Source organism: Nocardiopsis sp. RV163 (genome assembly GCF_001029525.1).
GTDB lineage: Bacteria > Actinomycetota > Actinomycetes > Streptosporangiales > Streptosporangiaceae > Nocardiopsis > Nocardiopsis dassonvillei.
On record NZ_LEKI01000032.1, the window covers coordinates 1 to 43,456 of the forward strand.

Annotated in this window: 39 protein-coding genes and 1 pseudogene; 27 read left to right on the forward strand and 13 right to left on the reverse strand. The window is 73.1% G+C overall.

The features are described from left to right. The first annotated feature begins 38 nt into the window (after positions 1 to 38). The 3 genes from zwf to eda all read left to right on the forward strand — a co-directional run bounded on the left by zwf (position 39) and on the right by eda (position 4,119). Positions 39 to 1,517 (forward strand): glucose-6-phosphate dehydrogenase, encoded by a 1,479-nt coding sequence (gene zwf / locus ABD54_RS08535; RefSeq protein ID WP_047868892.1) that lies wholly within the window; start codon positions 39 to 41, stop codon positions 1,515 to 1,517. After that, positions 1,514 to 3,364 (forward strand): phosphogluconate dehydratase, encoded by a 1,851-nt coding sequence (gene edd / locus ABD54_RS08540; protein ID WP_047868893.1) that lies wholly within the window; start codon positions 1,514 to 1,516, stop codon positions 3,362 to 3,364. Before zwf ends, edd begins: the two co-directional genes overlap by 4 nt. A 122-nt stretch (positions 3,365 to 3,486) precedes the next feature. Next, the gene (gene eda, locus ABD54_RS08545) at positions 3,487 to 4,119 is read left to right on the forward strand and encodes a bifunctional 4-hydroxy-2-oxoglutarate aldolase/2-dehydro-3-deoxy-phosphogluconate aldolase (RefSeq protein WP_047868894.1); all 633 of its coding nucleotides are present in this window, start codon (positions 3,487 to 3,489) and stop codon (positions 4,117 to 4,119) included. A gap of 40 nt (positions 4,120 to 4,159) precedes the next feature. On the opposite strand, the gene ABD54_RS08550 is transcribed toward eda, so the two are convergent. Together ABD54_RS08550 and ABD54_RS08555 are read right to left on the reverse strand one after the other, a co-directional pair. Next, entirely contained in the window at positions 4,160 to 5,017 is an 858-nt protein-coding gene (locus ABD54_RS08550) for an ABC transporter permease (RefSeq protein ID WP_047868895.1), read from the reverse strand. 49 nt (positions 5,018 to 5,066) lie between these two features. Beyond that, positions 5,067 to 5,669: a GNAT family N-acetyltransferase gene (locus ABD54_RS08555; protein ID WP_047868896.1), complete on the reverse strand. Its 603-nt coding sequence runs from the start codon at positions 5,667 to 5,669 to the stop codon at positions 5,067 to 5,069. A gap of 313 nt (positions 5,670 to 5,982) precedes the next feature. On the opposite strand from ABD54_RS08555, the gene ABD54_RS27825 reads away from it, so the two are divergent. The 5 genes from ABD54_RS27825 to ABD54_RS08570 all read left to right on the forward strand — a co-directional run bounded on the left by ABD54_RS27825 (position 5,983) and on the right by ABD54_RS08570 (position 8,724). After that, the gene (locus tag ABD54_RS27825) at positions 5,983 to 6,105 is read left to right on the forward strand and encodes a SapB/AmfS family lantipeptide (protein WP_152692021.1); all 123 of its coding nucleotides are present in this window, start codon (positions 5,983 to 5,985) and stop codon (positions 6,103 to 6,105) included. 160 nt (positions 6,106 to 6,265) lie between these two features. Beyond that, positions 6,266 to 6,388: a SapB/AmfS family lantipeptide gene (locus ABD54_RS27830; RefSeq protein WP_152692022.1), complete on the forward strand. Its 123-nt coding sequence runs from the start codon at positions 6,266 to 6,268 to the stop codon at positions 6,386 to 6,388. A 226-nt stretch (positions 6,389 to 6,614) separates the two neighbouring features. After that, the gene (locus ABD54_RS08560; protein WP_047868897.1) at positions 6,615 to 7,172 is read left to right on the forward strand and encodes a GNAT family protein; all 558 of its coding nucleotides are present in this window, start codon (positions 6,615 to 6,617) and stop codon (positions 7,170 to 7,172) included. 21 nt (positions 7,173 to 7,193) lie between these two features. Beyond that, complete coding sequence (locus ABD54_RS29575) at positions 7,194 to 8,249, forward strand: ATP-binding cassette domain-containing protein (protein WP_394324536.1); 1,056 nt, start codon at positions 7,194 to 7,196, stop codon at positions 8,247 to 8,249. Positions 8,250 to 8,361: 112 nt separating this feature from the next. Beyond that, a complete protein-coding gene (locus tag ABD54_RS08570; protein WP_047868898.1) occupies positions 8,362 to 8,724 on the forward strand; it encodes a nucleotide disphospho-sugar-binding domain-containing protein in 363 nt (120 codons plus the stop codon). A gap of 18 nt (positions 8,725 to 8,742) precedes the next feature. On the opposite strand, the gene ABD54_RS08575 is transcribed toward ABD54_RS08570, so the two are convergent. After that, positions 8,743 to 9,738: a Gfo/Idh/MocA family protein gene (locus ABD54_RS08575; protein ID WP_047868899.1), complete on the reverse strand. Its 996-nt coding sequence runs from the start codon at positions 9,736 to 9,738 to the stop codon at positions 8,743 to 8,745. Positions 9,739 to 10,028: 290 nt separating this feature from the next. On the opposite strand from ABD54_RS08575, the gene rfbH reads away from it, so the two are divergent. The 6 genes from rfbH to ABD54_RS08605 all read left to right on the forward strand — a co-directional run bounded on the left by rfbH (position 10,029) and on the right by ABD54_RS08605 (position 21,162). Beyond that, positions 10,029 to 11,351, forward strand: coding sequence for a lipopolysaccharide biosynthesis protein RfbH (gene rfbH / locus ABD54_RS08580; protein WP_047868900.1), 1,323 nt, complete (start codon positions 10,029 to 10,031; stop codon positions 11,349 to 11,351). A 449-nt stretch (positions 11,352 to 11,800) separates the two neighbouring features. Beyond that, positions 11,801 to 11,980, forward strand: a complete 180-nt coding sequence (locus ABD54_RS08585) for a hypothetical protein (RefSeq protein WP_017562790.1) — start codon at positions 11,801 to 11,803, stop codon at positions 11,978 to 11,980. A 374-nt stretch (positions 11,981 to 12,354) separates the two neighbouring features. Continuing rightward, positions 12,355 to 13,383: an LLM class flavin-dependent oxidoreductase gene (locus tag ABD54_RS08590; protein ID WP_047868901.1), complete on the forward strand. Its 1,029-nt coding sequence runs from the start codon at positions 12,355 to 12,357 to the stop codon at positions 13,381 to 13,383. Continuing rightward, complete coding sequence (locus tag ABD54_RS08595) at positions 13,380 to 16,343, forward strand: lantibiotic dehydratase (protein WP_047868902.1); 2,964 nt, start codon at positions 13,380 to 13,382, stop codon at positions 16,341 to 16,343. Before ABD54_RS08590 ends, ABD54_RS08595 begins: the two co-directional genes overlap by 4 nt. Next, a complete protein-coding gene (locus tag ABD54_RS08600; RefSeq protein WP_047868903.1) occupies positions 16,340 to 17,497 on the forward strand; it encodes a lanthionine synthetase C family protein in 1,158 nt (385 codons plus the stop codon). Before ABD54_RS08595 ends, ABD54_RS08600 begins: the two co-directional genes overlap by 4 nt. Further along, positions 17,497 to 21,162, forward strand: coding sequence for an ABC transporter ATP-binding protein (locus ABD54_RS08605; protein ID WP_047868904.1), 3,666 nt, complete (start codon positions 17,497 to 17,499; stop codon positions 21,160 to 21,162). Before ABD54_RS08600 ends, ABD54_RS08605 begins: the two co-directional genes overlap by 1 nt. An 85-nt stretch (positions 21,163 to 21,247) precedes the next feature. On the opposite strand, the gene ABD54_RS08610 is transcribed toward ABD54_RS08605, so the two are convergent. Continuing rightward, positions 21,248 to 21,973 (reverse strand): class I SAM-dependent methyltransferase, encoded by a 726-nt coding sequence (locus ABD54_RS08610; protein ID WP_047868905.1) that lies wholly within the window; start codon positions 21,971 to 21,973, stop codon positions 21,248 to 21,250. A gap of 304 nt (positions 21,974 to 22,277) precedes the next feature. Between ABD54_RS08610 and ABD54_RS08615 the strand changes: the two genes are divergently transcribed. The 3 genes from ABD54_RS08615 (at position 22,278) to ABD54_RS08625 (ending at position 25,522) form a co-directional block, all read left to right on the forward strand. Then, positions 22,278 to 23,219: a DUF6895 family protein gene (locus ABD54_RS08615; RefSeq protein WP_047868906.1), complete on the forward strand. Its 942-nt coding sequence runs from the start codon at positions 22,278 to 22,280 to the stop codon at positions 23,217 to 23,219. Positions 23,220 to 23,250: 31 nt separating this feature from the next. Beyond that, positions 23,251 to 24,459 (forward strand): cytochrome P450, encoded by a 1,209-nt coding sequence (locus ABD54_RS08620; RefSeq protein WP_047868907.1) that lies wholly within the window; start codon positions 23,251 to 23,253, stop codon positions 24,457 to 24,459. Positions 24,460 to 24,850: 391 nt separating this feature from the next. Next, positions 24,851 to 25,522 carry a response regulator transcription factor gene (locus ABD54_RS08625; protein WP_268778177.1) on the forward strand — a complete coding sequence of 224 codons (672 nt, stop codon included), beginning with the start codon at positions 24,851 to 24,853 and terminating at the stop codon, positions 25,520 to 25,522. Positions 25,523 to 25,627: 105 nt separating this feature from the next. Here ABD54_RS08625 and ABD54_RS08630 read toward each other — a convergent pair whose 3' ends face one another. The 3 genes from ABD54_RS08630 to ABD54_RS08640 form a co-directional block, all read right to left on the reverse strand. After that, entirely contained in the window at positions 25,628 to 26,407 is a 780-nt protein-coding gene (locus ABD54_RS08630; protein WP_047868908.1) for a TetR/AcrR family transcriptional regulator, read from the reverse strand. Between the two features lie 165 nt (positions 26,408 to 26,572). After that, positions 26,573 to 27,397, reverse strand: coding sequence for an SDR family oxidoreductase (locus tag ABD54_RS08635; protein WP_047868909.1), 825 nt, complete (start codon positions 27,395 to 27,397; stop codon positions 26,573 to 26,575). A gap of 262 nt (positions 27,398 to 27,659) precedes the next feature. Further along, the gene (locus tag ABD54_RS08640; protein ID WP_047868910.1) at positions 27,660 to 28,223 is read right to left on the reverse strand and encodes a DNA-3-methyladenine glycosylase I; all 564 of its coding nucleotides are present in this window, start codon (positions 28,221 to 28,223) and stop codon (positions 27,660 to 27,662) included. Positions 28,224 to 28,950: 727 nt separating this feature from the next. Here ABD54_RS08640 and ABD54_RS08645 point away from each other — a divergent pair. Both ABD54_RS08645 and ABD54_RS08650 read left to right on the forward strand, forming a co-directional pair. Beyond that, positions 28,951 to 31,005, forward strand: coding sequence for a hypothetical protein (locus ABD54_RS08645; RefSeq protein ID WP_235432012.1), 2,055 nt, complete (start codon positions 28,951 to 28,953; stop codon positions 31,003 to 31,005). Positions 31,006 to 31,033: 28 nt separating this feature from the next. Continuing rightward, positions 31,034 to 32,575 carry a hypothetical protein gene (locus ABD54_RS08650; protein WP_082166742.1) on the forward strand — a complete coding sequence of 514 codons (1,542 nt, stop codon included), beginning with the start codon at positions 31,034 to 31,036 and terminating at the stop codon, positions 32,573 to 32,575. A gap of 492 nt (positions 32,576 to 33,067) precedes the next feature. Here ABD54_RS08650 and ABD54_RS08655 read toward each other — a convergent pair whose 3' ends face one another. Next, entirely contained in the window at positions 33,068 to 33,262 is a 195-nt protein-coding gene (locus ABD54_RS08655; protein ID WP_047868912.1) for a DUF397 domain-containing protein, read from the reverse strand. Positions 33,263 to 33,268: 6 nt separating this feature from the next. Then, positions 33,269 to 34,105, reverse strand: a complete 837-nt coding sequence (locus ABD54_RS08660; RefSeq protein WP_047868913.1) for a helix-turn-helix transcriptional regulator — start codon at positions 34,103 to 34,105, stop codon at positions 33,269 to 33,271. A 182-nt stretch (positions 34,106 to 34,287) separates the two neighbouring features. Between ABD54_RS08660 and ABD54_RS28910 the strand changes: the two genes are divergently transcribed. From ABD54_RS28910 to ABD54_RS08690, 6 genes are all read left to right on the forward strand, one after another. Further along, the gene (locus ABD54_RS28910; RefSeq protein ID WP_235432013.1) at positions 34,288 to 34,728 is read left to right on the forward strand and encodes a hypothetical protein; all 441 of its coding nucleotides are present in this window, start codon (positions 34,288 to 34,290) and stop codon (positions 34,726 to 34,728) included. A 148-nt stretch (positions 34,729 to 34,876) separates the two neighbouring features. Then, complete coding sequence (locus ABD54_RS08670; RefSeq protein WP_235432014.1) at positions 34,877 to 35,125, forward strand: hypothetical protein; 249 nt, start codon at positions 34,877 to 34,879, stop codon at positions 35,123 to 35,125. Then, positions 35,122 to 35,418 (forward strand): hypothetical protein, encoded by a 297-nt coding sequence (locus ABD54_RS08675; protein WP_047868916.1) that lies wholly within the window; start codon positions 35,122 to 35,124, stop codon positions 35,416 to 35,418. Before ABD54_RS08670 ends, ABD54_RS08675 begins: the two co-directional genes overlap by 4 nt. 90 nt (positions 35,419 to 35,508) lie before the next feature. Further along, entirely contained in the window at positions 35,509 to 35,715 is a 207-nt protein-coding gene (locus tag ABD54_RS08680; protein WP_082166743.1) for a helix-turn-helix domain-containing protein, read from the forward strand. 147 nt (positions 35,716 to 35,862) lie between these two features. After that, positions 35,863 to 36,876, forward strand: a complete 1,014-nt coding sequence (locus ABD54_RS08685; RefSeq protein WP_047868917.1) for an ATP-binding cassette domain-containing protein — start codon at positions 35,863 to 35,865, stop codon at positions 36,874 to 36,876. Then, entirely contained in the window at positions 36,873 to 37,703 is an 831-nt protein-coding gene (locus ABD54_RS08690; RefSeq protein WP_047868918.1) for an ABC transporter permease, read from the forward strand. The genes ABD54_RS08685 and ABD54_RS08690 overlap by 4 nt, the downstream gene beginning before the upstream one ends. Before the next feature lie 149 nt (positions 37,704 to 37,852). Here ABD54_RS08690 and ABD54_RS08695 read toward each other — a convergent pair whose 3' ends face one another. The 4 genes from ABD54_RS08695 to ABD54_RS08710 form a co-directional block, all read right to left on the reverse strand. After that, positions 37,853 to 38,461, reverse strand: a complete 609-nt coding sequence (locus ABD54_RS08695; RefSeq protein ID WP_047868919.1) for a hypothetical protein — start codon at positions 38,459 to 38,461, stop codon at positions 37,853 to 37,855. Then, positions 38,458 to 39,132: a hypothetical protein gene (locus tag ABD54_RS26690; RefSeq protein ID WP_053063562.1), complete on the reverse strand. Its 675-nt coding sequence runs from the start codon at positions 39,130 to 39,132 to the stop codon at positions 38,458 to 38,460. Before ABD54_RS26690 ends, ABD54_RS08695 begins: the two co-directional genes overlap by 4 nt. Before the next feature lie 198 nt (positions 39,133 to 39,330). Beyond that, a complete protein-coding gene (locus ABD54_RS08705; protein WP_047868920.1) occupies positions 39,331 to 41,505 on the reverse strand; it encodes a cell wall metabolism sensor histidine kinase WalK in 2,175 nt (724 codons plus the stop codon). After that, a complete protein-coding gene (locus ABD54_RS08710) occupies positions 41,489 to 42,193 on the reverse strand; it encodes a response regulator transcription factor (RefSeq protein ID WP_047868921.1) in 705 nt (234 codons plus the stop codon). The genes ABD54_RS08705 and ABD54_RS08710 overlap by 17 nt, the downstream gene beginning before the upstream one ends. 222 nt (positions 42,194 to 42,415) lie before the next feature. On the opposite strand from ABD54_RS08710, the gene ABD54_RS08715 reads away from it, so the two are divergent. Together ABD54_RS08715 and ABD54_RS28300 are read left to right on the forward strand one after the other, a co-directional pair. Then, positions 42,416 to 43,162 carry a L,D-transpeptidase gene (locus tag ABD54_RS08715; RefSeq protein WP_047868922.1) on the forward strand — a complete coding sequence of 249 codons (747 nt, stop codon included), beginning with the start codon at positions 42,416 to 42,418 and terminating at the stop codon, positions 43,160 to 43,162. Positions 43,163 to 43,230: 68 nt separating this feature from the next. Next, positions 43,231 to 43,456 (forward strand): annotated as a pseudogene (locus ABD54_RS28300) (hypothetical protein); the annotation flags it as partial.

A 43,456-nucleotide genomic window follows, 5' to 3' on the forward strand; every position in this document is an offset into this window, starting at 1 on the left:
CCCCCATCCCCTTCCCTCCCCGCTGGAGCAGACCGAAGATGCCGCAGCAGTCCGCGTCCCGTGCCACCGACCTGGTGGTCTTCGGGGGTACCGGCGACCTGTCCATGCGCAAACTCCTCCCCTCCCTGTACCTGCTGGACCGCGACGGCCACCTGGACGGGGGGACCCGCGTCGTCGCCGTCTCACGCGACGGCCTCACCGACGCCGACCTCAGGGACAAGGCCGCCTCCGCGGTCCGCGGCCACCACGCCGTCCAGGTCGCCGAGCCCGACGTGCTCCACCGGTTCCTGGAGCGCCTCTCCCACGTCACCGTGGACGTCGGCGGCGACCCCTCGGGCTGGGACGCCCTCACCGCCGCCCTCGGCCCCGGCCGCGACCGCGTCTTCTACCTCGCCGTCCCGCCGATGATCTCCGGCGCGATCTGCCGCGGCCTGAGCGGCGCCGGACTCGTCACCCCCGACTCCCGCGTGGTCATGGAGAAGCCCCTGGGCCGCGACCTGGCCTCCTCCCGCGCCGTCAACGACGCGGTGGGGGCGGTCTTCGACGAGTCGCGCATCTACCGCATCGACCACTACCTGGGCAAGGAGACGGTGCAGAACCTGCTGGTGCTGCGGTTCGCCAACGTCTTCCTCGAACCCCTGTGGAACTCCCGCTGGATCGACCACGTCCAGATCACCGCCGCCGAGACCGTCGGCGTCGGCGGGCGCCGGGGCTACTACGACACCTCCGGCGCCATGCGCGACATGGTCCAGAACCACCTGCTCCAACTGCTGTGCCTGACCGCCATGGAGCCCCCGGCCAGCTACGACCGCGACTCCGTCCGCGACGAGAAGCTCAAGGTCCTCCAGTCGCTGCGCCCCCTCACGGGGGACCGCGTCGCCGAGGACACCGTCCGGGGCCAGTACGGGCGCGGCTCCGTCCAGGGGTCGGAGGTGCTCGGCTACCTCGACGAGTCCGGCGGTCCCGCACTCAGCGACACCGAGACCTTCGTGGCACTGCGCGCCGAGGTGGCGAACTGGCGCTGGGCGGGGGTGCCCTTCTACCTGCGCACCGGCAAGCGCATGTCGCACTCCCGCTCGGAGATCGTCATCCGCTTCCGCGAGGTGCCGCACACGATCTTCCCCGGCACCAACCTGCCCGGCGCGGGCAGCCTCGTCATCCGGCTCCAGCCGGACGAGGGCATACACCTGACCATGCTGGCCAAGACGCCCGGCGCCGGAGCGCTGCGGCTGCGGCCCGCCCCGCTGGAGCTCAGCTTCGCCGACACGTTCGCCACACGCTCGCCCGAGGCCTACGAGCGGCTGCTGACGGACGTCCTGGCCGGTGACCCCACCCTCTTCATGCGCCGCGACGAGGTCGAGGCCGCCTGGCGCTGGGTGGATCCCGTCATCGAGGCGTGGAACGGCCTGAGCACCACCCCCGAGACCTATCCAGCCGGAAGCGCCGGCCCCGCGGGCGCGCACCGGCTCATCGGCCGAACAGGCCGTACGTGGTACGAAGAGGAGCGACCCCGATGACCGCGCACATCCCCGGCGACGCCGACACCGCAGGGTACGGACCCGCCGTCCACCCCGTCGTCGCAGACGTCACCCGGCGCCTCGCCGAACGCAGCGCCGACACCCGGTCCGCCTACCTGGCGCGGATCGACGCGGCTGCGGCCGAGGGCCCCGCCCGCTCCGCCCTGGGCTGCGCCAACCTCGCCCACGGGTTCGCGGCCTGCGGCGTCTCGGACAAGCTCAAGCTGTCCGGCGACGTCACGCCCAACCTGGCGATCGTCTCGGCCTACAACGACATGCTCTCCGCGCACCAGCCGCTGGAGTCCTACCCGGCCGTGATCAAGGCCGCCGTGGCCGAGGCGGGCGGCGTCGCCCAGTTCGCCGGGGGCGTGCCCGCCATGTGCGACGGCATCACGCAGGGCCGCGCGGGCATGGAGCTGTCCCTGTTCAGCCGGGACGTCATCGCGATGGCCACCGCCGTGGCCCTCTCCCACGACATGTTCGACGGCGCGCTGATGCTCGGCGTGTGCGACAAGATCGTGCCGGGCCTGCTGATCGGCGCCCTGTCCTTCGGCCACCTGCCGGTGGCCTTCGTGCCCGCCGGACCCATGCCCTCGGGCCTGCCGAACAAGGACAAGGCCCGCGTGCGCCAGCGCTTCGCCGAAGGCCAGGTGGGCCGCCGCGAGCTGCTCCAGGCCGAGTCCGCCGCCTACCACTCGCCCGGCACCTGCACCTTCTACGGCACCGCCAACTCCAACCAGATGCTCATGGAGGTCATGGGCCTGCACCTGGCCGGGGCCAGCTTCGAGCAGCCGGGCACCCCGCTGCGCGAGGCCCTGACCGCCGAGGCCGGGCGCAGCGTGCTCGCCCGCACCGCCCTGGGCGACTCCTACAACCCGGTCGGCCGCCAGGTCGACGAGCGGGCCGTCGTCAACGCCGTGGTCGCCCTGCTGGCCACCGGCGGCTCCAGCAACCACACCCTGCACCTGGTCGCCATCGCCCGCGCCGCCGGTATCGAGCTGACCTGGGACGACTTCGCGGACCTGTCCGAGGTGGTGCCGCTGCTCACCCGCATGTACCCCAACGGCGCCGCCGACGTGAACCAGTTCCACGAGGCGGGCGGCATGGCCCACCTGATCGGCTCCCTGCTGGACGCCGGACTGCTCCACGAGGACGTGCGCACCCTGATGGGCGAGGGCCTGGGCCGCTACCGCAAGGTCCCGAACCTGGATGGGGGCGAGCTGACCTGGATCGACGGCCCCGAGGAGAGCGGTGACACCTCCGTCCTGCGCGGTACGGACGACCCCTTCGCCCCCGACGGCGGCCTGCGCATGCTGTCGGGCAACCTGGGCCGCGCCGTCATCAAGGTGTCCGCGGTCGCGCCGGAGCGGCACGTGGTGGAGGCGCCCGCCCGCGTCTTCGGGGACCAGGCCGAACTCCAGGACGCGTTCACCGCCGGGGAGCTGACCGGCGACTTCGTCGCGGTGGTCCGCTTCCAGGGGCCGCGCGCCAACGGCATGCCCGAGCTGCACAAGCTCACGCCGCCGCTGGCCGTGCTCCAGGACCGGGGCCAGAAGGTGGCGCTGGTGACCGACGGCCGCATGTCGGGCGCCTCGGGCAAGGTGCCCGCCGCCATCCACGTCTCCCCCGAGGCCGAGGCGGGCGGCGCGCTGGCCTACGTCCGCGACGGCGACCCCATCCGCCTGGACGCCACCAAGGGCACACTGGAGGTGCTGGCCGACCTGACCGGCCGCGAACCCGCCCGTCCCAGCGCGGACTCCGCCACCGGCACCGGCCGGGAGCTCTTCGCGGCCCTGCGCGGCGCGGTCGGCCCCGCCGAGAGGGGCGCCGGGGTCTTCGGACCCTGACCCGCCGACCCGGGCGCGCCGGGGGACCGGCCCGGGTGCGCGCGGCGGACACCCGCCGCGCACGCCCCCGCCGCCGCGGTGCGCCCACCCCAGACCTTCGACCGACCCTGGAGAGACACGACATGACGACGAACCCCCGTTCGGGCGCCGACATCCTCGACCTGGCCCCGGTGATGCCGGTGGTGGTCGTCTCGGACGCCGACTCCGCGGTGCCGCTGGCCCGCGCGCTGGTGGCGGGCGGCCTGCCGGGCATCGAGGTGACCCTGCGGACCCCGGCCGCCCTGGAGGCCATCGCGCGGATCGCCGCCGAGGTGCCCGAGGCCGTGGTCGGCGCGGGCACCGTGGCTACCCCCGACCAGGCGGCCGCGGCCGCCGGAGCGGGAGCGCGCTTCCTGGTCAGCCCGGGGTGCACCGACCGGCTGGCGTCGGCCATGTCCGACACGGGCCTGCCCTTCCTGCCCGGCGTGGGCACCGTCTCCGAGGCCCTGGCGCTCCTGGAGCGCGGGGTGACGGAGATGAAGTTCTTCCCGGCCGAGGCCTCGGGCGGCGCGGCGTTCCTGAAGTCGCTGGCGGGCCCCCTGCCCCAGGTGCGGTTCTGCCCGACCGGCGGCATCACCGTCGCTTCGGCCCCCACCTACCTCGCGCTGCCCAACGTGGGCTGCGTGGGCGGTAGCTGGCTGACCCCGGCCGACCTGGTGGCGGCGGGGGAGTGGGAGCGGATCACCGGACTGGCCGCGGAGGCCGCCGCCCTGTAGCGCCGCCCACGCCCCGGTCCCGCCGATACCGGGGCGCCCGCTACTCGGAGTCGCCGAACCTGACCACCGTCAGCCAGACCAGCAGGACGCCCACGCCCGCCACGAGGGCGACCTCGGCCGCCCAGGGGATCTGCCAGCCGAACCAGGTGATGCCGGGGTTGAACAGCGCCTCGGTCTCCGGTGAGGTGTCCAGGTGGGCGAAGACCGCCTGGCGCATGGGGTCGAAGACGTAGGTGACGGGGTTGACCAGTGTGATCGCGGTCAGCCAGGAGGGGAGGTTTCCGATGGGGAACATGGCGCCCGACAGCAGGACCAGGGGCGAGATGACCAGTTGGGCCATCCCCATGAACGCCTCGCTGCCCCGGACCGAGATCGCGATCAGGACGCCCACAGCCGAAGCCGTCAGCGCCACGAGGAAGGTGAGCCCGAACAGGGTCAGCATCAGCCCCGGCGCGTAGGGCACCCCCGCCAGGCCGGCCACCGCCAGGATGATGCTGGCCTGGATGGTGGCCAGGACCGCGCCCGAGAGGATCTTGCCCAGGATCAGCGCGGAGCGCTTGGCCGGGGCGACGAGCATTCCGCGCAGGAAGCCGACCTCGCGGTCGGTGACGATGGTCGCCGCGGCCGACACCGCCGTCCCCATGACGGTCATGACGACCACGCCCGGGAACATCACGGCGGTCAGCGGGAGGTCGTCCTCGCCCCTCGGGATGAGGGAGCCGAAGCCCACCCCGATGACGAACAGCCACATCACCGACTGGAGCAGCATCGCCACGCCCCGGCTGACGTCGTGGACGAAGCGGAAGAGGTCGCGCTTGAGCACGACCCGGACCGTGCGCAGGTCGTGGCCCAACCCGAAGGGCGAGGTGGGGAGCGGGCGCCGTCGCGTGGCCGTCATCTGGTCCTTGTCCTTGCTCGTGGTGGTGGGGTGCCTGTCCGGGCGCCCGTCACTCGGTCCAGACCGGCGCGGAGCCGATCCCCACCGGGCCGCCCTCCCGCCGAGTCCGGCCCCCGGTGATGCGCGCGAGGAGCCGGGCCCCCGTCTGGAGCCAGTGGTCCCGGGAGACCGAGTAGTAGTGCAGGTCCCACAGCCGTCCCCGGAAGTAGACGTGGCCGGGGAGCGTCGCCTCCCTGGGCGTGGCGAACAGCGCCGAACCGAAGTGCATGAGGCTCGCGTCCGTGGTCAGCGCGTACACCTTCCTGATGTCGTCCCAGCGCGCGAACGCGTAGTTGACGAGGAGCATCATGGATTCGGCGCCGACCCCGGCGGCGAGTCCGTCCGGGTCCATGAAGATGCCGATCTTCACGTGTCCGGCCGGGCTGCGCTCGCGGACCGAGGCGAACCCCAGCACCTCGCCGCTTCCGGTGGCCTCGATCTGGAGCACGGTGACGTCGGAACCGTCCAGCGCCCTGAAGGACGACGCGAAGCTGTCCCGTGCCGGGAGCGTCTCGATCCCGAGCCTCAGCAGCAGTCGGTACAGCCCGAGGACGTTGTCCTCCCCGATGGGGCTGAACCGGACACGGGGGGTCTGGAGGTGGAGGGAGATCATCGCCGACTGCCCTGCCCTTTCCGTGGGACCGTCGGGCGTAGCAGCCCGGGGGAGGCCATCCTTGCACGCGCCCCCGGTTATGGGAGCGCTCCCATAGCGTGATCGGCGCGGGAGGGCGGAGAAAGCGCCCCGAACGTCCTCGCGTGAAAGCCCGCGAAAGGGCGCCGCGCGTCCGAGGGGGCCCACGGGCCCCGCGCGCGTAAACGTCCCGCCGGCGGGACGTGCGGTTCCACGCCTTTCCCTTGCGCCCCTGGAAACCCTTGTCTAGGTTCTGGCGCGTCCTGCCGGAAAAACATCCGAGAAAGGCGGAACCATGATCATTTCCGATGTCCTCTCCCTCCAGGCCCTGGGCGTGAGGTTGGAGGCGGAGGCCCTCCTCAACAGCGGTCTGAGCTATGTCGGCTGCAGCGGCGACGTCATCGTCAGGCCCGCCTGAGGCCGGGTGCGCCACGCGGAAGGGGTTCTGCGGATGATCCCACCAAAGGAGGAAGGGGGCTGTCCGGGCGGATGCGGGAACCTCTCTTTTGGGCGGTCCCGAGTTCTTCTATGTTCCTTTCGTGCCGGCACCCCCGTCCATTCTCTTCCGAGGAGGGAACATGACCCTTTCCGACGTTCTCGATCTGCAGCGTTTCGAGATCGCTGTCGACGAGAGCACCATGCTGAACAGCGGCCTCAGCCTCGTCGGATGCAGCGGTGACGTGATCGTCCGCCCCGCCTAGGCAGTGTTCTCCTGGACCTTCGCTCCGCTTCGGTCCGCGTTCGGGCGCCCGTATCCGGCGCATCCAGAATCCGGTGGGCGCCCGAACCGACCCCCACGAGCTGAGACCGGTTCGAGGAACGGAGCCCAGGCCCCCGACGGGAGCGCCGCGGAGGCGTCCTCCTCGGCGGCGCTCCCCCCGACGTCCGGCCGGGCGCGACGGCCCGGCCCGCGAGAGGTCGTGTCCGATGATCTTCCCCCACACCGGCTCCGCCGACGCCGTGCTCGACCCCACCGACACCAGGAGGGGCGGCGGGGTCTACGACGAACTCGCCGGGCACGGCGTGGCCGGAGTGCCCGGACGCGAGGTGTTCGAGGCCCTGTGGCCGGGCGCGTACGACCAGGTCGGCGCGCAGTTCCTCGTGCGCGTCCCGGGATCCGGGCGCGTCGCGGGCTACGCCTCCCTGCACGGGTTCAACTTCCAGGCGCGCCACGGCTGCTGCTCCCTGGCGGCGGACGAGGCGGTCCTGGGGCCGCGGGGCGCCACCGACGCCCACGCGCTCACCGTCAACTACGCGTTCTCCATGTGGAACCTCAGGAAGCTCTACCTGTGGACCCTGGAGGAGGACCCCTCCGCGTTGCGCCGCACCGGGGCCGAGGTCCGGCTGGAGGGCTCCCTGCCCGAGTACGTGCTCGTCGGGGGCGCACTGCGCACGGCCCGCGTCTTCGCGGTCTACCGGGACGCGTGGGAGCGGACCGGGACCGGCTTCGTCGACGGGCGCGTCGGCGGGGCGGACCCCGCGTGAGGGTCCCCGCCCGCTGGACCGGTGCGCCCGCGTCCGCGCGCCCGACACGGGGCGCCCTACGTACGGAGGACTGTTGGAGAACACGCCGGTGAACGGCTCCGGCCCGCGGGCCATGGTCCGCGCGCGCGGACTGACCAAGCGCTTCGGCGAGGTCGAGGCCGTCAGGGGGGTGGACCTGGACGTGGCCCCCGGGGAGCTGTTCGGTCTCCTCGGGCCCAACGGAGCGGGCAAGTCCACGCTGATCGGCATGCTCTCGACCCTGGTCACACCGACCTCCGGAACGGGCTCGATCGCGGGTTTCGACATCGTCCGGGAGCGGCCCGACGTGCGCCGCAGCATCGGCCTGGTGTTCCAGGAACAGACCCTCGACCGCTACCTGACGGGTTGGTACAACCTCAGGTTCCACGCGGAGATCTACGGAGTGCCCCCGGGGAGGTCGACGAGAGGGTCTCCCGGGCACTGCGGGACGTGGGCCTGTGGGAGGAGCGGGAGAGGCTGGCGGGCACCTACTCCGGCGGTATGCGGCGGCGGCTGGAGATCGCCAGGGGGCTGCTGCACGGCCCGCGCCTGCTGTTCCTGGACGAGCCGACCGCCGGGCTCGACCCCCGCTCCAGGGAGGCCATCTGGGACCGGGTCAGGGAGCTCGACGAGCGCGAGGGCGTCACCGTGCTCATGACCACGCACTACCTGGAGGAGGCGGAGAACTGCGGCCGCATCGCCATCATCGACGGCGGTGGGATCGTCACGGTCGGCAGCCCCGCCGAACTCAAGGCGGGGATCGGGCGGGACCGCGTGGAGATCGTCGCGCGCGACCCCGGGGCGCTCTGCGAGCGGCTCCGGTCGATCCTGGACACGGCCCCGGTGGTCGAGGGCGACACCGTCTGGTTCACGGTGGCCGACGGGCGCCGGTTCGTCCCCCGCCTGTTCGCCGAGACGGACACCGAGATCACGTCGGTTCAGGTCAGGTCGCCCTCGTTGGACGACGTCTTCCTCGCCCACACCGGCCGGGGCATCAACACCCCCGCGGAGGAACGCGGCGAGGGGGCCGAACCCTCCGTCGAAGGGGCCGGGCGGTGACCTCTCCCCTACGATGACGGCATGGCTGAGGTAAGCGCGCGCGACGGCTCGTGGTCCTTCGACGGCGCGGCCGTGTGGATCACACCGGGCCGCAGGTCCCACCGACTGCGCCGTGCCCGGCAACGCCCGCCTGGTCGAGTACGTGCCCCTGCACGCCCTGGCCCCCACCTGCGCCGCCATGGTCGACCACGGGGGGTGGGGGACCGTGCTCACGGGACTGGACGCGGGCGTGCCGCAGGTCATCGTCCCCAGTTGGTTCGACGCCCCGATGCTCGCCGACATGCTCGCCGCGCGGGACGCGGCTGTCGCCGTCCCCCACCGGACCATGACCGCCGGGGACGTCAGCACGGCGGTCTCCCGGCTGCTGGAGGACCCTGTCCTGGCCCGGGGCGCCGCGCGCGTGCGCGACGAGATGCGCGCGATGCCCTCGCCGTCCGACCTCGCCGACGCGCTCGTCCGCCGGGTGAGGGGCTGACGCCCGGCGCGCACGCGCTCAGACCGGGGAGCGGGCGGCGGCCCCGCGGACGCGTTCGACCAGGCCGGCGAGGGCCAGGACCGGCGCCGTGTCCACGGCCGCCCGCCCCCGCACGCCGTCCGCGAACGCCGCCAACAGGTTGCGGAACTGGTGGTCGGCCTCCAGGGACAGGTCCTCGGCCCCCTCGTCCGTGCGCAGCTCCAGGGCGGGACGCAGCGTCTCGGGCGGTGTGAAGGCCCGGTCCAGCCGCAGGCTCCCCTTCTCCCCCCAGACGGTGTAGGTGTTGCGGTAGTGCATCCCGAAGCCGAACCCGAGCTGCACCGACACCCCGCCCGGACCCGAGAGCAGCACCGAACCCCGCGCGTCCACCCCCGTGTCCGGATCGTGGTCCAGGAAGCCGCCGCGTACGCGCAGGCCGTCGCCCAACAGGAACTGCGCCAGGCCCAGCGGGTACACGCCCACGTCGAGCAGCGCGCCGCCGCCCAGCGCCGGGTCGTGCCTTATGTCCCCCGGCGCGCGCGCCGGCACGCCGAACTCGCACATCAGCGCGCGTGCGCGCCCCACCGCGCCGCCTTCCAGCAGCCGCCTCAGCTCGTGGTGCTGGGAGTGGTGCCGGAACGCGAAGTTCTCCATGACGGTCAGGCCGCGCCGACCGGCCTCGGTGACCAGCTCGGCCGAGGTCCGCTCGCCGACGGTCAGGGGCTTCTCGGACAGGACGTGGAGCCCGGCCTCCAGTGCCCGGCCCACCCATTCGTGCCGCAGCCCCACCGGGAGCGGCATGTACACGGCGTCCAGGTCCGGGCGCGCGAGCAGGTCGGCGTAGCCGGTGACGGCCTCGCAGCCGAAGCGCTCGGCGAACCCGCGCGCCTTGGCGGGGTCGCGGCTGGCCACGGCGACGAGCTCCACCGAGGGCGTCACCGCCACGGCGGGCAGGACGCGCCTCCAGGCGATGTCGGCGCAGCCGATCAGCCCGAGCCGTACCGGCGCTCCCGTACCCCCGAGCGTCGAGGACACACGACCTCCCTCGTGTCGACCGCTGCCGAGGCACCGGTGGCGGCGGCAGCCTGCCACGGACTCGGCGCGGCCATACTGCCAGAGCCGCGGCGGGCGGGGGCGCCGCCGCCCGCGCAGGAGCGGCAGCGGGTCCGCTCCCCCCTCCTGAAGGGGGTGGTGCCGTGCGGCGCTTCCCCTATTCTTTCGGCGCTGTACCCGGGCCCGGAGGCCGGGAGGGTCCGGTGTCCGCGGAAGCGGTCGGAGGGGTCCGCTCCCGTCCGGACCGCGAGCCCAGGAGGGAGGTACCACGCATGGCGACGAGTGACGAGGCGGCGGCTGTTCTCGATGCGGTCCGCGACCACCACCGGTCCACCCGCACCCAACGCGAGTTCGTTCCGGGTGTGACGGAGATCTGGCCCTCCGGGGCGGTCCTGGACGAGGAGGACAGGGTGGCCCTGGTCGCGGCCGCCCTCGACATGCGCATCGCGGCGGGCCCCAGCGCACGCCGGTTCGAGTCCGCGTTCGCCCGCAGGCTCGGTAGGCGCAAGGCCCACCTCACGAACTCCGGCTCCTCGGCCAACCTGCTCGCGCTGTCCTCCCTGACCTCGCACCTGCTGGAGGACCAGCGGCTGCGCCCCGGCGACGAGGTCGTCACCGTCGCCGCCGGGTTCCCGACGACCGTCAACCCGATCCTCCAGAACGGGCTCGTACCCGTGTTCGTGGACATCGAACTGCGCACTTACAACACCACGGTCGAAAGGGTGGAACGGGCCATCGGCCCGCGTACCCGGGCGATCATGATCGCCCACGCGCTGGGCAACCCGTTCGAGGCGCGGGAGATGGCGCGCCTGGCCGAGGAGCGCGACCTGTTCCTGATCGAGGACAACTGCGACGCCGTGGGCTCCCTCCACGACGGGCGGGTGACGGGCTCCTTCGGCGACCTGTCGACGGTCAGCTTCTACCCGGCGCACCACCTCACCATGGGCGAGGGCGGCTGCGTGCTCACGTCCAACCTCATGCTGGCCCGTGTGGTGGAGTCCATGCGCGACTGGGGGCGGGACTGCTGGTGCGAGCCCGGTGAAAGCGACACCTGCCGCAAGCGCTTCAGCTACCAGCTCGGGACGCTGCCCTCCGGCTACGACCACAAGTACACGTTCTCCCACGTGGGCTACAACCTGAAGGCGACCGACCTCCAGGCGGCGCTCGGGCTGAGCCAGCTCGACAAGCTCGACTCCTTCGGCGAGGCCCGGCGCCGCAACTGGCGCAGGATGAGGGAGGGCCTGGACGGGCTTCCGGGCCTGATCCTGCCGGAGGCCACACCCAACAGCGATCCGAGCTGGTTCGGCTTCGTGGTCACCGTGGACCCCGGGGCTCCGTTCGACCGGGCCGAGCTGGTCCACTTCCTGGAGTCCCGGCGGATCGGTACCCGCCTGCTCTTCGCGGGCAACCTGACCCGGCACCCCGCCTACCTGGACCGGCCGCACCGCGTGTCCGGAGACCTGGAGAACAGCGACATCGCCACGGAGCGGACCTTCTGGACCGGGGTCTACCCCGGGCTCACGGACGAGATGATCGACTACGTGGTCTCCTCGATCACCGAGTTCGTCAAGGAACGGCACAGGGGCGTCCTCTGACACGGTTTCCGGTCCCCGGCCGCCGTCTCGGCGGTCGGGGTTTTCATTTTCTCGGGTTATTTTTACGTCTTTCTGCTGTTATCCGGGCTTTCCGCCTCAGGTCGGCGTGCCTCCTCCCCGGGGCGGAGGCACGGGGCCGCGCGGCCCCGGCCACCGGCGACGGCGCAGCAGTCGCCGTGCCGGGTGGGTCAGGAAGAAACGCAGGTGGAAGCGGGTCCGTTTCCCGGATCGCGGGCATTCGCGGCCCTCCTTCGGGTGGGGTCCTCCTTTGCGCGACCCCCGCACCCGGGGACGGGAGGGTGTCCCGCGGAAGGCCGCGGCCCCGTCCTGAAGGATGAGGGGAAAATGGTCCGCGTGAATGAAGACCGCGGCGCGGTCGGAGCCTAATGTGTATTTCACAACAGGCGTTACCGACAAAACGGTCGCCGTGTTTCGAGAAAGGCATTCCCATGGCCGTTTCCGCCAGCAACCGCCCCGAGATCAACCTCGACGTCGACGCCGAGACCTTCGAGACCCCGGGCTCGGGCCAGTCCGTCGAGAACAGCGGCGCCGAGGCCCCCGGTCCGATCACCTTCGGCACCACCTGCTGGGGCACCCCCTGCCCGAGCGCCAACACCGTCTCCTGCTAGGTCGTGCTCCTCGGAGCGTTTCGGGCTCGCGACCAACGGACTGCCTCCCGCCGCGCCGGTCCCGCTCGGAAAGCCAACCAGGCTGACCCGCGCGAACCGTCTTGCGAGAGATCGCCCGGACGGCCGCTCGCCGATCCGAAAGCCTCCGCGGAACACTTCCCGGGGATCGGACCGTAGTCCCCACAGAGGCCGTGGACGGCATCCGGCCGTCCGTGAGGTGGAACCCCGTCCCTGAACCACCGCGGCCCGGCACGACCAGACCCGGGGCGGCGGCCGCTCGGCGACCGCCGCCCCGCGGCACATCCACAGGTGTTCTCCGTCCCTTCCGCGAGCGCGGCGCCGCGGGCGCGGACCCGGCCGAGGAGGCAGCCCCCATGCACGAAGACACAGCGCAGGACCGCGAGGAGACGCCGCCGGACGCCGCGCCGCCGCTGGGCCTGCTGGAGTACCTCGACCTGACCGAGGGCCGACCCGTCCGGGACAAGCGCGACACCGCCTTCGCCTCGGCACTGCTCGCCGAGCGGCTGGGCTACAGCCGCGTCTGGCTGCCCGAGCACCACGCCTCCGGCGTGCCCAGCACCAACCCGCTGCTGCTGGCCGCCGTCCTGGGCAGCCACACCCGGCGCGTGCGCGTGGGCACCGCCGTCACGCTGTCCAGGATCCGCGACCCCCACCTGACCGCCGAGGACGTCGCCGCCGCCGCGCACTTCTGCCCCGACCGCCTCGACGTCGGGTTCGGCCGGGGCGACGTGAGCGGGGGAGCGGCCGAGGACCTGGCCCACCTGCGAGAACGCGGCCAGGACGTGGGCGCCGTCGTCGACGCGACCGTCGCCCTCCTGCGCGGGGGCTCCGAATGGGTCGATCCGGTCGACACCGGGTTCCAGCTCTGGTCGCACGGAGCCGGCAACCGCTCCGCCGAGATCGCGGCCAGGACCGGAACCCACTACTGCCACGCCCTGTTCTTCAACACCGACGTGGACGCCTGCGTCAGCACGCTCAGGGCCTACCGCGCGGCGTACCCCGGCGGGCGCACGGCCGTGGCCCTGGCCCTGGTCGCCAACGACGACCCCGCCACGGCGCGCGCCGACAGCCTGCGCCAGGGCGTGCGGGTCAACTGCGCGGGCACGGCCGACCAGTGCGCCGAAGCCGTGCACCGCGTCCTGGCCATCACCGGCGCCGACGAGGCGGTCGTCACCGAGCTGTCCAGCGATCCCCAGGACCACCTGCGCGCGGTGGAGGAGGTCTTCGCCGCCGTGCGCCGCCGCGCGGCGTACCCCGCCGGGGGCGCGGCCCTTCCCGGCGGCGACACCTCAGGCGGCGCCGCCGCACCCACCGGCCACCCGGCGCCCGTCGGCGGGCCCCTCCCCGCCGAGGCCGCCGCCACGGGGAGCGGTGCCCGGTGAGCGGGCCGGACTTCGGCCTGGTCCGCGTACCCCTGCTCAGCGTCGAGGAGTCCGCCCGCATGGTCGCCGCGGGAGACGTCCACGACCCCGTCGCCGCCATGGCCGTCGACCTGGCCGCCGACCCACACCTGCGCACCGCGTCCGCGTCCGAGGAGCGGGCCCGCACCACCCTGCTGCGCTACCTCGCGCGCATGGGCGGGCGCGCCACCCCCTACGGGCTGTTCGCCGGAACCGCGCCGCTGACGGTCGGGGACAGCCGCGATCTGGAGGCCGACAGGCGCGACCGGCACCGCGTGCGGGTGCGCGTGGACGTGCGCGCGCTGGAGGAGACGGTCGCCGAAGCCCTCGCCGAAGCCGACCCCGACCGCGTCCCCCTGCGCCTCAACCCCCTGGCCGGCGTCGGCCCCTCCGCCGTGCGCTTCGCCGCTCCGGGTGACGCGACCGCGGCCGTGGTGAGCGTGCGGCGCACCGAGGCCATCGACACCGCCCTGGAGGTCCTCGGCGGCGCCGAGACGAGCGCCGCCGACCTCGCCGACGCGCTCGCCGAGCGGCTGCCCGGCGTGGGGCCCGACCGCCTGCGCGCCTTCGTGCGCGGCCTGCGGGACAGGGGCCTGCTCCAGCCCTCCGACGGCCTGATCGCCCCCGGCGACGAGCCCGCCGACCGGGCCGTACGCCTCCTGGACGCCGTCGGCGACCGCGACCGGGCCGCCGCCGTTCGCGTCCTGCTGGCCGACGCGGCCGGGGAGCGCCCCTTCGAGCCGGGGCTGCGCGACCGGCTCGACACCGCCTGGGACCGCGCCGCCGACCACGCGCCCGCCCTGGCCCGGACCAAGTACGCCGAACGCTTCGACCTGCACCCCGAACTCGCCATGCGCGCCGCCAGCCTGGACCGGCGCACCGTCGCCGACCTGCGCTCCGCCGTGCGCCGCCTCGCCTCCCTCTCCTCCCCCGGCGGCGGCCCCGGCTTCGACATGCCCTCCTTCCGCGCCGCCTTCGCCCAGCGCTTCGAGGACGCCGAGGTGCCGCTGCTGAGCGCGCTGGACCTGGAGTCGGGAGTGCTCCGGCCCGCCGGGCGCGGCGCCTCCGACCTCGCGGCCAGGGCGGGCCTGCGCACCGGTTCCCGCCCCGCCGAGTCCACCGTCGAGCCCGAGCTGCTCGACCTGCTCGGACGCTGGACAGCCGACGGCGGCCACCTCGGCGGCGGCTCCGTGGACATCGCCCACCTGCCCGAGGCCGACACCGACGGCTCCCGCGCGCTGCTGGCCGTCCTGCTCGGCGACGCCGACCCGGCCTCCCACGACGGACCGCACAGCATGCTCGTCGGCGGGGTCGGCCGCGCCCCCCACGCCCTGGCGGCCAGGTTCGGCCTCCACCGCCCCGCCGTGGCCGACCGCGTCCGGGAGCAGGTGGACCGCGCCCGCGAGCGGCACCGCGCCGAGGACGCGGCGGAGGAGCCCCTCCACGCCGAACTCGTCTACCACCCGGGCGGACGCATCGGCAACGTCCTGTTGCGCCCCCGGGTGCTGGACGAGACCATCGCCCTGACCGGAGCCCACGCGGGCACCCTGCACCTGGACCGGTTGCTCCTGCGCCTGTGCCCGGACGGATTCCGGCTGCGCGACTCCCGTACCGGCCGCCCCGTCCTCGTGGAGCTCAACACCGCCCACAACGTCGACTTCCACGGTCTGGACCCGGTCTACGCGGTGCTGGGCCACCTGGCCACGTCCGGGGGAGCGGGCTGGTCATGGGGTCCGCTGGCCCGTCTGCCCCACCTGCCGCGCGTCACCTGCGGCCGGGTCGTGGTCAGCCCCGAGCGCTGGCTGCTGCGCCCCGGGGACGTCGCCGCGGTCCTGTCCGCGCGCTCCCCGGCCGCCGCGCTGCGAGACCGCCTGCCCGACCTGGGCGGGCGCACCTGGGTGGGCACCGGCGAGTACGACCACGTGCTCCCCGTGGACCTGCGCGAGGACGCCTCGGTGCGCGCCGCCCTGGCGCGCGCCGGAGACCGCGACACCGCCTTCGTGGAGATGCCCCAGGCCGAGGCGCCCGCCGTGCGCGGCCCCGGCGGGGGCCACGTCGCCGAGGTGGTCGTGCCCACCGGGCCCGTCCTGCGCGAGCCGCCCGGCCCCGGCCCGGGCACGGCCCTCCTGGACCGCGGCCACGGCCGGGCCTGGGTCTACGCGCGCCTGTACTGCGGGCACGCCACCGCCGACCAGGTGGTGTCGCGCGCCCACCGGCTCTCCACGGACCTGCGCGCCGCCGGGGAGGCCGACCAGTGGTTCTTCCTCCGCTACCAGGACGGGGACGGCTACCACGTGCGGGTGCGCGTCCGCCCGGCCGAACCCGCCGCGCGGCCCGGCGTGCTCACCGCCGTGGACGCCCTCGGAGCCCGGCTGGCCGCCGAAGGTCTGGTCAGCAGGGTCGTCCTGGACGAGTACGTGCCCGAGGTGGCGCGCTACGGCGGTACCGATGGCCTGCGGGCGGCCGAGGGGCTGTTCACCGCCTCCAGCGACCGCGTCGCCGCCGCGCTGCCGGACCTGGCCGACGAGTCCGCCCGCCTCTACCGGGCCGTCGCCGACGTCACACACTGGTGCACCGAGCTGTTCGCCGCCTTCGACGAGCGCGACGAGTTCCTGCGCGCGTGCCAGGGCGGCCTGGGGGTGTCCCCCACCCGCGAGGGCAACCGCCTCGGCAAGTTCGCCCGCGCGCACGATTCCGCCCTGCGCGCCCACGTCGGGGGGGTCCGCCCCGACGAGGACGTGGCCAAGGCCCTGGGCGAGCTGGCCGCCGCTCTGGAGCCCGGGACCGGGACCCGCGGCCGGTGGTCGGTGTTCGGGTCGGCGCTGCACCTGCACCTGAACCGGACCTTCGCCTTCGACGCGGTGCGCATGGAGTACCTGGCGCACGAACTCGCCCGGCGCCACCTGCGCCGCCTGCACGCACTGGAGGGCAAGAAGCGATGAACGAAGCTGACACGCTGGACCTGGCGCGGCGGTTCCTGGCCGACATGGACGCCCATGTGCGCGAGAACCCCACGTTCCCGCTGCTGCTGGACCAGGCCGTGGCCCGGATGGAGTTCACCCGCGCCCTCGGTGAGGACCACCGCGCGGAGGACGCCTTCCACGGGGCGATGGGCCTGCTGCGCTCCGGCGGCGGCACCGGCCCCTGGCTCTACCGGGGCGCCGCCCAGGCCGGGTGGACCGCGCTCCGGCTCGCCCGGGAGCGCGGCACCGAGCCGTCCGGACTGGGCGCCGTGGACGACGCCGTCCTGCGGTGGATCGCCGACTACCCAGCCGAGGGCGAGGTCGACCTGCCCATGGGTGTGCTGGGCCTGGGCGCCTACGCCCTGGCCCACCCCGACGCCGGGTTCCGCGACAAGGCCACCTCCGGCGTCCTGGACGTGGTCGAGGAGCGCGCCGAACGCGACGGCGACGGCCTGTTCCTGCGTCTGGGCGACTCACCGGCGCGCCGCGCCGACCAGTCCGCGGGCTGCCGGGTGCTCGGCGCCGCCCACGGCACCGCCGGACTGGTGTCCTACCTCGCCTCGGCCGCCGGTACGGCCGCCGCCCCGCGCGCACGCCCGCTGCTCGACGAATCCGTGCGCTGGCTGCGCGCCCAGCGCGGCGACTTCTCCCACGCCGTCTTCCCGCACCGCGTCGAGACGCGCTACACGCCCGCCCGCGCCACCTGGTGCTCGGGGGACCCCGGCATCGCCCTGGCCCTGACCGCGGCCGCCGGGGTCACCGGGGACCCGCGCGACGCCGACCTGGCCCGCGCCACCGCCCTGGCGGTCGCCACCCGGCCCGAGCGGGACTGCGGGATCACTGACGGGTGCGTGTGCCACGGCGCCGCCGGACTGGTCTGGTTCGGCCGCCGCGCCCACGACGACCACGGCCTCCCCGAGGGGCTGGAGTGCGTCCGGCGCTGGACCGGCTGGCTCGCCGAGCGGCGCGCCGGGGGCCCGCTGACCTACTTCAACCCCGCCGGGATGATCCGCGACGCCTCCTTCCTCGAAGGGGACGCGGGAGTGGCCCTGGCACTGCTGTACGCGGCCACCGGGGCGCGGCCCGCGTGGGAGCAGCTCGTCCTGGCACGCCCCGTCACACCGGAGGTCTGATGCCCGGCTCCCCGCCGACCGAAGCGCCCGCCGCCCGGGGCCGCCACTGGGTCCTGCGGCTGCTGTCCGCCTGCCGCCGCCACCCGGGGCTGGCCGCGGGGGTGGCCGCGGCGGCCGTCCTGGGAACCGGGCTGACCGCCCTGGCGCCGCTGGCCGCCCAGATCGCCGTGGACGACGCGGTCCAGGGGCGCACGGACCGGATCGGCGTGCTCGCCCTCGCCCTGCTGGGAGCCGCCGCGCTCCAGTTCGCCGGGGCGTTCGCCCGCCAGTTCCTGTCCGGCAAGCTCGCCCTGGGCGTCCAGCACGACCTGCGCACGGCCGTGTTCGACTCGGTGCAGCGGCTCGACGGCGGCAAACAGGACACCCTGCGCACCGGCCAGGTGATGTCGCGCGCCAACACGGACCTGCAACTGGTCCAGGGGCTGCTGGCCACCGCGCCGCAGGCACTGGGCGGCCTCGTGCTCATCGTGTTCGCCTTCTCCGCGATGCTGTGGCTCTCCCCCGTGCTCACCGTCGTGGCCGCGGCCGTCGTGGCCTCCTTCGTCGTGGTGACGGCGCGGGTCAGCAGGCGCATGCCGCCCGCGACCATGGCCGTGCAGCGCCGCGCCGCCGAGATCGCCCAGCACGTCGAGGAGACCGTGACCGGCGTCCGCGTCGTCAAGGCCTTCGGGCAGGAGGAGCGCGAGACCCGGCGCCTGGCCGACCTCGCCGCCCGCCTGTTCGGCGAGCGCATGCGGGTGGCCCGCATGCAGGCGGCCCCCAGCGCCACCCTCGGCGTGCTGCCCTACCTCGGCCAGGCCGCGGTGCTGGTGGCGGGCGCGTGGCTGGTCGCGCGCGGCGAGGTGTCCCTGGGCGCCCTCGTCGCCTTCTCGGGGTACATGGTCACCCTCACCGCGCCGTCGGCGTCCCTGTCCAACCTGGTCATGAGCGCCCAGCTCGTGCGGCCCGCGGCCCTGCGCGTGTTCGACCTCGCCGACTCCCGCCCCGACGTCACCGACGCGCCCGACGCCGCCGACGTGCCCGAGGGGCCGGTCGGCGTGGAACTGGACGGCGTGCGCTTCGGCTACACCCGCGACTCCACCGTGCTCGACGGGCTGTCCCTGCGCGTGCGGCCGGGCGAGACCCTGGCGCTGGTCGGCCCCGCCGGGTCGGGCAAGTCCACCGTCTCGCTGCTGCTGCCCCGCTTCTACGACACCACCGGCGGCGCCGTGCGGATCGGCCCTCCCGGCGGCGCGGTGGACGTGCGCTCGCTGCGCCTGCGCTCACTGCGCGCCGCGGTCGGCGTGGCCTTCGAGGAACCCTTCCTGTTCTCCGGCTCCGTCGCCGACAACATCGCTTACGGGCGCCCGCACGCCACCCGGGAGCAGGTCCGCGCGGCGGCCCGCGCCGCCGGTGCCGACGGCTTCGTCCGCGCGCTCCCCGACGGCTACGACACCCCCGTGGGCGAGCGCGGCCTGACCCTGTCCGGCGGCCAGCGCCAACGCGTGGCTCTGGCCCGCACGCTCATGGGCGACCCCCGCGTCCTGGTGCTCGACGACGCGACCTCGGCCGTGGACGCCGCCACCGAGGCCGCCATGGTCGCCACGCTCGCCGACGTCACCGCCGACCGCACCGTCCTGCTCGTGGCCCACCGCAGGTCCACCCTCGCCCTCGCCGACCGGATCGCGGTGCTCGACGGCGGCCGGGTGGTGGACGTGGGCACCGAGGCGGAACTGACCCGGCGCTGCCCGCTCTTCGCGCGGCTGTGCGCCGGGGACGGGGGCGGCGTCGAGGAAGTCGAGGAACCCGCCCCGGCATCCGAGGGCGGCGGCTCCCCCCTGTGGCCCGAACCCTTGCCGGAGGCGACCGACCCCGACGAGGCAGCGCTGCCCGCCGCCGACGACCGTCCCGCCGGGCGCCTGGACCGCACGCCGCCGGAGGAGCCCGGAGCGCGCTTCGGCGTCCGACGGGTGCTGGCCCCCGTCCGGGCCCTGCTGGCGCTCGCCGTCCTGCTGGTCCTGGCCGACGCCCTGGCCACCACCGCCCTGCCCGTGGTACTGCGCTGGGGCCTCGACCGGGGCGTCGCCCCCGGCGACGCGGGCGCGGTCGCGGCCGCGGGCGCGGCGGCCCTGGCCCTGGTGGCGGTCAACTGGTGGGTCCTGGCCCTCCAGCCCCGCGTGGTCACCCGGACCGGGGAGAGCGCCCTGTACGCCCTGCGCCTGCGCGTCTTCCGGCACCTGCACCGGCTCGGCGTGGACTTCCACGAGCGCGAACGCGGCGGCGGGACCATGACCCGCATGACCACCGACGTCACCGCGCTGTCCACGTTCGTGGAGAGCGGGCTGACCATCGTCGTGGTCAACGGCGCCACCGTGCTGGGGATGGTCGCGGCGATGCTGGTGCTGGACCCGGGCCTGGCCCTGGTCGCCCTGGCGGTCCTGCCGGTGCTGCTCGCCGCGACCCTGTACTTCCGCCGCTGCGTGTCGCTGGCCTACCACCTGTCCCGGGAACGGATCGGGGAGGTCAACGCCGACCTCCAGGAACAGGTGGCGGGGGCGCGCGAGTCCCAGGCGGCCGGGGCCGAGGACGGCGCGAGCGAGCGCTTCGCCGCCCTGTCCGACCGCTACCGCAGGAGCCGGCTGACCGCTCAGCGCCACATCGCCCTGTACTTCCCGTTCGTCACCCTGCTCGGGGACGTGTCCACCGCCGCCGTCCTCGGGGCGGGCGCGTACCGGGTGGCGGAGGGCACCCTGTCGGTGGGCGTCCTGACCGCGTTCCTGCTCTACCTGGGGATGTTCTACGCCCCGTTCCAGCAGTTGTCGGTGGTCTTCGACAGCTACCAGCAGGCGCGCGTGGGCGTGGACCGCATCGGCGGACTGCTGCGCACGCCGCCCACCGCCGCGGCCTCCCGGCGCGCGGTCCCCGCACCGGTCCGGCGGGGCGGCGGCCGGGTGCGCCTGGAGGGGGTCGGCTTCACCTACCCCGGCGCGGGCGGGCCCGCCCTGGCCGACGTCACCCTGTCCGCCGACCCGGGCGAGACAGTGGCGCTGGTCGGCGAGACCGGCGCCGGGAAGTCCACCGTGGTCAGGCTCATCGCCCGCTTCCACGACCCCGACCGGGGAGCGGTCCTGGTGGACGGGACGGACGTGCGCGACCTCGACCCGGCCGAGCACCGGCGCAGACTCGGAGTGGTCCCCCAGGAACCCCACCTGTTCAGCGGGACCGTCGCCGACAACGTGCGCTACGGGCGCCCCGGGGCCGACGACCGCGAGGTGGAGGAGGCCGTGCGCGCCGTCGGCGCCCTGGGCGCCGTGGCGGCCCTGCCACGGGGGATGCGCCATCCGGTCGGCGAGCGCGGGCGCGGCCTGTCCACCGGACAGCGCCAGCTCGTCGCGCTGGCGCGGGCGCAGCTCGTGGACCCCGACGTGCTGCTGCTGGACGAGCCCTCCGCGGGGTTGGACCCGGGCACCGAGCGCGCCGTGCTGACGGCGATGGACCGCCTGTCCCGGGGGAGGACGACCTTCGTGGTCACCCACAGCCTGGCGACGGCCGCCCGCGCGGACCGGATCGCGGTACTCGACGGGGGGAGGGTGGTCGAGACCGGCACGCACGGGGAGCTGTCGGCCTCGGGGGGCGCCTACGCCCGCCTGCGGCGGAGCAGCGGGGCGGGGCCGGTGCCGGTCTGAGGCCGGGCGGCCCCGACCGGCGCGGACGCCCCGCCACCCCGGACCCCCGTTCGCACGGCCCGGGGCCAGGACCGGCGCGGGTTCCTCAGCTCCCGTTCCGGACGCCCCGGTGCTGGGGCATCCGGAAGTAGATCATCGGGTTGTCGGTGCTGGTGCGCACCGGCTCGCCCAGTCCCAGGTCCTCCCGCAGCTCCAGGAGGGCGGTGTAGGGAGCGGGGGCCCTCTTGCGGGAGGGGGTGAAGAAGTCCGTGCCGTTCTCGCGCAGCCACGACAGCACCACGGCGCCCTCGGTGAAGGGGAGGACCCGCTTGCCGTGGAAGACGTCGTGGACGCTGACCGGCGTCCCCGGTGCCACGCGCGGGAACAGCGCATCCAGGTACCACCTGGCGAACCGGCCGTTGTGCGCGGCGTCCACGAACAGGTACCCGATCCCCTCGGGGACCCGGGACATGTTCTCGCGGACGTCGCCCTTGTGGAACTCCCACCGGCCCAGGGACAGCTCGGAGGGCACGTTCGCCACCACGTTGTCCACGATGTCGAAGGAGTGCAGCGTCCCCCCGCCGTTGTCGCGCAGCGCGGACAGGATCCACGTGGTGGACCAGCCGTGGAAGGTCCCCAGCTCCATCACCGTGTCCGGCCGCGTCTCGCGCAGCAGCAGGTAGGTGATCTCCGCCTCCAGGTCGTCCAGCTGCGGCGTCATCCGCCCGCGCGTGCGCCGGAGGAACTCGCGCTGCGCGTCCCGCACCTTCGCCAGGGGGTCCCGGTACCTGCGGTACAGGTCCCCGATCAGCGCCAGGTCGATGTCTCCCATACCGTCCCCACTCCAGTGTCGCTCGATGGTCGCTCTCCGTGAACGCGGGCTTCAACCTACCCGCGACCCGGGACCGCACAACGCTTCACGACACCCTTCGCGGCGCGATTCCCGGACATTCTCGCGCATCCTCCTCCCCAGGTAGGAGGCTCCGCCGCCCGGACGGTCCCGGCCGGTCCGAGGGAGGGGCGCGTATTTCCTCCTCCGGACCGAGGCGCAGTGCGCGGGGCCGACCTAGTGTCGGGAGCGTCGGCAGGGAAGAGGAGACCGCCGGGACCCGCCCGGCGCACGACGGGGAGGACCGATGGCCGCCACCGGGGGGACGGGCACGACGGCCCGGACGGACGCGAGCACCGCCTCCGGCGTCCTGGACGCGGCCCTGGCCTGGCTCACCGACCACGCCGAGTGGTTCGGGCCGCGCTGGGACGACCACTTCCCGCCGCGCGACTTCGCCGGGTCCACCGTCATGGAGCTGCTCATGCTCTGCCGCCTCCTGCGCCGGACGGACCCGGCCCCGCCCGGAGCCGCGGAACTGGAGCGCGCCGCCGCTGAGCTGGCCCGCGACGCTGTCGCCGCGACCGCCGCCGGCGGGGAGGGCGAGAACCCGCCCTACCGGCTGTGGACGGCGGCGCTGCTGGCCGACCTGGGCCGTCCGGCGGACGGGCCCCTCGCGGACGCGCGCGCCCCGGCCGAGCAGCGGCCCCCGAGGCACCCCGGCGCGGGCGCCTCGCCGGTACTGGCCCTGGAACTGCGCCACATCCTCGACCTGGCCGGGCTCACCGCACCCGCGGACCTGCCCGGCGCCGCGCCGCTCTACGAGGCCTGCCTGGCCGAGCACGCGGGCGGCACCGGCGAGTACGACGCCTACGGGGTCACGCACGCCGTCCTGTACGCCACCGACTTCGGGGCCCGGCCGCTGCCGGGGGACGCCGCGCGGACGGGGCGCGTGCTCGACGGCCTGCTGCGCGCCTACCTGGACGAGGGCCACCTGGACCTGGCCGCCGAACTGCTCCTGTGCGCGCGGATCGTCCGAGGAGGGCCCTTCACGCTGGAACGGCGGGCCTGGGAGCGGCTGGCCGGGGCCCAGCGCCCCGACGGCTCCCTGCCCGGCCCGCCCTTCGACGCCGGGGTCCTGGCCGGGCGCACGGGGGAACGGGCCACCGCCTACGTCTTCCGCACCTGCTACCACACGACCCTGGTCACCGCGATGGCCGCCGCACACGCCGGGGCGACCGCGCGCCCGTGAGCGCGGGCCCCGCGACGAGAGGAGCACGTCCATGGCCGACGCCGCGACACCGTCGGCGTGCCCTGTGAGCCTGCCCACCGCGCGTGAGCACGCCCTGGACCCGCCTCCCCGCTTCGCCGAACTGCGCGAGAGGTCTCCGATCACCCGGCTGGCCCTGCCCGACGGGACGGAGGGGTGGCTCGTGACCGACTACGAGCTGGCCTGCGACGTCCTGGTGGACCAGCGCTTCAGCGCGCGGCAGGACATCCGCGTCCCACCGCCGGGGCAGGATCCGGCGCCTCCGGCGGCGCCCGGCTTCTTCGTGCGGATGGACGCGCCCGAGCACACCCGCTACCGCAGACGCCTGGCCGGGCAGTTCACCCGGCGGCGGATGCTCCTGCTGGAGTCGCGCATCGGGGAGATCGCCGAGGAGCACGTGGAGCGCATGCTCTCGGCGGGCGCGCCCGCCGACCTGGTGGCCGACTACGCCCTGCCGCTGCCGTCACTGGTCATCTGCGAGCTGCTCGGCGTGCCCTACGGGGAGCGCGAGCGGTTCCAGCGCGACACGGCGGTCGCCTTCGACGTGGGCCAGCCCCGGGAGCGGGTCTCGGCGGCGCTCGCCGACCTCAACGCCTTCCTGGCCGACCTGGTGCGCCGCAAGCGCCGCGAACCGGGGGAGGACCTGCTCAGCGGGTTGCTGGACGCTCCGGACCTGACGGACGGGGAAGTCGCGGCCATGGCCTTCCTGCTGCTGGTCGCCGGGCACGAGACGACGGCGAGCATGCTCGCCCTGGGCGCGTTCGCCCTGCTCACCCACCCCGGGCCGTGGCGCGGGGCGCTCACCGGCACCGATCCGAAGCCGGTGGCGCGGCTGGTGGACGAGCTGCTGCGCTACCTGACGATCATGCAGTTCGGGGCGATGCGGGTGGCCCGCGAGGACCTGCAGGTGCGCGGGGAGCGCGTCCGGGCGGGGGAGGCGGTCGTGGTCTCCCTGTCAGCCGCCAACCGCGATCCGCGGGCCTTCCCCGGACCCGACGTGCTCGACCCGGGGCGGGAACGACCCATGCACCTGGCCTTCGGTCTGGGCGCCCACCACTGCCTGGGCCACCAGTTGGCCCGGACGGAACTGCGGCTGGGGTACGGCACCCTGTTCCGGCGGATACCCGACCTGCGCCTGGCCGTCCCGCCGCACAGCGTTCGCATGCGCGACACCTCCGCGGTCTACGGGGTGCACTCCCTTCCCGTCGCCTGGGGCGGGTGAGGATCCGGCCCTGGGGACGGGATTCCAAAAAGAGGGGAATTCCCCGTCCGATACCCACAGCGATATCTTATGGAAAAGGGAATGGTTGCCGATTGAAGTCCTTGGGCACGGTGTCTCCTGCTCGGGTGTGATTGCCCGCAGGGCGGGAAATGAGGATCCCGGCGCGATGCTCGGACCTCTGTACTCGGCGGACACGGGCTGTGACCGGTTTCTTTGGTTTTATTCTCCGCTGGCCACATGCGGCCACGGGCGATGGGTTTGTCCGTGAGGGAGCGGGGATTTAAGGACGGCTGGCTTCTTTCAAATGGACAACCCCGGGTTCCCCCGCCCCCGCGCCCCGGAGGTTTCGCACGAAAAGGGGACAGGTCCGCTGATTACCCGTGTACTGATTATCGGTGACCAGGACGTAGTGAGGCTGGGACTGTGTACGGCCTTCGAAGCGACGGAAGACATCAAGGTGGTCGGAACGACCGGCGACCTGCGAGTGGCGGTGGCCAGGGCGCGGCAGCTCCGTCCCGACGTGGCCGTCGTCGACATGGCGGCGCTGGGGGAGAGGGGGAACGAGGTGGTCCGCGAGCTCTCGGAGCTGGACGACCCCCGCGTTCGCGTCCTCGCCCTGGCGGTGCCCAACGACAGGGACAACCTCGTGAGCTGCCTGCGGGCCGGCGCCTGCGGCTACATCCTCACCGGAAGCGACATGTCCGTCATCACCGACGCCGTGCGCTCGCTCCGGGAGGGGCACACCGTGCTCGACCCGGCCGTGGTCGGCACGGTCGTGGAGGAGTTCGTGCGCTACGAGGCGGCCGTGTGCGTCGGGGCGGACGACCCGGACTCGTACTGGAAGGAGCAGTTCACCGACCGCGAGAAGGACGTGGTCGCGCTGGTCGCCACCGGCGCCAGCAACGCCGAGATCGCCGGGGTCCTCGGGCTGTCCGAGACCACCATCAAGTCACACGTGTCCAGCGTCCTGGCCAAACGGGGACTGCGCAACCGAGTCCAACTGGTGGTCTGGGCCTTCCGGAGCGGGCTCGTCCCCGTCCGGGGCGGGGGCGCGGTGATCTAGGAGCGGTCGGCGTCCGCCGCCGGAGGCGGACGGGTCGGCCGAAGAGACGCGCGGTGCAGGTGGAGGGCCGCCGCGCGACCCCCCTGACCCCGGGTGCTCCGTCCCTCAGGACCCCTCCGAGCCCCGGGCGGAGCGCGACTCCACCAGGACCCGGACGCCGTCCAGGACGCGTTCGAGGCCGAACGCGAACTCGTGGTCGGACGAGTAGACCGTCCTGTGCTCCCTGCCCACCGTACTGCCCACCCGTGAGGCGAGCGGGTAGTCGCTGTCCCGTGTGAACGCCGCGAGCAGCGGGCCGTGGGTGCTCCACCACTGGCCGTCCGTCATCCCCGTGGCCCGTTCGGTCTCGCTGACCGCCGCGGCCTGGCTGGCGGCGCCCTCCGCGTAGCTGTTGACCAGGCTGACCGTGGAGTCCATCTCGACGTCGGACAGGCCCAGGCCGTCCACGGCGGACAGCTCGTACTCGTACTTGGCGATGAGGTGGGGGCCCAGGAGGCGGCCCCGCGGGGTCTGGAGCATCCAGGGGTGGCGCAGGAGCAGCCGCCAGTTCGCGTACGCCACCGCGCTCAGCCGTTCGCGCCAGTGCTCGGGGCGCTCGCCGTCCGCGTACATGTCGGCGTAGGCGGCGTCGAGCATGAGGTCGACCAGTTCGCCCTTGCCGGGCACGTAGGTGTACAGGGACATGGTCCCCACGCCCAGGCGTTCGGCGACCTTTCGCATGGACAGCGCGGCGAGCCCGTCGGTGTCGGCCATCTCCGAGGCCACGGCCACGATCCGGTCCACGCTCAGGTCCGGCTTGTTGCGGCGGCTGACGGGCTCCTGGGTCCGCCACAGCAGGGCGAGACTGCGCGCGGGGTCGCCGCTCTTGGTGTACTGCGTGGGCATCGGCCGTCCTGCTCTCGGTCCGGTGTCCGGCCAGTCTAGGGCGTGTTCCACGGGCGCACGCCCCGCTGCGCGGCGTCGCGGGGAGGCCGGGGCGCCGGGAGGTTCGCGGGGCCGGGACCCCTCCGGCCGGGGGAGCGGTCCCGGCCGGACGCGGCGGGCCGGCGCTCAGGCCCGCGGACGGAAGGCGTCCGCGTTCTCCCCGACCCACTCGACGAAGGTGCGCGCGGGCCTGCCCGTCACCTTCTCGACGGTGTCCTGGACCCTGGCGCCGACCTCGGGCGGGTCGGCGACCAGTTGCAGGCCGAAGGCCACGTACTCCTCGTCGTGGCCCAGGGCGCGCAGCCGCTCGGCCTCCTGCTCCAGGGTTAGGCGGACCAGCCCGATCTCGCGGCCGATCCCGCGCGAGAGCGCGGCCACCCGCTCCGCCGGGGTCAGCGCCTCGGGGCCGGTGAGGGGGTAGGTGCGGCCTCCGTGGCCGTCCTGGGTGAGGGCGGTGACCGCCACGGAGGCGATGTCGGCCTCGTGGACCAGGGCGCTGGGCGCGGTGCGCGCCTCGCGGACCACGCCCTCCGCTCGGACGGAGCCGGCCCAGTCCAGGGTGTTGGCCATGAACTCGACCGGGTGGAGCAGGGTCCAGGCCAGGTCGCTCGCGGCCAGGGCCTCCTCCACAGGTCCCGGGTAGAAGTCGCACAGCACCGACACCCGGCGCACGCCCGCCTTCGCGGCGAGTTCGACCAGTCGCGGCGCCGAGGCCAGGGGGCTGTGGTCGTCCCCGCCGAAGGTGATCAGGTGCAGCCCCGTGACCCCTTCGAGGTGCGGGGCGAGGCCGTCCGGGTCGGTGAGGTCGCCGCCGACGACCTGCGCGCCCTCGGGCAGGCGGGCCCGGCCGGGGGAGCGGGTCAGCGCGCGTACGGGGTGTCCGGCGCCGAGCAGTTGCCCGACGACGTGGCGGCCGACGTTGCCGGTGGCTCCGGCGACGAGGAAGGTCATGGCTCTCCATCCGTCCACTGGGGGGTCCTTGGTTTCCGTAAGCCGTACAGTACGGTGTACGGAAATGGTGAGCAAGAGTGGCCCGGGTGTCCGGGGGTGGCGGTTCGGGGCGGGAGCAGGGCGTGCGGAAGGCCCTCGGGCGGCCCCGGGCCCGGAGTGGGATCAGGGCGTGCGAAAGGCGCCCCGGACGTCGGCGGGCCTTTCCGCGTTCTGTCCGGGTCGGCGGACGTCGCCGGGGCGAGGCCGGAGCGGTCGGCGTCGGTCAGGCGGGCTTGGCCGGGCAGGCGAACAGGTGGTCGTCGACCACACCCACGGCCTGGAGGTAGGAGTAGACGATGGTGGTGCCCACGAAGGTGAAGCCGCGCTTCTTCAGATCCTTGCTGACCCGGTCCGACAGCGGGGTGCTCACCGGGACCTCGGAGGGTTCGGTGAAGCGGTTGACCACGGGCGTTCCGTCCACCCAGCCCCACAGGTAGGCCGCGAAGGTGCCGTACTCCTCTCGCACGTCCCCGAAGGCCCGGGCGTTGCGGGGGAGCGAGGCCACCTTGAGCCGGTTGCGGATGATACCGGCGTCCTGGAGCAGCCGGTCGGTCTCCTCCTGGCCGTACTCCGCGATCCGCTCCCGGTCGAACCCCTCCAGGGCCCGCCGGTAGTTCTCCCGCTTGTTGAGCACGGTGGACCAGGACAGCCCGGCCTGCGCGCCCTCCAGGACGAGCATCTCGAACAGGTGCGTGTCGTCGCGGGAGGGCCTGCCCCACTCGTGGTCGTGGTAGGCCCGCATCAGCTCGGAGGACCCACGTGCCCAGGCACAGCGCTGGTCGGACATGGCAGCTCCTCGGGGCCGGCGGCGGTGGTCGCCTCCATGGTGCCGCAGGTCGGTGACACTCCGGACGCGACCTCGGGTCGGGGTGCGTTGCGCAGGTGCCTCGCCGGTCGCGGTCCTGATCGGTGGTGCGGGTGTGCCGGTCCTGTGTGTGAAGCCATGGATTGGTTGGGGCCTGGCTTTGCGGGTGAAATGTCTGTTTCTTGGCAATTCGGAAATTCGGCTGCTTGCCGCTGGTAAGTTTGCAGGTCAGTGACTGTGCTCCCCGCGCACGCGGGGGTGGTCCCCACGGCCCGGTCCACGTCCAGGTAGGAGCACCGTGCTCCCCGCGCACGCGGGAATGGTCCCAACGACTGACCGCGAAGGGCCGCAGCGTCCGGCATCTCAGGCGGTGCCGCGCCAGGATCTCCAGTCACGGGCCCTCCGTTCGGATCGTCGGATCAGCGGTTCTCGTTCTCTCCCCTTCATGGAAACAGGGCCGCCGCCGCGCCGGAAGGCGCCTCCTGCTTCTGTGGACAACTTCGGAGTACGCCCTTTTCGCGCGCCCTCAGAAGCCCCATCAGAAACACCAGTATCAAGTTTCGCATAAGAAATCAGAACGCCCACAAAGGGAGGATTTTCATAACGCGTAAGTCACAAAAACCCGATATGGTTATAAAACGCTGAGGGGTGCGCATCATATGTCGGTGGCGGGCCGGAACGGGAGCGGACAAAGGGAGGCCAACGGGTCGTGGCGAGTGGCGCGCGGGTGCCGGACGTTCATGAGACACCGGTCGGGCAGGAGGCGCAGGCAGTCTGCTACAAGGAACTCGTGGACCCCGGCTGGTCGGGGCTGCCGGGCCGCAGACGCCCCATCCTGCTCGTCCACGGCCCCCGGGGGTACGGCAAGTCCCACTTCGCCCTGCACAAGGCCCGCGAGCTGGAGAGGCTCGGCGTCCCCCACGCCCACCTCGACCTCGCCGACGTCAGATACCACTCCAGCGTCCCCGACGCCTTCGCGGCGATCTCCTCCCACCAGGAGAGGGGGCTCGCGCGGGCCCTGCGCTACTACGGACGCCTCCAGTTCCCCCGGCTCTGGATCAGCCTCATCACCGTCCGCTTGGAGATCGACCCAGACGGGGAACCGGTCGACGAGGGGGACATCAGGAGCCGCAACGACCGGGCGCACGCCGAGATCACCGCCCTGGTGGACCAGGTGTGGCCCAGCGGCATGGGGCGGTTGAGCAGGTTCCTGAGCGAGGCGGGCGACCTCATTCCGCCCGCCGAGCTGGTCGGCGTCGATCCGCTGCCGGTCGACCTCGCCCGATGGGCCGCCGCCGTGTCGGGCGTGGGCGCCCGTGTCCTGGACCGCGTCTTCGAGTGGATGCGCGCCCAGGGCCAGGGCGGGCAGGCCCGGGAACAGGTGGCCGACTCCCTCTACCACCTTTGGCTCCAGGCGCGCGAGCCCGACGCCGTGGACGCGGTGTCGCGCATCTCCAACCGGGAGAAGGTGGCCCGCTTCCTGAGCGAGGCCCTGTTCACCGACCTCCAGCACGCGGCCAGGCGCGTGGGCTACCAGCCCACCCCGGTCCTGCTGCTGGACAACGCCGACCGGGGAGTGGGGCCCGTGCTGCTGCGGGCCCTGGCCGAGGCCCCGGCGCCCTTCGCGCGGAGCGGGCTCCTCGGCGGCGCCGGCTTCCCGGAACCGCTCACCGTGGTCGCCACCGCGTCCGAGACGGTCGACGGCGTGCCCCTCCAGCGGTTCTACGAGGACACCCGCCAGTACATGCGCTTCTCGGTCCTGGAACCGCTGGACAGGCGTGCCGTCGGCGAGCTGTTCTCGCGCGCCCGCTCCCGGGCCAAGGGCAGCGGCCACGTCTCGAACGAGATCGTCGACATCCTCGCGGACTTCACCGGAGGGCACCCGGGAACCACCGCCCAGCTCGCCGACGCCTGGGTCGCGGTCCGGGGCACCAGCCTGCACGCCGCGCTCGCCCACCGCCCCGTCGACCCGGTCACCGGGCTGGAGTCCGCGGTGACCGTGGAGGAGGGCATGCTCGCCACGGCCCTCGGCGTCGACCCGGATCGCCTCGACCAGCGCCTGCGGGAGGCGCTGGTCACCTGCTCAGCCGCCAGGGACGCCGACGCGGGGCTGTGGCTGAACCGGTCGGGCGGACTCACCGAACGCGTCGAGGAGGACCGCCTCCTCGAATACCCCCTGTGGGACCGCGCGGCCCCGGAGACGACCACCGTGCTGCGCCGCCTGCTGTGCCGCAGCCTGGCCCGGCGCCCGAGCGGGGCCCCGGGGGACTGGGACGCCGTCCACCGCAGACTCGCCGACCACTACCAGAGCGGGGAGTCCGACAACCGGCGCTCCGCCGAGTGCGCGATCTACCACCGCCTCTGCGCGGGGCAGCTCACCCGAGTGGCCTGGCATCTCCAGGGCTGGCTCAAAGCCCCCGACATCGGCGGCGAGGAGTGGGTCCGCCTGCTGCGCGGCGTCACCGCGGCGCCCCTGCGGGTCCGGCCGTCGTTCCCGCTCCTGGACGCGTGGACGCACACCTGGCAGCGGCACGCGGACCCGGAGGGGGCCGATGACGCGGAGGAGACGGAGACCGTCCTCAAGCTCGTCGCGGCCCGCCAGATCCTCAACGATCCAGACCTCTTCCGTTCCGGGGCGCTGCACTCGGTCTGCCACATGGCGCTGAACGACCTCGCCGGGCGGGCGCCGAAGGGAGCCGCGCACATCTTCGACGAGGCGGCGTGGCACCTGCGGCTGGTCGCCAAGTTCGGCGCCAAGGCGTGAGCGGCCAGCCACCACAGAAGGGACGACCATGAACGGCCCCTACGACGCGCCCCTGTCCCCGCATGTGCCCGGCGGACCGGGCTCCCTGGTCCGCAGATGGCTGCGGCGGTGGTGGAAGCTGGCCGTTCCGGCGCTGGTGCTCCTGCTGCTGCTCCCGGTCGCCCTCTACTGGGACGTGTTCACCTGCGGCGGGCCCGGAAGCGGCGTGCGCCTGTCCGAGGGGCAGTGCGTGGGCGTGACCGACGGGTCGTACGTCTACCACGAGGAGTACGCCGAGGTGCAGGCCGCCATCGCGCGCGAGAACACCCGGGTGGCGGAGGAGGCCGACGGGCACGTCGTCCGCATCGCCCTCCTGGGCACGCTCACCTTCGGCGACGTCAGCCCCATGGACCCCGTCCGTATGGTCAGGTCGCTGCAGGGGGCCCACACCGCCCAGATGCGGGCCAACCACACCCCCCACTTCGGTGATCAGAGCCCGGCGATCCAGCTCCACCTGGCTAACATGGGCGGGCAGCAGGAGAGCTGGGAGCCGGTGGTGGACGAACTCGCGGCCATGGCCGAAGACGAGGGGAACCCCCTGGTCGCGGTAGTCGGCATGGGGGTGAGCGTCAGCTCCACCCGGGACGTGGCGGCCCGCCTGGACGTGCACGGCGTCCCCATGGTCTCCGCCGCGGTCACCGCCGACGGCCTGGCCCACCCCGACACGCCGGGGCTGATGCGCGCCGCGCCAAGCAACACCGAGTACGTGCGGGCGCTGCGCGCCTACCTCGACGACCTGGAGGAGACGCCCAGGGCGAGCCTGGTCTACGACGCCAACGAACCCGACCTGTTCGTCTCCTCACTGCGCGAGGCCTACGAGAACCAGCTCGGCGTCTACATCACCGGGCACCCCCAGGAGTACACCGGCACCACCGTCGGGGACCCGCCGCGCGCGGGCCTGTTCCACACGGTGACCCTCAACGTGTGCGCCTCGGACACCGACACGGTGCTCTTCGCGGGGCGGGCCCCGGACCTGGAGGAGTTCCTGGCCTCCCTGGCCAGCCGGGCCTGCTCCGACCAGCACTTCCGGGTCCTGTTCTCCGTGATCGGCCTGACCGCCGTGGACGACGAGGAGGTGATGGGCTACCTGCGCGACGGGGACATCACCCTGGTCTACGCCTCGTCGGTCGATCCGCGCTGGAGCACGGGGCGGGCCCCCGAGAACGCGCCGCCGCACTACGCGTCGTTCGTGAGCGCCTTCCAGGAGTACGCGGGGGACGAGGACCCCGACGCCCTGAACAACGGATACGCGCTGGTCAACCACGACGCGTTCGCCGTGGCGGCCAGTGCGGTGCGGATGACCAACGGGATGGACCTGGGCGGCGGGCCTCCCACCTCGGAGGAGGTGGCCTCCCAGTTGATGCTGCTCAACAGCGCCCACGAGGTACGGGCGGGCGGCGGGACCCTCGGTTACAGCGACGAGTACGGCGGGGAGGCGGTCGGCCGGTACGTGCCCGTGGTCGAGCTGCCCTTGGAGGGGGAGGAGCCCAGGGCCCACCCGCACGTCATCGGCGGTGTCGCGGGGGTGTGACTTCCTGGTTCCGGGCGGCTGCCGCGCTCGACGGTGCCCGCAGGCGTCGGGCCTTTTGGGGCCGGGCACGCATGGACGCTGGCCGGGTGCGGTGGCACGTCTGCGGGGACGTGGTCTCCGCGCACGCGGGGACGGCCCCGGGCTGTGCGGCGTCCGCCAGTAGGCGCCGGATGTGTGCTGGCCGGAACCGTCACCGGTGTGACGCAAGGGTTCTGACCTGCGGTGATCTTGTACTTATAGCGAGGTTCGACCGTCGAACCTCGCTATAAGTACAAGATCACCGGGAAAGGGAGCGCACCACTGTGCGATGGCGTACCCGAAGAACCTAGTAGCGGACATCCTCAGTGCGGTGCTGTGTCTCGTTTGTACAGGCTCGTCTTCCGGGGTCGCCCTGCCAACACCCGCCGGGCGCGGACGCTACAGTGATCACGGAACGAGTACACGAAGGCCCCTGGCGACCAAGATCACCAGGGACCTTTCGTTTGGACTGGGTCAGCCGTCGGTCTTCACGCAGTCGACGAACCGACGCCACTCCGGCGACTCGAACAGCAGGTGCCCTCGGTCGCGGTACTTCGTGTCGCGAACGGCTGACACTCCGGGGGCGTCGGCGACCTCGACGCAGTTGCCGCCGCTGGGCTGGCTGTAGCTCGACTTACGGAAGTTCAACAGGGTGGGAACTGAGGTCATGGTCTTCTACTCGATCATCTGTCGAAGGTGGTCGATCGTCTCGCCGGGACGGAGAGCGGCCAGGCGCAGGTGGTTCATCAGGTTTCTGTAGCGGGCGACCTCGTCGGGCTCCTCCAAGTAGATTCCATCGGTGTCCGTTTCCAAATAGACCACCGTGGGGTCGACCGATTCGGGAAACTCCAGGATGACGAAGGGGCCTCCGCTCCCCGCGTTGAGCTGGGCCGCGCGTGTCATCTGGAGGGTCAGATTCGGGCGCTCGGCCATCTCCAGCAGGTGGCGGACCTGCTCCTGACGCACCATCGGGTGCTGCTCCAACCTCAGAAGTGCGGTCTCGTCAAAAATGGCCCACAGCTCAGGTGCGTCTTCATCATCCAGGATGCGCTGTCGTGTCATCCGCGCGTCGACGATGCGGTGGATGTCCTCCGGCCGCAACAACGCGGCCTGGGCGATGACCTCCATGTATCCCGGCACCTGGAGCAGGCCGGGCAGGACCACAGGCTCCCACGTGGAGATCGCGTTGGCCTCGGTCTCGAATCCCACGTATCTCGCGGCCAGAACGTCTCGGTACCGGTTCCACCAACCGCGTTCGAGGGACTGGCGGCACAGGTCGAGGATCTCCTCGTACTCGCGGCCGGGTGACAGCCCACAGGCCTTGAGGATGGCGCGGATTTCCGGGAGCTTCGGGCGCTGCTTGAGGCCGGATTCGATGTTGGAATACGTCGACTTGGACAGCTCGGCGGCCTTCGCGACTTCCTCACTGGTCATGCGCGCGGCTTGGCGGATGCGTCGCAGCTCAGCGGACAGGCGACGTCGACGGATGGTTGGCGAGTACCTGGTGGCCATGATGCCCCTGATCGTAGATCGTCGTCGGTCAGAGAGGGACATTTTAGGAATCCTGTAACTGGATATCGGGTGTAAGCGTACAACTAGGAATCCCATCCTTGAAAAGTTGGAATCCTAGTTGCATCATGAGGCTACTCAGTCCTTGCCGGGCTTCCCACCCGGCAGCCGAGAGGAGTCGCCTCGTGCGATACCTGATCCAGTTCTTCGTGATGCTGCGGCGGGCGATAGCCCCGCCCGCCCGGGGCCGCCACACGCGGTCCGCGCCGCCTCCCGCTCGAATCCAAGCCCCACGCCGCCGCACGCCCGTGTGCCGCCGCTGGGAGTGGCAGGATCCGCCGTCCCTTCCTCCGCAGCCCGTCGAACCCCCGGTGGAGCGCGACCTCATCCCGCCCTACTACCGGGCATGGGAGCGGACGCGAGCACACAAGCGACCCGCCCCCGACCACCTCGGCGGCGACCTCCTGCACGTCATCGCCCCGGCCGCGCCGCCTCCCCGCCCGCCGGACGACCTCACCGACCTCGCCGCCGTGGTCCGCCAATGGCACACCGCCCAGACCGCCCAGACCGCCCAGACAGCCCAGGCCATCCAGGCCGCCCGAACCTTCGAGGGGGCGAGGGCGTGAACTCCCTCGCCTTCCGGTCTCGCCGCAGCCGCAGCCGCCGCACCCGTCCCTTTCTGGCCGTGCTCCCCACGGCACGGGTCAGCGTCGCCACGGGCGCTCTCCCGATCGTGCGCGCCGCGCACCAGGTACTCCGGGAGGCGAACCGATGATGTCCGCGACCACCGCCGTCACCATCACGGACCTGACGTGCGACGACGTCCGTCTGTGCCGCGAGGCCAACGGGTCCGGCTCCCTCGCCTCCCTGGCCGTGGCCGCCTGCCACGTCGACCTCTCCCCGGGCTGGAGCGCGCGCGGCCGCGCCGCGCGGGTCGCCGCCCTGGAGAAGCTCGCCCGCCTGGCTCAGCAGGCCGCCCGCGAGCTTCGCGATTCCGGTCAACGGCAGGAGTGCGAACCATGACCGCCGTGCCCGAACCGCGCCGCGAACCGAGGACCGTGTTCGAGGTGCGCGAGGTGGAGAGCAGGGAGGCCCTGCAAGCCTGGGCGCGCGCCCACGGGGTGAGGGTCCGCTACCTGGGCTCGACCTGGCAGCACGAGGAGGTCTACGGAGCCCAGCAGGGCACACGGGTCCGTGTGTGCCGCACCCCCTGGGAGTACCACCGCCTCCACCCGGTCGTGTGGAGGTCACCGCTGGAGGCACTGCCACCGGACAAGCCGCCGTCCATTCCCCGGCAGCGCACGCCCATTCCCTGAACCGGCCGCGCGCCGGGCGGCTCCGAGCCCCCGGCGCGCGGCCCCGTCCTCTGTCTTCCGCCCCCATCCCACCCCCGACTAAGGACTCCCGTGACCCACACACCCCGCACCGAACTGCCCGTTTACCTGCTCACCGTGGCCGAGGTGGGCGACCTGTTCAGGGTCGATCCCAGGACCGTGAACCGGTGGGTCGCACAGGGGCGCGTCCCCGTGGTGCGCACCCCCGGCGGTCACCTGCGCCTCGACCTGGCCGAGGTCCGCCGACTGCTCCGGATCGACCAGCCGCCCAGCACCTGAACCCGCGCACACGGCGGAGCCGACACCGCGCGTCCGACTCGGAAAAAAGATTCTGTACGCCGTACGGAATTATCTCCGATCCCCTTGTGTTCTCCGGATCGTAGGCCGTACTGTACGGCGTACGACAAGCGTGGAGAGGGGAACGCTGTGAACACGACCGGAGGCGCGATCAACGCGCGCGGTCTGGGCAAGCGCTACGGGAGGAGCTGGGCGCTGCGCGGGTTCGACCTGGACGTGCCCGCGGGCAGTGTGTGCGGACTGCTCGGCCCCAACGGCGCTGGCAAGACCACCGCCGTACGCGTCCTGGCCACGCTGCTGCGCGCGGACGAGGGCACCGCGCGCGTCGCCGGGTACGACGTGGCCTCGCAGGGGGACGCGGTCCGCCGGAGCATCGGCCTGGTGGGCCAGAACGCCGCCGTGGACGAGGTGCTCAGCGGACGGCAGAACCTGGAGATGTTCGGCCGCCTCTACCACCTGGGCGCCCGGCGCGCCGCCGAGCGGGCCGACGAGCTGCTGGAACGCTTTCGCCTGGCCGACACCGGACGCAAGCCGGTCAGCGCCTACTCCGGCGGCATGCGACGACGCCTGGACCTGGCCGCGAGCATGATCCTGTCCCCGCCCGTGCTGTTCCTGGACGAGCCCACCGTCGGGCTCGACCCCCGGGGCCGCAACGAGGTGTGGAACGCCGTCCGCGCCCTGGTGGCGGGCGACACCACGGTTCTGCTCACCACCCAGTACCTGGAGGAGGCCGACCAACTGGCGGACCGGATCTCGGTGGTCGACTCCGGCCGCGTCGTCGCCGAGGGCACACCGGAGGAACTCAAGTCCCGGCTGGGCGGCGACCGGCTCGACGTGGTGCTCCACGGGGCCGCCGCGCTGGACCGGGCCGCCGCCCTCATCGGCAGGGTGACCGGAGAACGGCCCGAGGTCGAGGCCGACGCGCGTCGGATCGGCGTCGGCGTCCGCAGCCGGGTCGAGGCCCTCACCGAGGTGGTGAGGGCGCTGGAGGAGGAGGGGATCGAGGTGGAGGACGTCGCGCTGCGCCGTCCGACCCTGGACGAGGTCTTCCTGCACCTGACCGGCGGTCATGAGGACCGCGGGGACCACGGCGAGCGCGGCGAGCACGAGGAGCACGGCGACCGGGTGGGGGATAGCCGATGAACGACACCGTCATCCGGGGCGCGGCGTCCGCGCCCGCCGACCGGCTGCGCTGGGCGCTGGCGGACGGGTGGACCATCGCCCGGCGCGACGTCGTGCACTGGCTGCGCCAGCCCGGCCAGCTCGTCGCGGGACTGCTGTTCCCCGTGGTCATGGTGCTGATGTTCGGGTTCCTGTTCGGCGGGGCGATGACCGTGCCCGGCGGCGGGGACTACCGGGAGTTCCTGATGCCCGGCATGTTCGCCATGGCGATGGTCTTCGGGGTGGGCGAGACGGTCACCGCCGTGTCCCAGGACGCCGCGCGCGGCGTCACCGACCGGTTCCGCTCCATGCCCATGGCGCCCTCGGCCGTCGTGGTGGGCCGGTGCGCGGCGGACATGCTCCGGTCGGCGATCACCCTGGCCCTGCTGGTCCTGTGCGGCCTGCTCGTGGGGTGGCAGTGGAACGGCGGCACCGGTGAGGCCGCCGCCGGGATCGGGCTGCTCCTGCTGCTGCGCTTCTCGCTGGTGTGGGTGGGCGTCTACGTGGGCCTGGCCGTGCGGGGCGAGGGCGCCCTCGGGGCCGTGCACATGCTGGAGTTCCCGCTGGGCTTCCTGTCCAACGCCTTCGTGGCGACGGCGTCCATGCCGGTGTGGCTGGGCGCGGTCGCGGACTGGAACCCGCTGTCGTCCACGGTGGCCGCCACCCGGGAGCTGTTCGGCAACCCGGGGTGGGGCGGGGAGGGCTGGATCGCGCAGAACGCGGTGCTCATGGCGGTGGTCTGGCCGCTGGTGCTCACGGCTGTCTTCTTCCCGCTGTGCGTGCGGCGGTTCCGGGCGCTCGGCCGCTGAGGGTCGATACGGTGACCGAAAGCTGCATCGGCCCGGCCTCTTCACCGTGATCTTGTACTTATAGCGAGTCTCGACCGTCCAACCTCGCTATAAGTACAAGATCATCGCAGTTCAGAACCCTCGCGTCACACCGGTAACGGTTCCGGCCACTAGGTGTGCCTGCCTGGGCCCGGGACTTCCTCCAACGCGGTGAGGAAGGCCCGGGCCCGCCTGCGTTGGCGTGCGGTGAGCGGCATCGCCACGAACAGAATGAAGGAGAACACCACGATGCCCACGACGTTGCCCCAGAGCCCGGGGCCGGTGATGCTCATCGTTACCGACCACAGGTTCAACGCCAGACCCAAGCCGAAGACAGTGGCCATCGTCTTCGGCCAGTACTGCTGACGCAGAACCGACTCGGCCTGGTGGCGGGCGATCTGGTTGACCAGGGGGTCGGTGCCGGGGGCGCCGAGGCGGACCAGCCGCGCGGCCTCGCGCATCCCCGCCCGGTCGGTGTCCGGAGGGAGAGGGGTCGAAGGAAGCGATCTGACGATGACCACGGTCATGAAAATGCCGAAGAGGGCCCCCGAAACCGCCCCGAACGGAAGGGCCCACACGGCGCTGTCCCCCACGGACTGGAGGAAGAAGGCCCAGAAGAGCCCCGTGACAGCACCGAAGAAGAGGCCGCCGACGAGGCCAGCGCGGATCGCGTAACCACGTGGGTACCGGTGGGCGTAGGCACGGATACGGACGAACAGGGGAGGGCGCTGCTGGTTCACCGGACCATCCGTCTCTGGTCCGTGTCGTAGAGGTCGCAGAAGGTGCGCATGCGCTGGCGCCGGGCCCTGAGAGCCAGAGCGAAGAAGGCGAACCCGGCGAAGAGCGAAATGTTGTTCAGACCTATCGCTATGAGGGCGGGGTCCTCGTGCCGGAACCCTAGAACGAGCAGGAACACACCGTTGCCGATCATCAGCCCGTTCAGGGCGAGATAGCTGACCAGCCCCCAGCGGGGCAACACCCAACCGAAGGACCTGAGGTGCACTCCGGCGTGGGCACGTGCGAGGAAGTTCGTCCAGGGGTCACCGCCCATGACGGCGTTGCTCGACAGGACCCGCGCCTCACGCAGTTGTTCGCGCGTTGTCCATGGAGGCAGGTTCTTCGGGTGCACCGCGTCCAAGGAGGCGGTGAGAAACAGAGCGAGGACGTTGAGCAGGGGAAGAGGAACCAACAAGGCGGTTCCGAGGGCGTCGGAGAAGGTTGCGGCGGCGTCCGCCCAGGCGGGGTCCACACCGAACCAGACGAGATCCCTCATGACGACATGGAGGCCCTTCGCCACCGCGAGAACGATGAGGAGCAGGAAGGACGTGATCCAGCAGACCACCATCACACCGAACCCCGGGCCGTACAGGTCCTTGTAACTCGGGACGCGGGCGTTCGGGGGCTGGTGCACGCATCCTCCACGGGCCCGGGGCAGGGGGAAGCGCGGTCGGGCCGGTGTCGCGCCTGGCTGAATCCTAGACGAGGCAGGGCATTCCGGGCGCGCCGTGACCGCCTCCGGCCGCGCACGCGTTTCCATGTACGGTCCACCGTCACCGGCTGCCGCGCTGGACTCCGCCTTCCGGCCCCGGCGGCCAGCGGCACGGCCCCCTCAGTCCTCCGCCAGCCACTCCGATCCCTCGGGCCACTCCGCTTCCTCCACCCCTCGCGGTCCCTCCAGCGGCAGCCGCACCGTGAACGTGGTCCCCTCGCCGACGATGCTCTCCACCGCCACCGTCCCGCCGTGCAGCTCCACCAGGTTGCGCACGATGGCCAGCCCCAGCCCGCTCCCTCCCGTACGCCGGTTGCGCGACTTGTCCGCCCGCCAGAACCGGTCGAACACGTGCGGCAGGTCCTCCTCCGGGATGCCCACACCGGTGTCGGCCACCTCGACGACCGCCTCCCCGTCCGAGCGGCGCGCCCGCACGGTCACCGTTCCGGGCGCCGGGGTGTGCCGCAGCGCGTTCCCCAGCAGGTTCCCGACCACCTGCACCAGCCGGGTCCGGTCGGCGACGACCACCACGTCCCCGGCCTCCGCCACCAGCCGCAGCCCGGCCCCTGCGGCCCTCAGCCGCTGGCTGTCCACCACCTGCTCCACGAGCGCCCCCGCGTCCACCGGCTCCGGTGACAGCCGCAGCTTGCCCGCGTCCGCCAGCGCCAGGTCCTGGAGGTCGTCGACGATGTCCTGGAGCAGCAGCGTCTCGCCGACCAGCATCCCCATCCGCTCCCGGTCCAGGTCGGCGACCCCGTCCTGGGCCGCCTCCAGCCAGCCGCGCAGGTTGCTCAGCGGCGTACGCAGTTCGTGCGAGACGTCGCTGACCATCGCCCGGCGCTGCTTCTCCAACCGCTCCAGGTGCTCGGCCATCTCGTTGAACGCGTCCGCGAGCTGGCCCAGCTCACCGGAGTCGCGGACCTCCACCCGCGAGTCCCCCCGCCCCTCGCGCATCCGCCGCACCGCGTCGGTCAGCGCGCGCACCGGGCGGACGAGCCGCGTGGCCACCGCCACGCTCACCACCACCGTCAACACCAGTACCAGCAGCACAACGCCGAACACCCGGACCAGGCCCTCGCCGGTCAGCGACACGACGCCCGACGCCTCCGCCTCGGGGTCGTCGGTGAACAGCAGCGCCGCCGGGGCCACGTAGGGGTCCAACTGCTCGCGCCGGGCGGAGTCCAGGCACGCGGAGGTGCGCGCGTCGAAGCGAGGCGGCTCGGGAGGCGCCCCGGACCCCCGACCGCCCATCTCCTCGGGAACCGCTCCCGGGGCCGGGACCTCCTCGGATACCAGAGGAGGCGACGGCTCTTGCGACGCCGCCGGTTCGCCCTGCCCGGGAGACGGGACCGAGCCCCCGGACGGGTCCGGCTCCGCCTCGGACGGTTCCCCGGGCACGGGGTCCGCGCCGCCGCCCGGATCGTCCGGCGCCTCTCCCGGAGCGCCCGTCTCCTCCCCGGGCGCCGAGGGCTCACGTGGGGCGCGGGCCTCGTCCGCGAAGCTCCCGGAGTCCGTCGCGAGGCCGCCGGGGGCCGTCGCGGAGCCGACGGGGAACGCCACGGGGACCCCGAGGGCCCCGTCCATCCGGTACTCCGCCTCGGCCTCCTCGGGAGCCTCCACACCCAGGCAGGTCCTGAACAGGCCGTTCAGCTCCTCCAACGCCTCCCGTTCAACGTCGGTCGGCTCCTCCAGCGCCTCCAGCCCGCAGTCCAGCCAGACGTACCGGTTCGCCTGGGACACGGCGACGGCGGGGCGTCCGCTGGGCCCGGCCTCCACCTCCACCGCCATCCCGTACAGGTCGCGCAGGCAGGACGCGGTGTCCTCCGCCCTCTCGGCCAGACGGAGCCGCTCCCGCTCCGGCAGCGCGAACGGCCCCACCGCGCGTGGGTCGATGCGCCCGGTGACCTCGGAGGCGAGGGTGACGTCCACCGCCAGCGGATCGACCACCGAGGTCGTCCGCCGCGGAAGCGGCCGGACCCCCTCGGCCGAGTCCGCGACCAGTCCGCGGTTCTCGGTGGTCAGGACGATCCGACGCCCCGTCTCCTCGGACAGGCGCCCCACCGTCTCGCCCACGCCGTCCCACCCGGGGTGGGCGGCGGCGTAGGCGACGAGCGTGTCGTGGATGCGGGTGTCCACGGCCAGGGTCTCCCCCTGCTGCACGGTGAGCGACTCCGACGTCCTCTGCACCGCCAGCCACGCCGTCGCGAAGATCGAGCAGACCGCCACCAGGACCGAGCTCGCCAGCAGGCGCGCCAGCAGGCTGTGCCGCAGCGCGCCCCTACGCCGTCCGGTCATCGCTCTTCCCGACGAGCTTGTAGCCGACGCCGTACACGGTGACCAGCCGCACCGGCCTGCGCGCGTCCGGCTCCAGCTTCCGGCGCAGGTTCTTCACGTGCACGTCGATGGTGCGCTCGGTGATGAACCGGCTCATGCCGTGGATGTGCTCCAGCAGTTGCGCGCGCGTCAGGACCCGGCCCGGCTGGGCGGCGAGCGCGGCGAGCAGTTGGAACTCGGCGGGCGTGCACGTGACCGGGGCCCCGTCCACCCGCACCGCGTGGCGCGACGGGTCCACCGAGACCGGGCCCGCGTGCAGCACCCGGTCCGCGCCGTCGGTGTCCCTGCGCGAGCGGCGCAGCAGCGTGCGCACCCGCGCCATCAGCTCACGCGGACTGTAGGGCTTGGTGACGTAGTCGTCCGCGCCCAGGTCGAGCCCGGTGAGCAGGTCCTCCTCGGTGGAACGGGCGGTGAGCATCAGCACCGCCACGTCGGACTCCGCCCGCAGGGCCCGGCACGCGTCGAGTCCGCTCATGACCGGCATCATCACGTCCAGGACGACCAGGTCGGGGCGGTCCCGGTGGTGCGCCGCGACCGCCGCGCGCCCGTCGTGCACGACGCGGACGAAGTGCCCCTCGTGCTCCAGGTAGCGCCGGATCAGGTCGGCCTGGTTGACGTCGTCCTCGGCGACCAGCACATGCGCGCACACGGGGACCTCCGATCGGCTTCCGGCCCGGTCGGGCCTCGGTGCGGCTCGATCGTACGCGTGCGCGCGGGGGCGCCGGAGCGGGCCGGTGGAGCCCCCGCAGGTCACCACACAGGTCCCACACGACGGGCACACGGGTTCTTCACATTCGTCGGCCAGTGTTCGTTGTCGTCCGGAGCGCGAGCACGCCGGACGACTCCCCGAACGAAGCCGGACGGAAATCCCATGCGCCCAACGACGCCCGCACGCCCCACCCGGGCACTGACGCTCCTCACGGCCGCCGCACTGACGGCGCTCACCGCCTGCTCGTCCGCTCCGGACGGCGGGGCGGCGTCGGAGGAGGCGCCCGTCGACGCCGCCGGCAACGGCGTCGAGGGTGTGGAGATCGCGACGGTCGTCGGCGACGGGATCGACGTCCACGCCGAGCCCGGAGGCGGGGAGGTGCTGCACACCCTCGCGAGTCCGAACGACTTCGGGGTGGAGCGCGCGTTCCTCGTCGAGCGCAACGAGGGCGAGTGGCTCCAGGTCCTGCTGCCTGTCCGACCGAACGGCAGCACGGGCTGGGTGAGGAGCGACGACGTGTGGCTGACCTCCACGGCGTACCGCGTGGAGGTCGACACCGGCGAATTCGAGTACACCGTCTTCGACGGGGACGAGGAGGTGCGCACCGGGGTGATCGGTACGGGTGAGGGCGAGACCCCCACCCCCGAGGGCCGCTACTACTTCACCGAACTGCTCCAGCCGCCGGACCCGGAGGGGCCCTACGGGGTCTACGCCTTCGGCCTGAGCGGGTTCTCCGAGACGTTGGAGACGTTCGCGGGCGGGCCCGGCCAGCTCGCCGTGCACGGCACCGACGACGAGGAAGCCCTGGGCCGCGAGGTCAGCCACGGGTGCGTCCGGGTCTCCAACGAGGACATCACCTGGATGGCCGAGAACCTGCCGATCGGCACCCCGGTCGAGATCTCCGGCTGAGGCGACCGCCTCCGGGCCGCCGCGCGGGACGGTATCCCGCGCACACGAACCCACACACGAGGACCGACATGCGCCTGAAGAACTACCTGATCGTCGCCGGTTTCGCGGCCGCCGCCCTGTTCGGCGGATCTCCCGTCTGGGCCGACGAATCGTCCACCCCCACCCCCGCCCCGGCCGAGGCGGCGCAGCGCGGTGAGGGTGTCGGTCTCGGGCCGGGCCTTGATCCGGTCGGCCGGTTCGAGGGCGTCCGCGGCCACGGCGCGCAGCAGGCGGAAGAGGTCGGATGGGCGGACG

Coding starts and splice junctions, on each gene's coding strand:
- ABD54_RS08630 (WP_047868908.1), bottom strand. CDS start 26,407: ATGCCCACGCAGTACACCAAGAGCGGCGACCCCGCGCGCAGTCTCGCC.
- ABD54_RS08635 (WP_047868909.1), bottom strand. CDS start 27,397: ATGACCTTCCTCGTCGCCGGAGCCACCGGCAACGTCGGCCGCCACGTC.
- edd (WP_047868893.1), top strand. CDS start 1,514: ATGACCGCGCACATCCCCGGCGACGCCGACACCGCAGGGTACGGACCC.
- ABD54_RS08715 (WP_047868922.1), top strand. CDS start 42,416: ATGCGCCCAACGACGCCCGCACGCCCCACCCGGGCACTGACGCTCCTC.
- ABD54_RS08555 (WP_047868896.1), bottom strand. CDS start 5,669: ATGATCTCCCTCCACCTCCAGACCCCCCGTGTCCGGTTCAGCCCCATC.
- ABD54_RS08610 (WP_047868905.1), bottom strand. CDS start 21,973: ATGGGAGACATCGACCTGGCGCTGATCGGGGACCTGTACCGCAGGTAC.
- ABD54_RS08655 (WP_047868912.1), bottom strand. CDS start 33,262: ATGACCTCAGTTCCCACCCTGTTGAACTTCCGTAAGTCGAGCTACAGC.
- ABD54_RS08615 (WP_047868906.1), top strand. CDS start 22,278: ATGGCCGCCACCGGGGGGACGGGCACGACGGCCCGGACGGACGCGAGC.
- ABD54_RS08560 (WP_047868897.1), top strand. CDS start 6,615: ATGATCTTCCCCCACACCGGCTCCGCCGACGCCGTGCTCGACCCCACC.
- ABD54_RS08660 (WP_047868913.1), bottom strand. CDS start 34,105: ATGGCCACCAGGTACTCGCCAACCATCCGTCGACGTCGCCTGTCCGCT.
- ABD54_RS08690 (WP_047868918.1), top strand. CDS start 36,873: ATGAACGACACCGTCATCCGGGGCGCGGCGTCCGCGCCCGCCGACCGG.
- rfbH (WP_047868900.1), top strand. CDS start 10,029: ATGGCGACGAGTGACGAGGCGGCGGCTGTTCTCGATGCGGTCCGCGAC.
- ABD54_RS27830 (WP_152692022.1), top strand. CDS start 6,266: ATGACCCTTTCCGACGTTCTCGATCTGCAGCGTTTCGAGATCGCTGTC.
- ABD54_RS08650 (WP_082166742.1), top strand. CDS start 31,034: ATGAACGGCCCCTACGACGCGCCCCTGTCCCCGCATGTGCCCGGCGGA.
- ABD54_RS08585 (WP_017562790.1), top strand. CDS start 11,801: ATGGCCGTTTCCGCCAGCAACCGCCCCGAGATCAACCTCGACGTCGAC.
- ABD54_RS08550 (WP_047868895.1), bottom strand. CDS start 5,017: ATGACGGCCACGCGACGGCGCCCGCTCCCCACCTCGCCCTTCGGGTTG.
- ABD54_RS08705 (WP_047868920.1), bottom strand. CDS start 41,505: ATGACCGGACGGCGTAGGGGCGCGCTGCGGCACAGCCTGCTGGCGCGC.
- ABD54_RS08605 (WP_047868904.1), top strand. CDS start 17,497: ATGCCCGGCTCCCCGCCGACCGAAGCGCCCGCCGCCCGGGGCCGCCAC.
- zwf (WP_047868892.1), top strand. CDS start 39: ATGCCGCAGCAGTCCGCGTCCCGTGCCACCGACCTGGTGGTCTTCGGG.
- ABD54_RS27825 (WP_152692021.1), top strand. CDS start 5,983: ATGATCATTTCCGATGTCCTCTCCCTCCAGGCCCTGGGCGTGAGGTTG.
- ABD54_RS08675 (WP_047868916.1), top strand. CDS start 35,122: ATGACCGCCGTGCCCGAACCGCGCCGCGAACCGAGGACCGTGTTCGAG.
- ABD54_RS08640 (WP_047868910.1), bottom strand. CDS start 28,223: ATGTCCGACCAGCGCTGTGCCTGGGCACGTGGGTCCTCCGAGCTGATG.
- ABD54_RS08620 (WP_047868907.1), top strand. CDS start 23,251: ATGGCCGACGCCGCGACACCGTCGGCGTGCCCTGTGAGCCTGCCCACC.
- eda (WP_047868894.1), top strand. CDS start 3,487: ATGACGACGAACCCCCGTTCGGGCGCCGACATCCTCGACCTGGCCCCG.
- ABD54_RS08590 (WP_047868901.1), top strand. CDS start 12,355: ATGCACGAAGACACAGCGCAGGACCGCGAGGAGACGCCGCCGGACGCC.
- ABD54_RS08670 (WP_235432014.1), top strand. CDS start 34,877: ATGTCCGCGACCACCGCCGTCACCATCACGGACCTGACGTGCGACGAC.
- ABD54_RS08600 (WP_047868903.1), top strand. CDS start 16,340: ATGAACGAAGCTGACACGCTGGACCTGGCGCGGCGGTTCCTGGCCGAC.